The 57,671-nt window shown below is 46.8% G+C and carries 52 protein-coding genes and 2 tRNA genes (2 of these 54 running past the window's edge); 20 read left to right on the top strand and 34 right to left on the bottom strand.

The genetic code is table 11. The features are described 5' to 3' along the window. On the bottom strand, window positions 1–1,684 hold the start of the coding sequence (locus J3P40_RS09135; protein ID WP_256004833.1) for a 3-keto-alpha-glucoside-1,2-lyase-like domain-containing protein. The gene continues 1,745 nt to the left of window position 1, outside the view; 1,684 of the gene's 3,429 nt are visible here — the first part of the coding sequence; the start codon lies at window positions 1,682–1,684; its stop codon lies off the left edge, out of view. A 43-nt stretch (window positions 1,685–1,727) separates the two neighbouring features. After that, complete coding sequence (locus J3P40_RS09130; protein ID WP_256004832.1) at window positions 1,728–3,008, bottom strand: Gfo/Idh/MocA family oxidoreductase; 1,281 nt, start codon at window positions 3,006–3,008, stop codon at window positions 1,728–1,730. A 187-nt stretch (window positions 3,009–3,195) separates the two neighbouring features. Here J3P40_RS09130 and J3P40_RS09125 point away from each other — a divergent pair, with 187 nt between their 5' ends. Further along, window positions 3,196–4,461 (top strand): ROK family protein, encoded by a 1,266-nt coding sequence (locus J3P40_RS09125; RefSeq protein ID WP_256004831.1) that lies wholly within the window; start codon window positions 3,196–3,198, stop codon window positions 4,459–4,461. Here J3P40_RS09125 and J3P40_RS09120 read toward each other — a convergent pair. Then, window positions 4,351–4,689 (bottom strand): transposase, encoded by a 339-nt coding sequence (locus J3P40_RS09120; RefSeq protein WP_256004830.1) that lies wholly within the window; start codon window positions 4,687–4,689, stop codon window positions 4,351–4,353. The two genes, J3P40_RS09125 and J3P40_RS09120, sit on opposite strands and share 111 nt — an antisense overlap. Before the next feature lie 394 nt (window positions 4,690–5,083). Between J3P40_RS09120 and J3P40_RS09115 the strand changes: the two genes are divergently transcribed. Next, entirely contained in the window at window positions 5,084–6,076 is a 993-nt protein-coding gene (locus J3P40_RS09115) for a virulence RhuM family protein/type II toxin-antitoxin system death-on-curing family toxin (RefSeq protein WP_256004829.1), read from the top strand. Between the two features lie 58 nt (window positions 6,077–6,134). Then, window positions 6,135–6,389 carry a hypothetical protein gene (locus J3P40_RS09110; RefSeq protein WP_256004828.1) on the top strand — a complete coding sequence of 85 codons (255 nt, stop codon included), beginning with the start codon at window positions 6,135–6,137 and terminating at the stop codon, window positions 6,387–6,389. A 343-nt stretch (window positions 6,390–6,732) separates the two neighbouring features. Here the strand turns inward: J3P40_RS09110 and J3P40_RS09105 are convergent. The 7 genes from J3P40_RS09105 to pyrF all read right to left on the bottom strand — a co-directional run bounded on the left by J3P40_RS09105 (window position 6,733) and on the right by pyrF (window position 13,474). Continuing rightward, window positions 6,733–6,815: transfer RNA gene (locus J3P40_RS09105), tRNA-Leu, on the bottom strand. A 21-nt stretch (window positions 6,816–6,836) separates the two neighbouring features. After that, a complete protein-coding gene (locus J3P40_RS09100) occupies window positions 6,837–7,601 on the bottom strand; it encodes an MBL fold metallo-hydrolase (protein ID WP_256004827.1) in 765 nt (254 codons plus the stop codon). A gap of 51 nt (window positions 7,602–7,652) precedes the next feature. Next, window positions 7,653–8,309: an outer membrane lipoprotein periplasmic chaperone LolA1 gene (lolA1, locus tag J3P40_RS09095; protein ID WP_256004826.1), complete on the bottom strand. Its 657-nt coding sequence runs from the start codon at window positions 8,307–8,309 to the stop codon at window positions 7,653–7,655. Window positions 8,310–8,319: 10 nt separating this feature from the next. Beyond that, window positions 8,320–10,875 (bottom strand): FtsK/SpoIIIE family DNA translocase, encoded by a 2,556-nt coding sequence (locus tag J3P40_RS09090; RefSeq protein ID WP_256004825.1) that lies wholly within the window; start codon window positions 10,873–10,875, stop codon window positions 8,320–8,322. A 218-nt stretch (window positions 10,876–11,093) separates the two neighbouring features. Beyond that, entirely contained in the window at window positions 11,094–11,315 is a 222-nt protein-coding gene (locus J3P40_RS09085) for a PspC domain-containing protein (protein ID WP_256004824.1), read from the bottom strand. A 2-nt stretch (window positions 11,316–11,317) separates the two neighbouring features. After that, on the bottom strand, window positions 11,318–12,598 hold the full coding sequence (locus J3P40_RS09080; RefSeq protein ID WP_256004823.1) for a DUF2851 family protein: 1,281 nt from the start codon (window positions 12,596–12,598) through the stop codon (window positions 11,318–11,320). A gap of 45 nt (window positions 12,599–12,643) precedes the next feature. Next, entirely contained in the window at window positions 12,644–13,474 is an 831-nt protein-coding gene (pyrF, locus tag J3P40_RS09075) for an orotidine-5'-phosphate decarboxylase (protein ID WP_256004822.1), read from the bottom strand. Window positions 13,475–13,728: 254 nt separating this feature from the next. Here pyrF and rho point away from each other — a divergent pair, with 254 nt between their 5' ends. Together rho and pssA are read left to right on the top strand one after the other, a co-directional pair. After that, a complete protein-coding gene (rho, locus tag J3P40_RS09070; RefSeq protein ID WP_256004821.1) occupies window positions 13,729–15,399 on the top strand; it encodes a transcription termination factor Rho in 1,671 nt (556 codons plus the stop codon). Window positions 15,400–15,405: 6 nt separating this feature from the next. Next, entirely contained in the window at window positions 15,406–16,083 is a 678-nt protein-coding gene (pssA, locus tag J3P40_RS09065; protein WP_256004820.1) for a CDP-diacylglycerol--serine O-phosphatidyltransferase, read from the top strand. A gap of 2 nt (window positions 16,084–16,085) precedes the next feature. On the opposite strand, the gene J3P40_RS09060 is transcribed toward pssA, so the two are convergent. Both J3P40_RS09060 and folK read right to left on the bottom strand, forming a co-directional pair. Next, complete coding sequence (locus J3P40_RS09060) at window positions 16,086–16,463, bottom strand: Hpt domain-containing protein (protein ID WP_256004819.1); 378 nt, start codon at window positions 16,461–16,463, stop codon at window positions 16,086–16,088. An 8-nt stretch (window positions 16,464–16,471) separates the two neighbouring features. Beyond that, window positions 16,472–16,972: a 2-amino-4-hydroxy-6-hydroxymethyldihydropteridine diphosphokinase gene (folK, locus tag J3P40_RS09055; protein ID WP_256004818.1), complete on the bottom strand. Its 501-nt coding sequence runs from the start codon at window positions 16,970–16,972 to the stop codon at window positions 16,472–16,474. A 56-nt stretch (window positions 16,973–17,028) separates the two neighbouring features. Here folK and sppA point away from each other — a divergent pair, with 56 nt between their 5' ends. From sppA to J3P40_RS09030, 5 genes are read left to right on the top strand one after another with little or no spacing between them, the layout of a single operon-like run. Beyond that, the gene (gene sppA, locus J3P40_RS09050; RefSeq protein ID WP_256004817.1) at window positions 17,029–18,798 is read left to right on the top strand and encodes a signal peptide peptidase SppA; all 1,770 of its coding nucleotides are present in this window, start codon (window positions 17,029–17,031) and stop codon (window positions 18,796–18,798) included. Between the two features lie 15 nt (window positions 18,799–18,813). Further along, window positions 18,814–20,493, top strand: a complete 1,680-nt coding sequence (locus J3P40_RS09045; protein ID WP_256004816.1) for a DNA polymerase/3'-5' exonuclease PolX — start codon at window positions 18,814–18,816, stop codon at window positions 20,491–20,493. A gap of 16 nt (window positions 20,494–20,509) precedes the next feature. Further along, window positions 20,510–21,112, top strand: coding sequence for a DUF4254 domain-containing protein (locus tag J3P40_RS09040; protein ID WP_256004815.1), 603 nt, complete (start codon window positions 20,510–20,512; stop codon window positions 21,110–21,112). Between the two features lie 2 nt (window positions 21,113–21,114). After that, a complete protein-coding gene (locus tag J3P40_RS09035) occupies window positions 21,115–22,119 on the top strand; it encodes a glycosyltransferase family 9 protein (RefSeq protein WP_256004814.1) in 1,005 nt (334 codons plus the stop codon). Beyond that, window positions 22,112–22,612: a SixA phosphatase family protein gene (locus tag J3P40_RS09030; protein WP_256004813.1), complete on the top strand. Its 501-nt coding sequence runs from the start codon at window positions 22,112–22,114 to the stop codon at window positions 22,610–22,612. The genes J3P40_RS09035 and J3P40_RS09030 overlap by 8 nt, the downstream gene beginning before the upstream one ends. On the opposite strand, the gene J3P40_RS09025 is transcribed toward J3P40_RS09030, so the two are convergent. From J3P40_RS09025 to J3P40_RS08945, 17 genes are all read right to left on the bottom strand, one after another. Next, window positions 22,613–23,482 (bottom strand): AMP nucleosidase, encoded by an 870-nt coding sequence (locus tag J3P40_RS09025; protein ID WP_256004812.1) that lies wholly within the window; start codon window positions 23,480–23,482, stop codon window positions 22,613–22,615. Window positions 23,483–23,535: 53 nt separating this feature from the next. Next, the gene (gene clpX, locus J3P40_RS09020) at window positions 23,536–24,774 is read right to left on the bottom strand and encodes an ATP-dependent Clp protease ATP-binding subunit ClpX (RefSeq protein WP_256004811.1); all 1,239 of its coding nucleotides are present in this window, start codon (window positions 24,772–24,774) and stop codon (window positions 23,536–23,538) included. A 5-nt stretch (window positions 24,775–24,779) separates the two neighbouring features. Next, entirely contained in the window at window positions 24,780–25,472 is a 693-nt protein-coding gene (clpP, locus tag J3P40_RS09015; RefSeq protein WP_256004810.1) for an ATP-dependent Clp endopeptidase proteolytic subunit ClpP, read from the bottom strand. A 197-nt stretch (window positions 25,473–25,669) separates the two neighbouring features. Further along, entirely contained in the window at window positions 25,670–27,016 is a 1,347-nt protein-coding gene (gene tig / locus J3P40_RS09010) for a trigger factor (protein ID WP_256004809.1), read from the bottom strand. 91 nt (window positions 27,017–27,107) lie between these two features. After that, window positions 27,108–27,189: transfer RNA gene (locus J3P40_RS09005), tRNA-Leu, on the bottom strand. A gap of 163 nt (window positions 27,190–27,352) precedes the next feature. Beyond that, on the bottom strand, window positions 27,353–28,042 hold the full coding sequence (locus tag J3P40_RS09000; RefSeq protein WP_256004808.1) for a DUF4397 domain-containing protein: 690 nt from the start codon (window positions 28,040–28,042) through the stop codon (window positions 27,353–27,355). 202 nt (window positions 28,043–28,244) lie between these two features. After that, window positions 28,245–29,048, bottom strand: a complete 804-nt coding sequence (locus J3P40_RS08995; RefSeq protein WP_256004807.1) for an ABC transporter substrate-binding protein — start codon at window positions 29,046–29,048, stop codon at window positions 28,245–28,247. 12 nt (window positions 29,049–29,060) lie between these two features. Further along, window positions 29,061–30,335, bottom strand: a complete 1,275-nt coding sequence (locus J3P40_RS08990; protein WP_256004806.1) for a glucose-1-phosphate adenylyltransferase — start codon at window positions 30,333–30,335, stop codon at window positions 29,061–29,063. Between the two features lie 11 nt (window positions 30,336–30,346). Beyond that, entirely contained in the window at window positions 30,347–31,753 is a 1,407-nt protein-coding gene (locus J3P40_RS08985) for a glycogen synthase (RefSeq protein WP_256004805.1), read from the bottom strand. Between the two features lie 78 nt (window positions 31,754–31,831). Next, window positions 31,832–33,079, bottom strand: a complete 1,248-nt coding sequence (locus tag J3P40_RS08980) for a sulfate adenylyltransferase subunit 1 (protein WP_256004804.1) — start codon at window positions 33,077–33,079, stop codon at window positions 31,832–31,834. After that, window positions 33,079–33,984 carry a sulfate adenylyltransferase subunit CysD gene (gene cysD / locus J3P40_RS08975; RefSeq protein WP_256004803.1) on the bottom strand — a complete coding sequence of 302 codons (906 nt, stop codon included), beginning with the start codon at window positions 33,982–33,984 and terminating at the stop codon, window positions 33,079–33,081. The genes J3P40_RS08980 and cysD overlap by 1 nt, the downstream gene beginning before the upstream one ends. Window positions 33,985–33,997: 13 nt before the next feature. Beyond that, a complete protein-coding gene (locus tag J3P40_RS08970; RefSeq protein WP_256004802.1) occupies window positions 33,998–34,702 on the bottom strand; it encodes a phosphoadenylyl-sulfate reductase in 705 nt (234 codons plus the stop codon). After that, window positions 34,699–35,292, bottom strand: coding sequence for a precorrin-2 dehydrogenase/sirohydrochlorin ferrochelatase family protein (locus J3P40_RS08965; protein WP_256004801.1), 594 nt, complete (start codon window positions 35,290–35,292; stop codon window positions 34,699–34,701). The genes J3P40_RS08970 and J3P40_RS08965 overlap by 4 nt, the downstream gene beginning before the upstream one ends. A 48-nt stretch (window positions 35,293–35,340) precedes the next feature. Further along, on the bottom strand, window positions 35,341–36,132 hold the full coding sequence (cobA, locus tag J3P40_RS08960; RefSeq protein WP_256004800.1) for a uroporphyrinogen-III C-methyltransferase: 792 nt from the start codon (window positions 36,130–36,132) through the stop codon (window positions 35,341–35,343). Further along, entirely contained in the window at window positions 36,129–38,219 is a 2,091-nt protein-coding gene (locus J3P40_RS08955; protein ID WP_256004799.1) for a ferredoxin-like domain-containing protein, read from the bottom strand. Before J3P40_RS08955 ends, cobA begins: the two co-directional genes overlap by 4 nt. A 315-nt stretch (window positions 38,220–38,534) precedes the next feature. Next, window positions 38,535–39,905, bottom strand: coding sequence for a dipeptidase (locus J3P40_RS08950; protein ID WP_256004798.1), 1,371 nt, complete (start codon window positions 39,903–39,905; stop codon window positions 38,535–38,537). A 110-nt stretch (window positions 39,906–40,015) separates the two neighbouring features. Next, window positions 40,016–40,303 carry a SemiSWEET family sugar transporter gene (locus tag J3P40_RS08945; protein ID WP_256004797.1) on the bottom strand — a complete coding sequence of 96 codons (288 nt, stop codon included), beginning with the start codon at window positions 40,301–40,303 and terminating at the stop codon, window positions 40,016–40,018. Window positions 40,304–40,473: 170 nt separating this feature from the next. On the opposite strand from J3P40_RS08945, the gene J3P40_RS08940 reads away from it, so the two are divergent. The 3 genes from J3P40_RS08940 to murA are packed head-to-tail and all read left to right on the top strand — an operon-like array spanning window position 40,474 to window position 44,782. Continuing rightward, entirely contained in the window at window positions 40,474–42,777 is a 2,304-nt protein-coding gene (locus tag J3P40_RS08940; protein ID WP_256004796.1) for an ATP-dependent helicase, read from the top strand. A 23-nt stretch (window positions 42,778–42,800) separates the two neighbouring features. Next, window positions 42,801–43,457, top strand: a complete 657-nt coding sequence (locus J3P40_RS08935; protein WP_256004795.1) for a DUF4290 domain-containing protein — start codon at window positions 42,801–42,803, stop codon at window positions 43,455–43,457. After that, entirely contained in the window at window positions 43,457–44,782 is a 1,326-nt protein-coding gene (gene murA, locus J3P40_RS08930; protein WP_256004794.1) for a UDP-N-acetylglucosamine 1-carboxyvinyltransferase, read from the top strand. Before J3P40_RS08935 ends, murA begins: the two co-directional genes overlap by 1 nt. 65 nt (window positions 44,783–44,847) lie before the next feature. Here the strand turns inward: murA and J3P40_RS08925 are convergent, their stop codons facing one another. After that, window positions 44,848–46,209 carry a pyridoxal-phosphate dependent enzyme gene (locus J3P40_RS08925; protein WP_256004793.1) on the bottom strand — a complete coding sequence of 454 codons (1,362 nt, stop codon included), beginning with the start codon at window positions 46,207–46,209 and terminating at the stop codon, window positions 44,848–44,850. A 76-nt stretch (window positions 46,210–46,285) separates the two neighbouring features. Next, window positions 46,286–47,380 carry a DNA-processing protein DprA gene (gene dprA, locus J3P40_RS08920; protein WP_256004792.1) on the bottom strand — a complete coding sequence of 365 codons (1,095 nt, stop codon included), beginning with the start codon at window positions 47,378–47,380 and terminating at the stop codon, window positions 46,286–46,288. 142 nt (window positions 47,381–47,522) lie between these two features. Here dprA and J3P40_RS08915 point away from each other — a divergent pair, with 142 nt between their 5' ends. Together J3P40_RS08915 and J3P40_RS08910 are read left to right on the top strand one after the other, a co-directional pair. Then, window positions 47,523–47,897: a BlaI/MecI/CopY family transcriptional regulator gene (locus J3P40_RS08915; RefSeq protein WP_256004791.1), complete on the top strand. Its 375-nt coding sequence runs from the start codon at window positions 47,523–47,525 to the stop codon at window positions 47,895–47,897. Further along, window positions 47,894–49,123, top strand: a complete 1,230-nt coding sequence (locus J3P40_RS08910) for a M56 family metallopeptidase (RefSeq protein ID WP_256004790.1) — start codon at window positions 47,894–47,896, stop codon at window positions 49,121–49,123. Before J3P40_RS08915 ends, J3P40_RS08910 begins: the two co-directional genes overlap by 4 nt. Window positions 49,124–49,141: 18 nt before the next feature. Here J3P40_RS08910 and rsmG read toward each other — a convergent pair whose 3' ends face one another. Continuing rightward, on the bottom strand, window positions 49,142–49,768 hold the full coding sequence (rsmG, locus tag J3P40_RS08905; protein WP_370687725.1) for a 16S rRNA (guanine(527)-N(7))-methyltransferase RsmG: 627 nt from the start codon (window positions 49,766–49,768) through the stop codon (window positions 49,142–49,144). Continuing rightward, a complete protein-coding gene (locus J3P40_RS08900) occupies window positions 49,765–50,889 on the bottom strand; it encodes a glycosyltransferase (RefSeq protein WP_256004788.1) in 1,125 nt (374 codons plus the stop codon). The genes rsmG and J3P40_RS08900 overlap by 4 nt, the downstream gene beginning before the upstream one ends. A 90-nt stretch (window positions 50,890–50,979) precedes the next feature. Between J3P40_RS08900 and tgt the strand changes: the two genes are divergently transcribed. From tgt to J3P40_RS08875, 5 genes are all read left to right on the top strand, one after another. Beyond that, complete coding sequence (tgt, locus tag J3P40_RS08895) at window positions 50,980–52,110, top strand: tRNA guanosine(34) transglycosylase Tgt (protein ID WP_256004787.1); 1,131 nt, start codon at window positions 50,980–50,982, stop codon at window positions 52,108–52,110. A 14-nt stretch (window positions 52,111–52,124) separates the two neighbouring features. Then, window positions 52,125–53,228 (top strand): LptF/LptG family permease, encoded by a 1,104-nt coding sequence (locus J3P40_RS08890; protein WP_256004786.1) that lies wholly within the window; start codon window positions 52,125–52,127, stop codon window positions 53,226–53,228. Further along, window positions 53,228–54,118 (top strand): DMT family transporter, encoded by an 891-nt coding sequence (locus J3P40_RS08885; protein WP_256004785.1) that lies wholly within the window; start codon window positions 53,228–53,230, stop codon window positions 54,116–54,118. Before J3P40_RS08890 ends, J3P40_RS08885 begins: the two co-directional genes overlap by 1 nt. Window positions 54,119–54,384: 266 nt before the next feature. Then, window positions 54,385–57,210: a TolB-like translocation protein gene (locus J3P40_RS08880; protein ID WP_256004784.1), complete on the top strand. Its 2,826-nt coding sequence runs from the start codon at window positions 54,385–54,387 to the stop codon at window positions 57,208–57,210. Further along, window positions 57,207–57,482: a LapA family protein gene (locus tag J3P40_RS08875; RefSeq protein ID WP_256004783.1), complete on the top strand. Its 276-nt coding sequence runs from the start codon at window positions 57,207–57,209 to the stop codon at window positions 57,480–57,482. Before J3P40_RS08880 ends, J3P40_RS08875 begins: the two co-directional genes overlap by 4 nt. 3 nt (window positions 57,483–57,485) lie before the next feature. Here J3P40_RS08875 and J3P40_RS08870 read toward each other — a convergent pair whose 3' ends face one another. Then, a protein-coding gene (locus tag J3P40_RS08870; protein ID WP_256004782.1) for an O-succinylhomoserine sulfhydrylase crosses the window boundary here: on the bottom strand, window positions 57,486–57,671 show its 3' end. The gene runs 984 nt beyond the window's last position; only the last 186 of its 1,170 coding nucleotides appear in the window; the start codon falls outside the window, past its right edge; its stop codon occupies window positions 57,486–57,488.

Below are 57,671 nucleotides of genomic sequence, written 5' to 3'. Positions count from 1 at the left end.
AAACAGCACTCAGTGACTTCTTGCCACCAATGTTTCCCAACACCTTATAATACAGCAACTTCTTGTCCTCAGCAGATTTATCCATCTGCGCCATGATTTCTGCAGTCTGTGCATCAGCGTTGCTACCCTGCTTGTTTACAGCAATAATTGCCGCCTGTATATCGTTCAGTTCAGCCGGGTCGGTAGTTTTATCCATTAAAGCAAACAATTCCGCTTTACTTTCCGGCGTATAAACACTCTTTAAAGCTGCAAAAGCTGCTCTCCTTACTTCAGGTTTGTTGCTGGTCAGTGCAGCAGATATAACATTACGCTGGCCACTTGCAGCACGTGCCGCCAGGACATTGATCAAAGCCACCTGTACTTCTGGTTTTGCACCTGCAATGCTACTACTGATTGACGCAGTGACATCATTGCCCCTGATCCGTCGCAGGACTTCAGATACGGCAACCAAATTTGCCGTATCCTTGCCCATTACCTTTGCCATTGGCTCAATTGCTTTTTCTTGCCCCGTCCATGCAGCCGCAGAAAATGCGGCACTACGCACCTCTGCATCCTTATCCTTAAATAACTTCAGAAAAACCGCGTACGCAGATTTTGCGTGAGCCCTGCCCAGCATATCAATAATCAAAACCTTTGTAGGCGCGTCCGCCTTCCCGAGTCTCTTCACCCATTCCGCACTATTTGCATCAGTCAAACCAGCAGCCGCCAGTCTTACCGCCGCTGCGCGGAATTCAAACTGCTTATCATTCATAGCATCCAGCAAAGCCTGCTGACCAGTCTGCGTTTCCGCGATCAGTTTGAGTGCAGCAATGCGCTGATCAACCTGATCATCTCCGGTTGCTTTTTCCAGAATAGCCTTTGCGATCTTTTCCACACCGGCCTTGTCGCTGGCAACCCTGTTTTCCGCGTAAACCAGTAAAGAAGCCACCGCATTGGTCTTGTCATATTTATAACCAGCATCTTCTGCAGCCCTAATCAATACATCAGCAGAAGAGGCATCTGCAATATGCGCCAGCGCATGTAAAGCAGTTTTTGCCAGATCCTTATCAGAACCCGCAGCAAGCGGCCCTATTGCGTCAGCAGCGGCCTTAGAAGTGGTATGCCCCAAAGCTTCAACGACAGCACCCTTAGCCTTGCCGTTTGCCTTGCCTAATCCGGTTACCAATGCAGAAACCGCAGCAGGAGATCCAATCTTTGCCAATGCCCTTGACGCCTCATCAGCAAGCTGCTCATCAGTTATATAAGCCTCCAGACAAGGCACAGCAGCATCATTGCCAACCAGGTCAAACTGACTGATGATAAAAGCCTTGTTCTGCTTATCAGAAAGTTTCGCTAAGGCCTTACAGTATGCGCTAACCGCCATAGACCGCCAGGCCTGCTGTCCGGATTTGGTAGATGCAGCGGTAAAACCACCCACCGCATATTCAATTAATGAATTATTGCCCTTGCCCGGCGCAGTCAGCCCGCTGATCAGCGTCACATAACCGTTCTCACCAAGATCAGCAATCTCCTTCATGTTTCGGGCCAGCTGGGCAGCATCCCTGGCAGGCAACTGGGCCAGCAGGTCGGCTATTTTGGTCGTAACAGTTCGTTCATCTTTTTTGTCCTGGGCAAAAACCATATTGCCGGTCATACTGGTCAGCATAGCAACCGACAGCAGGACAAATAATAATTTCTTTATCATGATTATTAATCAAATTTTTTGTTTGAAACAGTTCTCCTGATGGTTAAATAGAAAAAGGCGCGCGCATTACCGGGTTGATGAGCCTGTTGGCCGCCTCATCATCCACAAACTCCTGCTTTACCGGATCAAACTTCAGCGACCGTCCGAGTCTCAAAGCAGCCAGGCCAATATTTACAATATTACAGGAACGGTGTCCGTTCTCCTCGTTCAAAGCAAACTTCTTCCTCGTCCTCACCGACTCTGAAAATTCCACGATTTCCGGATCAGGATCAGGGAACTGGGCCAGTTTGCGTTCCAGATCAGGAATATCGGACTTAAACCCAGGGTAGAGTTTACCCTTAGGGCCTTCAATATAAGGAACATTCGTATCCTTGCCCTCTCCATCCAGGATGATCTGGCAGCCATCCGCATAAGTATAAGTGATCCTGCGCCAGATGCCCACAGCATCCGTATGCTGTTGCGGAGCATCCACCTCAACAGAAACCGGGTTGGTATCATCTTTACCCAGGAAATACTGGATCGGGTCAATATAATGCTGCCCCATATCGCTCAGGCCACCACCATCATAATCCCAGTAACCTCTGAAAGTCTGGTGTACGCGGTGCGGATGGTATGGCTTATAAGGAGCAGGCCCTAACCATGAATTGTAGTCCAGTTCCGGCGGTACAGGCTGGGGCTCCAGATTGTCTTTACCCACCCAGTAAAACTTCCAGTCATAACCTGTATGCTTGCCCACGGTCACTTTTAGCGGCCAGCCCAGCATACCACTGTCAACCAGTTTCTTAATGGGTTTCACAGTCGTGCCCATACCATAAAATGTATCTTTAAACCTGAACCAGGTATTCAACCTGAACATGCGGCCGTGCTGCTTTACAGCTTCCACAACCCTTTTTCCTTCGCCTATCGTATGGGTCATTGGCTTTTCACACCAGATATCCTTACCCGCGTTGGCCGCATCAACAGCCATAATCCCATGCCAGTGCGGCGGAGTAGCAATATGTACAATATCCACTTCGGGCAACTGGATCAGCTCACGGTAATCACTAAAAGTCTTTACACCCTTGTCCAGCATGGACGCAGCCTGCTGCAGGTGGTTTTTGTCAACATCACAAATGGCCACCACCTGGGTGCCCTCATATCCAAAGTGGCCGCGGCCCATACCGCCTACCCCAATTACCGCTTTTGTCAGCTTATCGCTGGGTGCAAGAAAACCCTGTCCGCCGAGCACATAACGGGGAACAATAGTAAAAGCGGCCACACCGACCGCAGACTTCTTAATAAAATCTCTCCTGGTGTTTTTTTGTTGTGGTTCTTCCGGTTTCATATAAGTGGTTAAGTTTGGATTCTCCTTATCGCGCTTACAGCACAAAAAATCGAATACTTGTATGGTTAATATTAACGAGAAATTGTCGAAAAGTCAAAACATCATGTATTTATTTACGGAATAAAAATACTTCTATAAAATTTTAATATAAGTTGTCTATATTTAGCAAAATTGAAAGATTAAATAAATGAATCTTCATCTATTAAATAACATAACCAAACCGGTACGCGATAAACAGTCGCTGTACAAATTCCAGCTTGTCAAACACCTTTTCAACCTCGGGCCGTGCTCAGTTTCCACCCTGTGCCATACCATGAACATGAGCACCCCAAGCATTTTGAAGCTCATCAGCAACCTGACCGACGAAGACTGGATAGAAAAGAAAGGCTATGGGGTTTCGATGGGCGGCAGAAAACCCGATCTATATGGGCTAAAGGACAAAAAGATACTTATTATATGTATAGATATAGAACTGTTCCGTACAAAAATAGCCGTTATGGACAACAACTATAACTATGTAGCCGAACCCAAATCCATTACCCTGCCCATATCAAAAAGCAGCAGATCGGACTTCTTTAGTATTTTAACCACAAATGTCGAGGAAATACTCAAAGAACACCACATCAGCAACGATCAACTGATCGGCTGCAGCGTAGGCATGCCCGGCCTGGTAGATTCCGAAAAAGGACAAAGCTACAGCTACTTTTTAAGTGATGCAGAAAATACATCCCTTACAGCCGCATTTGAAAAAATGCTGCAGCTGCCCGTGGTCATACAGAACGATGTAAATGGATCATCAATGGCAGAATTCACACACGGAATGGCAAAAGGCAAACAAAACGCACTTATATTATTAATGGACTGGGGCGTCGGCCTGGGTATCATTATGGACGGGCAGCTGAGAAAAGGGGCCTGCGGCTTTTCCGGAGAACTCGGACATATCCCATTCGTCGAAAACGGTGCCCTTTGTTATTGCGGAAAGCACGGCTGCCTGGAAACTATCGCCTCCGGCAATGCCCTGTCAGAAATGGCCAAGGAAGGCATTTTATCAGGCAAAAACTCCATGCTCAATAAACTCAGTAAAGAAGAACTGCAAAGAATTGAACCTGCCGTGATCATCGAAGCAGCAAACAAAGGAGATCAGTACGCCATACAGCTGCTTTCCAACATAGGCACCCATATGGGCAAAGGAATTGCCGTGTTGATACAGCTGTTCAATCCGGAACTGATCATCCTTAGCGGAAAGATAGCTGAAGCCAAACAGTACATTACCCTGCCCATGCAGCAGGCCATCAATACTTACTGTATGACCCAGATCAGGGAGCGCACAGCAATCCTGTCTTCAGAACTCGGTGAAAATTCCCGGCTTTTGGGTTATGCTACGACAGGCATTGACCATTTCCTGGGTGCCTGTATCCAAAAAGCAGGAAAGCACAAGATGCCGCTGCGCTGAGGAAGCGGCATCTTTAGTCTTTGGCTTTTCCATAGGAGCTGAAGTTACGGCTCCTTTCTCTAATTTTTTCTTGTACCCAATAATCCAGTTGGTCAGGATATAGGTATTTACCAGACCGTACTTTTTAGCTACTTCTTCTTTTGAATAGTTCTGGTAAACCACCAGCTCTATGAGCTTTTCCTTAAGTTCTTCAGCATAATCAAATATTGCAATTGCTTCTTCTTTCATTGACAGTGAATGGTTAATCCAAAAACTGTAAAGCTATAGGCGGATAAGACCTTTCTAAAAACGATCAATCTCCTTGCGTACCCGGAAGCAGGAGTACTTTGAACATTTAAAACGCTTCTGCATGATTCTAGATCCAATTATTCAAGACTTGAAAGGCAAAGGTTTTATATAAGTTGTGAGTATGGAATTTATAAATTAGTTTTTGCGCACCCGTATATCCCATAATATAGAACTAGAAAATTTGCGCATTGGTAAGCAAATACTTTTGAAAAACAATAATCGGCCTTTTGCTTTCAGCAATCAATGATTTCTAAACACGCGTGATCCAATATTGGATAAGATGATTACCTATTTTTCATAATTTATACATACGTTAGCACTAAATCTATTGGAGATGGCTAAGGATCAAATTATTATTTATCAGATAGAGAACGGCAAAACCGCTATTGATGTAAAGATTGAGAATGACACTGTATGGCTAACTTTAAATCAGATTTCAGATCTATTTTACAAAAACAAATCAACGATTTCCAGGCATCTAAATAACATATACAAGGAAGAAGAATTGAAGCAAGAAGCAACTGTTGCAAAAAAAGCAACAGTTCAAAAAGAGGGAAATAGAATAGTAGAAAGAACAATTGAATATTATAATCTCGATGTTATAATCTCGATAGGTTATAGGGTAAATTCAAAGCAAGGCACTCAATTTCGAATTTGGGCGAGTAACGTTTTGAAGGAGTATCTCTTAAAAGGTTATGCTATCGACCAGAAACGGCTCAAAGAACAGCAAAAACATCTGAACGAACTTAAAAGTACGGTCAACTTATTAAGCAGTGTTTTAGCAAATAAGGAGCTGAATTCTGATGAAGCGACAGGCTTGCTAAGAGTAGTGACTGATTACGCTTATGCATTGGATATCTTGGATAAGTATGATCATCAACAGTTGAAAATTGAGGGGACAACCGCAATTGACTTATTTATAATAGACTACATAGAAGCAAAGCAAGCTATAACAGACCTAAAAGAAAAATTCGGAGGAAGTTCTCTATTTGGAAATGAAAAAGATCAATCCTTCAAAGGTTCTATCGCTGCCATATATCAAACATTTGGCGGTATAGATTTATATCCAAGCGTAGAAGAAAAGGCTGCAAACTTGCTGTACTTTGTAGTTAAAAACCATTCTTTCTCGGATGGTAATAAACGGATTGCCGCTTACCTTTTTGTTTGGTTTCTTGATAAAAATGACATCCTATATAAATCGGATGGTTCTAAACGCATTGCAGATAATGCACTGGTTGCACTGACCCTAATGATTGCTGAAAGCAAATCTGAAGAAAAAGAAATGATGGTAAAGGTGATTGTCAACTTGATTAACGTTAACAATTAGCAAAAAAACCTAAATTGCAGCAACCAAATATGCTACTACCATTCATTAAACCAAATCTATGCTTTTGAAAAATCCTACTACCGCTACCTCAATAAGCGATTCTGAATTACCCTATTTTATTAAACTTAAACTAGACACATCTTTAATAACAGAGGATTGGATTGCAAATAATGTTCCCTTTGAAGGTTTAGAGCAAATAGTTATTTTACACCTCAATGAAAACGAAAAAAATCAAAGAATATTCAAAAATCCAAAACACAAAAAAAAAATTAACAAAATACTTAGTAAGGGAATGTTACATTATGGAATCTGACATAACAGAAACCTACAAAACAAACGATGGTAGCATAGTCCTGAAAATGTCTTGTAAAAACATAATTAGAGTTGTCCGAAAAACTAAAAATAAAAAAATAGGAATGAAGGACCTATATACAACATTAAACTTCCAATTAGTTATAGATCCTTGCAAAGTACTACGCTCATTGACAGAAATCTCCATAAGCTTTAATCCATGTTAGCCTAGAATAATATATTATATCATCGTAAGAAAATTGAGATGACAATATAAAAATGCCTTCAGATATATCTGAAGGCATTTTTATAATTCCGATACAACTATTTTCGGAGAACCTATCCAATATTGGATAAGTTGGATGTACCCGGAAGCAGATTCGAACTGCCACGCCCGTAAGGCGCCACCCCCTCAAGATGGTGCGTCTACCAATTTCGCCACCCGGGTATATTTCCTGCAAATATATACTTATTCACAAGATAATGTCAAGCCATCATAAGCTAATTTCATATTTTCTGGCAATTCCTGCTCTACCTGGGCATGAAGACCCATATTGTGGCTGATATGCGTAAAATAGGTGGTCTCGGCCCCTACTTTCTTAGCAAAAGCAATGGCTTCTTCTAAAGTAAAGTGTGAGATATGATCTTCCTTTTGCAAGGCATTCAAAACCAATACATTGCAGCCCCGGATCTTTTCCAGAGTTGCATCGGATATCGTCTTTGCATCGGTGATATAGACGAAGTCTTTGATCTTGAAGCCCAGAATGGGAAGCTTGTAATGCATAATTTCAAGCGGCGTGATTTCGGTTTGCCCGATATGGAACGGCGCTGCGTCTATGGTATGCAGGGTTAACTGAGGCAGTCCGGGATATCGTATTTCTGAGAATATGTAGGAGAACTCCCGTTTCAGATTGTCCTGAACCTGTGTTGTTGCATAGATATCAATATCCTTCTTCAACAGATAGTTGAACGGCCTGATATCGTCGAGTCCGGCTACATGGTCGCGATGCTCATGGGTGTAAATGATCGCGTCAAGATCTTTTACATTTGCCCGCAGCATCTGGTATCTGAAATCGGGGCCGCTATCTATCACTATGGTCTTATCGCCGGTTTCTATAAGCACCGAAACACGTAGGCGTTTATCCCGGGCGTCGTCCGACTGGCATACGGCGCAGTTGCAGGTGATAACGGGAATGCCTTGGGAAGTTCCGGATCCTAGAATAGTGATTTTCAAAACAAATGATCTGCTTAGCGCTCAAACATAGAAAAAATTGCCGAAATATATTTATCTCAGATCAACAACTTCCACGCCCGGATATTTCTTGGCGTCGAAAGTGAATGTACTTTCGGGCACTTTAACATTGGGGACAAATGTTTTGATGTTATAATTATACTTGTTGCCGTTCTTATCGAAGATCAGGACGTTAGCAATACGTTTTGCGACTTTATCTATACTGAGCCGGATCTTGAAGTAAGCTTTTTTTGTGTCTATTGGCGCCAGATCTATCGTTTGATATACTTTGCCGGCCGACTTGCTTTCGCCGGTGTAAGTGTATTTAAAACCGCGCTCATAAATGGTAAACATCTTTGCCGGGTTTAAGGCGTCTGCACTTTGGTCGGCCTCCACAATCTGTACCTCTTTATCATCCTTCAAATAGGTCCACTGACTTTTACCATCACTGATCAGGTGCTGACTGGTCATTTCGATGCGGTATTTATTGGTTTTGGCGCGCACATAGAGTGTGCCTTGCTGTGATTCCCTGGTTTTAGACTGGGGATTATCCATGGTGAATGTGAAATCACTTTTCACCACATCGTACGAGCGGTATTTTTTGCTTACCTGGTCTAGTATAGCCTTTGCTTTAGCATCATTTTGGCCGTAGACAGCCACGGAGGCCATCATCGCAACTGCGGTCGACATCAATAATAAGGTCCTTCTCATCTTTTCTCCTTTATTTATTATTATCCAGGTCATTCAAGAACTGTTCCAAAGCGTATTCGTCAGGAATCAGTACTTCGCGCGCCTTACTTCCCTCAAACGGGCCAACGATGCCTGCCGCTTCAAGCTGATCGATGATACGACCTGCCCGGTTATAGCCGAGTTTAAGCTTGCGCTGTATGAGGGAGGTAGAGCCCTGCTGATGCATCACGATCAGTCTTGCTGCATCTTCAAACATCCCATCCCGGTCATTGGGATCAAAATCGAGTTTGGCGGATTCTGCCGCTTCGTCTATGTACTCCGGCAATTGATATGCTTCAGGATAGCCACGCTGTACGCCGATAAAATCTGAAATACGATCTACCTCAGGGGTGTCCACGAACGCACACTGTAAGCGGATCAGATCGTTGCCCGTAGAAAGCAGCATATCTCCCCGTCCGATAAGCTGGTCGGCCCCCCCGCTATCTAATATCGTCCTGGAATCTATTTTTGACAACACCCTAAAGGCAAGCCTCGCCGGGAAATTGGCTTTAATCGTTCCTGTAATAATGTTTACCGAAGGTCTTTGCGTAGCCAGAACAAGGTGTATACCTACCGCCCTGGCAAGCTGCGCAAGCCTGGCGATCGGGGTCTCAACCTCTTTTCCTGCGGTCATCATCAGATCGGCAAATTCGTCGACGATAAGCACAATATATGGCAGGAAGCGGTGCGAATTGTTCGGGTTCAGCTTACGCTTGATAAATTTATCATTGTATTCTTTCAGGTTCCTTACCTGTGCATCTTTAAGAAGATCGTAACGCTGATCCATTTCAATGCATAGAGAGTTCAGCGTGTTGATCACCTTCTTGGTATCGGTAATAATGGCATCAGCTTCGCCCGGAAGTTTGGCCAGGAAGTGCCGCTCGATCTTGTTGAACAAGGTAAGTTCCACTTTTTTCGGGTCGACCAGCACCAGCTTAAGCTGCGATGGATGTTTTTTGTAAAGCAGGGATACCAAAATAGAGTTGATACCAACGGATTTACCCTGACCTGTGGCTCCGGCGACAAGCAGGTGAGGCATCTTAGACAGGTCGGCAATGTAGACCTCGTTTGATATCGTTTTACCCAAGGCAATAGGCAGGTCCATAGCGGTCTGCTGGAATTTCTCCGTGGCCAGTATGCTGCGCATCGAAACCATCTCCGGATGAAGGTTGGGCACTTCGATACCTATGGTGCCCTTTCCGGGCATTGGCGCAATGATACGGATACCAAGGGCGGCCAGACTTAGTGCAATATCGTCTTCCAGGTTCTTGATCTTTGAAATTCTGACACCTGGTGCAGGGATAATCTCATACAGCGTAACGGTAGGCCCTATCGTTGCCTTGATTTTATCGATCTCAATATTATAATGATTGAGTGTTTCTACGATCTTGTTTTTATTGGCTTCAAGCTCGTCTGCGTTTACAGAGATTTTGTTGGAGCCGTAGTTTTCCAGGAGATCCAGATGGGGATACCTGTAGCTGGCCAGGTCTAAGGTCGGATCGTAGTGTCCGAACTGTTCGATAAGTTCCTCAGATTTCTTCTCCTCCTCGGTTTTTTCTACCGTGAGTTCCGGCTCTGCTTTAACCAGGGTTTCGGCAACAGGCAGGTTAACTTCAACTGGTAAAGGCACTGCAGGCGCCACTGCTGCCGGTAGCACTGCATCAGGCTCAAGTTCCGGTTCCCGTTCCGGCTCAAACCTTGAGGGAGCGATCACGACGTTCTGTTCCTTTTTACGCTGACTGCCCAGGCGGTCGTTCAGTGTAAATTCTACAGGCTCCGATCTGATTTCGTTTTCCAACTCAACGTGTTCGGGAACGTCAGGGACCATCTCATCCGCTTTGGGCTCCAATTTCCGCTCCGGCAATTTAAAATCGATGTTATAAGCGATAATCAAAACTGTGAGTGCCAGAAAGATGATCAGTCCGCCCACGCCCGCTGTGCCAATCTGCGCAACAAGCAGCTTGTTGGCCCAGTAACCAAACTCCCCTTCCACAAAATGTGGCGTATTGCTCATGAAAGCGTGCAAAAAACCGAGGGTCAGTGAAATGAAAATCAAAAAGAAAAGGCTGTAGGCGAGCATCTTTTCGATGGCAAAGATCTTTACCTTAAACAAAAGGCGGTATCCGATCACAAAGAAAATCATGATGAACAGGAACGAAGCCAGGCCAAACCATTCATAAATGAACTGATGGGCCAGCAGGGCACCAAGTTTGCCCAGCCAGTTTTGCACATCCGGATTGATATTTACGTTCTGCAGTTCTTCATAGGTTTTGAAAAGGTTGCCCCAGCCGCCGTTTGCATCAATCACATAACTATGATCGTCTTGCCAGGTAAACAGGTAGGAAGTAAATGCGATGAGAAAGTAAAGGGAAAATATAATAAATACCAGCCCGATTATTTTTACCAGCCTTCCGTCCTGGAGGTCGAGCGTAGGCAAAATATCCCTTTTTTCCGTTGTCCTTCGGGTGCCGCCCGACCGCACGCTTTGCTTGTCAACAGCCTCATTTTTAAATGAATTAGACTTAAACTGGTTTCCTCTTACCGCCATTTTTGGACTGAAAATAAATAATCAACAAACTTAGATAAACTGTTCAAGCCAAGCAACTTTATAAAAATAAATTAAAAACCTGAATAAGTCCTTTAAACCTTAGCATACGATGCCAGTCATATAAACAAAACACACAAAGTTTTTGAATTTTAGATATAGTTTTGTTTTAGGTAAAAAGCCCGCTTAATGGATGTTAAGCGGGCTTTTATTTACAGGTGTTAAATATCCCATACCTTTAGCCTGATCCTTTTCACATATCTTCTAACATCAAGTACGATAGCGGCCATGATATAAAAAATAATGGGAAAGCCCACGGCAAGGAAAGAGGAGTAGATAAAAAACAGCCTGATCTTACTTATAGACATACCTAAATAACCGGCAAGCTTTGTGCAAACGCCGAAACTTTGCTTTTCGAAAAACGTAAGGATTCTCTGGAACATGCCTATTGCTTTAATATCTTTATTCCAATACCACAATTTAAACATTTCTTTTGTTTGCAGTAGTATTTATTTAATTGTAATAACGCCTGAGATTCAAATGCATTGTTTGGCGTCAGACCGGCATCGGCATATTTTTTCAGGATGGCATTGCTTTCGGGCTGAATAGCGTCGAGAAAGTGTAGTGCACGGTCTATGTATTTAGGCTGACCAGTATGTTTGCCAAAAGCAAACAGCACATAGCAGCAGGTGTTGATCGCAATGTTCTCAACAGAGCCTATGCCCGGCTGAAGGCTTCTCTCGGCCGCAGGTTTCCCGAAATGGCAGTGCGTACGCCAGTATGGGTAGACGGGCAGATCGCTGAACAACTTATATAAGGTCTTTAAGTCGCGGCAGGCAGTAACCTTTGAAAATATACCGGCTGATTTCCGGATGCAGGCTGAGAATTGTGCAAGACGTATGGTGGGAAAACTATGGGGACGCATCCTCAAAAATTTCCATAAGGACTTGTCGATACTGCAGAGCTGATACTTGGTCTTCAAGAAGCCATACATGCTCCTTAGCCGGGCCGGATAATCCTCGGAAAAGGATTGATCAAGAAAACCGGCCTGACCAAATATCAATGCTTCAATCTCGAGGGGCCGGTGGGCATGCCTGGCCAGAATGTGGCTGGGCAAACTGCAGGCCAATAGCTCAAATGGTGCCGCATTTACATTAAATCCGAAGTTTCTGGCAAGGGTAATATAAAAGGTCTCACTCCAATCACCCTTTGTACGCTTTAAGGTATTCAGAATTTCGGCCGACTTTTCCTGGAGGCGGGTGACCATCATTCTGGATAATGTACTTTCGATAGCGATCCGGGGAACCTGACCGATCAGCGCCTCGCATGGAAATTTACTTGCCGCACCGATCAGCTGTTTGTATTTATAGCCAAGAGCTTCGTCGAACAAACCCCTGAGGCATAAAACGGGAATCTCAGTTCCGTCCTGACGGGAGATATTCATATCGTGATCATAGACGACATGAAGGATGACCGGATCGTATGCTGCATTTAGATGGTGACGATGCAAAAGCCAGTCGGACGATCGGGTATGAACTTCTACGTCACCCACCCACAGTGTATTGGAAATAACGATGCGGGCATGGTTAAAGTCGGGCCCAGCGTGCTGGTTGAGCATGCCTGGCTTCTGGATCTCAATCTGCCGGCCGTCGACGCAGAAAAGTTGCCCGGGTCTGATCAATCTGTGCTGCCATATAAACTGCAGCAGCCCTTCCGAGATATACATGCAGCGAACTTAATCGAATTGCATGTTTCGGAACAACCCGCCTGCCTACTTTATTTGAGCGGCCTCCAGGATTTGCTGCATTTCCTGCTGAAGTTTTAACGCCTCTTCACGGGCTTTCTCAGCGAAATCTTCCCCTTTGCCGGCATAGATGATGGAACGGGCAGCGTTTACGAGCAAACCACAGTCGGGCGTAAGGCCATACTTGCACACCTCGCTGAGGCTTCCGCCTTGTGCACCCACGCCAGGTACGAGTAAAAAGTGATCGGGAGCCAGTTTACGAACCGCAGCAAATTCTGCTCCCCGGGTAGCTCCTACCACGTACATCATCTGCTCACTCCCGCCCCAACTGGCCGAAGTGCGGATCACTTCTTCATAAAATTTACCATTTTGCGATTCAAGCAACTGAAAATCGCTGTGCCCTGCATTGGAAGTTAGGGCCAGCAGGATGACCCATTTGTCTTTATAGTTGAGGAATGGCCCTACAGAATCATGTCCCATATATGGGGCTACCGTAACGGCATCAAAGCTCATTCCCGATTTATCCTGATTGAAAAATGCTTCGGCATACATCGAAGAGGTGTTCCCGATGTCGCCCCGCTTGGCGTCTGCAATGGTTAATACATCTTTTGGAATGTATTCCCAGGTCTGCATAAGCGTCTGCCAACCCACTAAGCCCATACATTCGTAAAAAGCTGTATTGGGCTTATAGGCAACGCAAAGGTCTTTCGTAGCGTCGATGATTTGCTTGTTAAACTCCAGAACAGGGTTGTCGTATTTCAGCAAATGCGGCGGCAGGTTTTCCTTAACCGGATCCAAACCTATGCATAAGAATGACTTTTTGATTTTAATTTGTTCAATGAGTTGCTGCTTGTTCATCACTTGCTTATTTTGCGCAAAGATGTCGATTTTAGAAATTATTTCGGGAGTTTACCGGAACTTTACACCGAATTTATTTTCAGTTTTTCTTGGAGTTTCGGCGACAAATACATACAATTGCACCATAATTCTCTAAAAGTTTATCTGGGCATTCAGAAAATCTCATTAAAATCTTGTTATCAAAAATTTTTAATAACTGCATTTTCTGCCTTGTTCGCTGGTAAACCCTGAAAAAAATTCTCGACAACTACATAATGTTTAACAAAACGGAATTAAACGAAAAACTCACGGCTGAATTGCGTGAGATTGCAAAATCAAAAGGTATTCTTAACGCTGAGGAGCTTCGAAAAGCGGAGCTGGTTGAAATCATTGCCCAGATATCTGAACAGGAATCTGGAAGCGACAAACAGGAAAGGGTTCCTGCAAGCAAACCTGTAAAAGCTGCGGCATCTGGCGAGGCTTTGGCGGAGAAGCCTGCCCGGAAGAGAATCCGCATAAACAAGGATGAGGACGGTCCGAAAACCAGGCCTTTCAACAACGCATCTTTATTTGAAGAACAGAAAGCACCTGTTGCGGCCGAACGTGTTGCAGAACCTGCTGCTGCAATGGATGGATCTGCAGCCGGTGACGCACTTGAAATGCCGAGAGCGGAAGTCGCAGTTGACAAGACTGCTGAACCTGCAACTGAAGTAAACCGCGCGGCAGCACCTGAAAAAAAGCCAAACCCGAATAAAGACGGCAACAAACCTAAAGGTCAGCCAGGAAACAATACCTCCAAACAGATCGAGAACAGCTACTCGAACCTGGATTTTGATAATACCATTACCAATGAGGGCGTATTGGAAATTATGCCTGATGGCTATGGCTTCCTGAGATCTGCCGATTATAACTATCTGTCGTCTCCTGATGATATATATGTATCTCAATCGCAGATAAAGCTATTCGGCTTAAAAACCGGTGATACTGTAAAAGGCAGCATCCGTCCGCCAAAAGAGGGTGAGAAGTATTTTCCTCTCGTCCGGGTTGAGACCATCAACGGACGCCTTCCTGCTGATGTGAGGGATCGTGTACCTTTTGACTATCTGACGCCTTTGTTCCCAACTGAGCGACTGAACCTGTTTACCGAGACCAACAACTATTCTACCCGGATTATAGACCTCTTTACACCAATAGGTAAAGGGCAGCGCGGACTTATCGTGGCGCAGCCAAAAACGGGTAAGACCAATTTGCTTAAAGAGGTTGCCAACGCCATTGCGAAGAACCACCCAGAGGTGTATCTTATCATCTTATTGATAGATGAGCGTCCGGAAGAGGTTACCGACATGGCGCGCAGTGTACGTGCGGAGGTGATTGCGTCAACTTTTGATGAACCGGCCGACAGGCACGTTAAGATTGCGAACATTGTTCTGGAGAAAGCTAAGCGTCTGGTTGAATGCGGTCATGATGTGGTCATTCTGCTCGACTCGATCACCAGGCTGGCGCGTGCTTACAATACCACCGCTCCTGCTTCGGGTAAGATTTTGTCTGGTGGTGTAGACGCGAACGCTTTGCATAAGCCTAAGCGCTTCTTTGGTGCAGCAAGAAATATCGAAAAAGGCGGATCGCTAACCATACTGGCTACTGCGCTTACCGATACCGGTTCCAAAATGGATGAGGTTATCTTTGAGGAATTCAAAGGTACCGGTAACATGGAACTTCAACTGGATCGTAAATTATCGAACAAGCGTATTTTCCCTGCTGTGGATATTACCGCATCGAGCACAAGACGCGACGACCTGCTGCATGACAGAGATACATTACAACGAGTTTGGATTTTGCGTAACCACCTGGCCGACATGAATTCACAGGAAGCTATGGAGTTTGTGCAGCAGCAGATTCGCGGTACAAAGAGCAACGAGGAGTTCCTTATTTCCATGAATAGCTAAGGCTGAATGATAAAAAAATACATCCCGAATGCAATTACCTGTGCAAATCTTTTCTCAGGCTGCATCGGGATTATTTATGCCTTTAACGGCGCGCTGGAAACAGCCGCATATTTCGTGCTGCTGTCAGGCCTGTTCGATTTCTTCGACGGGATGGCGGCACGATTGCTCCATGTGAAGTCGGCCATCGGGAAAGAACTGGATTCTCTGGCCGACATGGTAAGCTTCGGCTTTCTCCCCGGTGTTGTCATGTACATGTTGCTTAAGGAGAGTGACTTTACGAGTGCGTATGTGCCCTACCTGGGTTTTATGATCACGATATTTTCTGCCTTGAGGCTGGCTAAGTTCAATATAGATACCAGGCAGACGGAAGATTTTATAGGCCTGAATACGCCTATGAACACTTTATTTGTGGTCTCCCTGCCTTTTATCGGGCGGGACTACCCGGAGGTCACCGGCTCAACGCTACTGCTTCTGGGCCTTACTGCTGTGCTAAGCTGGCTGTTGGTTAGCGAAATCAGGATCTTTTCCCTGAAATTCAGTTCCACGCAATGGGAGGCAAATAAGATAAAGTATATATTCCTGCTGGTGTCTGCTATCCTGATTGTGGCTTTACAATTTGTGGCGGTTCCTTTTATACTGCTGCTCTACATTGCTTCGTCGATACTGCACTTCAGAAAGGCCTGATCCTACAACTGACGCTGCATCTCGCTTCTTGCCTGGTCAAGCTGCACGTATAAGATTTCTGTGAACGCGGAGATTTCCTGTATAGCGGCAGGAAGGCGGTCAAGATCTGAGCCTTCTTTTGCGCTGGTCTCAATCCACTGCATATATGTTTTGGCGTCGGCCCGTCCTACATAGGTAAAGGTAGGTTTAATTTTATGTGCACTAGCCGCTACCCTCGACCAGTCTTTAGCGGCCACAGCGCTCTGCAATTCTTCGATGTAAGCGGGCGTCTGCTGCTTAAAGAGATCGATCATTTCTATAATGAATTCAGGGCTGTCGCCCGCCATTTCCCGTAAATAGGAAAGATCAAGGGGTTCGTTATTCTTTTGCGCATCAATCATATACAAAACTATGAATTAATCCGGGACACAGACAAATTATCTCCCAGGCCCTGTAATAATTCTGCGACAGACTTATTCAGCACCGGGTGCATGCGTTGCGGGGCAATTTCAGACAAGGGCTCGAGTACAAATCTCCGCCTTTGCATTTCCGGATGCGGGATTTGCAAGCGACCGGGCAGATCAACAACCTCATTATCATACAAAATGATATCGATATCGATCAGCCTCGCTCCCCATTTCTCCTTCCTCACCCTTCCCAGCTCTTCTTCAATGAGAAGCGCAGCTTCTAATACAGCCAGCGGCGCAAGTGTGGTCTTCACCGCTACGGCTATATTCAGAAACGACTCCTGATCTTCCTTGCCCCAGGCGGCAGTATGATATACAGCAGAACGCGATACCACCCGACCGATAGTTTCTTCTACCTTTTTCAGCGCATTTTCGATTAGCTTTTCCCTATCTCCCATGTTACTGCCAAGTAACAAAAAGACATTTCCTGACTCCAATTTCATACAAGCCCTTGAGGGCGATTTTACTTATATTTACAAATTAAACATATAACCAGTAGATGAGAGAATTTTTTAAGTACGTTTTTGCAACCATCGTTGGCGTGGCCATTTCAGGCGCAATACTATTTGCCATTGCTTTGGGTCTTTTTATCGGTCTGGTATCTACGCTGGACGATGAGAGTGTATCGGTGGTCGACAACAATACAGTTTTGTATTTAAACCTCGATCAACAGATTCTGGAGCGTACGCCGAGTGATGCTTTTGCCAATCTCCCGATTATTGGTACCGACGGCGAAAAACGCATAGGTTTCTACGATATTATTAAGGCCTTAAAAAAGGCGAAGGATGATGACCGGATTGAATGTGTTTACGTTAGCGCAAGTATGCCCCAGGCGGGGTTTGCGACGCTTAAGGAGATTCGCGATGCGCTGGCTGACTTTAGGAAGAGCGGTAAAAAAGTAATTGCTTACAGCGAAGTTTACACCCAAAATGCCTTTTACGTAGCCTCGGTGGCCGATAAAGTATACCTTAATCCGCAAGGTGCACTGGAGCTGAAGGGGTTTAGCAGTAAGATCATGTTTTTTAAAGGTGCACTGGATAAGCTTGGTATCGAGGCGCAGATTGTTCGTGTGGGCAGCTATAAAAGCGCTGTAGAGCCCTTCATGGCCGAAGGCATGAGCGACAAAAACCGCGAACAGGTATCCGCTTATCTTAATGGCCTTTATAATACCTTCCTCCAGGGGATCGGGTCTGCAAGAAAAATAGCAGTAGCCGATCTGCATGATATGGCCGACAACTATAAGATTCAGCAGCCTTCCGATGCGCTGAGCGCTAAACTGGTAGACGGGCTGAAATATAAGGACGAAGTGCTTGATGAATTAAGAACGCTTAGCGGTAAAGAAAAAGACAAGGATTTAAACACCATTACCATAAATGAGTATGCCAAAAACGCGAAAGCGGAGACTGGGGCTGGTAAAAAACGGGTAGCAGTAATTTACGCAAACGGAGATATCATGGGCGGCGAGGGGTCTAATGAAGAGATCGGATCTGAGCGGCTTTCCAGGGCAATCAGAAAAGCACGAACGGATTCTATGGTTCATGCCATCGTTTTGAGGGTTAATTCCCCCGGTGGAAGTGCCCTGGCATCCGACGTGATCTGGCGCGAAGTCCTGCTTGCCAGGAAAGTGAAGCCTGTGATCGCTTCTTTTGGTGACGTTGCAGCTTCGGGCGGATACTATATTGCCTGTGCTGCAGATTCTATTTTTGTGCAGCCGAACACCATAACAGGTTCCATCGGCGTCTTCGGCGTTATCCCTAACCTTCAAAATCTGCTTAACAACAAGCTGGGCATTACTTTCGACGGGGTTAAAACCGGTAAATATGCAGATATTATGAGCATGGAAAGGCCGATGACATCGGGTGAGCGTCTTATTGTGCAAAACGACGTGAACCGGGTATACGACAGTTTCCTGAGCAGGGTTGCAGAGGGACGTAAAAAGAGCAAATCTTATGTAGACAGCATTGCCGGCGGACGCGTTTGGGTGGGTACCGACGCCGTAAAGATTGGTCTGGCCGACCGCACAGGAAGTTTTAACGAGGCCATTGCTGCAGCTGCTAAGAAGGCAAACCTCAAGGAATACCGGGTTGTGGAATATCCTGAAATGCTTAGTCCGATCAAATCATTGATGGATGGCGGCACAGATAAAGTTAAGGCCTATTTTGCGGAACGCGAACTGGGCGAGCACTACACTGTTTATCAAAAGCTTAAATCAGCATTATCAAAAACCGGCGTCCAAACGCGCTTACCATTCCATATATTTATTCAATAATTTTTTGTTTCCTATATGGAGAATAAGGCCATTTCGCGGACACTCAAATTGCTTGCACAGCTGATGGAGCTGCACGGCGAGAACTCTTTTAAGGTTAAGACTGTGGCAAATGCCGCGTTTAAGGTTGATAAGCTTCCTTATGTGCTTAAGGATAAAAGCCTGGATGAAATGGCCCGGATAGACGGACTCGGCAAAAGCACATCAGGTAAAATCTGGGAGCTTCTGCAAAGCGGAAAAATCAACGATCTGGAGCAACTGCTCAGGGATACACCGGAGGGTGTGGTGGAAATGCTGTCGGTAAAAGGGATCGGACCTAAAAAGGTTCTCATCATTTGGAAGACCCTGGGCATCGAAAATATCGGAGAACTGTACTATGCCTGCAACGAAAACCGGCTGATAGAAGCTAAAGGTTTCGGATTAAAGACGCAGGAAGAAATTAAAAAGGTTCTTGAGTTCCAAATGGCTTCGCATGGAAAGTTCCTTTATGCTCAGGCCGAGCCGCTTGCCGCCAAGCTTTATGAAGACCTCGCGGTATGGCTTAACGGCATCAGTGGCGAACCCCTGTTGGGTATAGCAAGTGCTTTCAGGCGCTGTGTGGAGGTTGTTGAGGAGCTCGAACTGGTTGTCGGTGTAAACCACCCGGCCGAACTGATAGCCAGGATAGCTGAATTCGAACCGCTGGTCTTGCAGGTTCAACCCGAGGGGACAATCAGTGGTACGAGCCCTTTCGGACTTAATATTATCCTTCATGTTGTTCCGCGCGACGAATTCTATCTGGAATGGTTCAGGCATACAGGAAGTACTGCACATACCGATGAGATTCTGGCCCTGGCCGGTTCCGGGCCCTTTGATAGTGAAGAAGCGATCTACCGGACTGCGGGGTTGGCTTTTATTGAACCGGAGCTCCGTGAGGGATTAGGCGAAACTGATCTGGCCAGATCGGGCAATATGCCGGAACTGATCATGCTGTCTGATCTAAAAGGATGCCTGCACAACCACTCTACCTGGAGCGACGGTGTAAATACGCTTGAGGAGATGGCGCTGTACTGCCGTGATCATTTGCAACTGGAATATTTCGGCATCTGCGATCATTCTAAGTCGGCCGTATACGCTAATGGACTTAATGAACTGCGTATTGAGGCGCAGCATAGGGAAATTGATTCCCTGAATGCACAGCTGGCGCCATTCCGGATATTTAAAGGCATCGAAAGTGACATTTTGTACGACGGTTCGCTCGACTATGCTGAAGAGATCCTTAAGCGGTTCGACTTCGTAGTGGCCTCTGTGCACAGTAACCTGCGCATGGATAGCGATAAAGCCACCGCGCGTTTGGTGAAAGCAGTTGAAAACCCGTACACGACGATACTGGGGCATCCTACGGGGCGACTGCTCCTTAGCCGGAAGGGTTATGATATTGACTATCGTAAGGTGATCGACGCCTGTGCGGCTAATGGCGTTGCCATAGAGGTTAATTCCAATCCGCTGCGCCTGGACCTGGACTGGAGGTGGCACCGCTATGCTCTGGAAAAAGGGGTCATGCTTTCCATTAATCCTGATGCCCACCGTGCCGAAAAGCTAAACGATATGCGCTATGGTGTACTTGTTGCCCGCAAAGGCGGTCTGCATGCCAGCGCTTGTCTCAACGCTTTATCGCGCGAGGAAATATCTCAATACTTCAGTAATAAAAATTCCTAATGCTTACCTTTACCGGATGATTAGTGAGCTTTGCAATAGAATCTTCCAGGAGGTGATCGATGAGTATCACGTGTACGACCATATCGATAAGCCGATTGAAAATCCTTATCGGGTGGGTACATTGGAGCACTTGTTGTATCTGAAGTGCTGGATAGACACCGCGCAGTGGCATATGGAAGATGTAGTGCGCAACCCGGAAATTGATCCTGTAGAGGGGCTGCAGTGGAAACGCCGGATCGATGCCTCTAATCAGCAGCGGACGGATGTGGTTGAGTATATCGACAGCTATTTTCTGGAGGAATATAAAACCGTGGTACCAAAGCCAGACGCGAAGATCAACTCTGAGAGCCCCGCCTGGGTGGTAGACCGCCTCTCTATTCTGGCGCTGAAAGTCTATCACATGGAGGAGGAAACTCTTCGGACTGGTGTATCTGATGAACATATCGCAAGTTGCAAAGAGAAACTTGACATATTGCTGCTGCAGCGTGCCGACTTGTCGCTTAGTCTGGATGAGCTTCTTAGCGACATCGCTAACGGTGATAAGTACATGAAGGTGTACCGGCAGATGAAAATGTATAACGACCCTAACTTAAATCCGGTGCTGTATAAAGCCAGGTAAGCATGGCCCGGAATCCAAAAATACTGGTTATCAGGCTATCTGCGATGGGTGATGCTGCGATGGTAGCACCGGTGCTCCAAGACTTTAAGGATAACTACCCTGGGGCTGAACTGGTCATGCTAAGCCGCTCTCTGCACAAGCCATTTTTCAGTTCAATTGAGGGGCTTACGTTTCACGACTTCCATGCCAAGGACCGGCACAAAGGGCTGTTGGGCATTTTCAGGCTATTTCTCGAATTAAGGATGTACCGGGTGACTGCTGTGGCCGACCTGCATCAGAACATTAGAAGTACCTTACTAAGGATTTTATTTGCGCTCACGGGTGTAAAAGTCGCCGTGGTCGACAAAGGAAGAGCGGAAAAGAAACGTCTGACCAGAAAACGTCATAAAATACTGCTACCCTTAAAACCTACCGTAAACAGATACGCTGAGGTATTTGCGAAGCTGGGCTTCGCCTTTCAATTAAAGAACATACCAGCGCCTCGCAAGCGGGCTGCAGCGGTAGCCAAACGCATCGGCATTAGCCCCTTTGCTCAGCATCTTCAGAAAATTTATCCCCTGGATAAAATGTATCATGTCGTTTGCGCGCTTGCAGACATGGGTCATGAAATCTTCGTTTTCGGGGGCACGCCGGAGGAAGCGGAAATCGCCGGCGACTGGTCAGGCCAGCACCCGAACATCTCTTCAATGGTGAGAAAGATAACGCTGGAAGAAGAATTGGAATTCATGAAGACCCTTGATCTTATGGTCAGCATGGACTCTTCCGGGATGCACCTGGCTTCGCTGGCGGGTGTTCCGGTGGTGTCTGTATGGGGCGCTACACATCCTTACGCGGGCTTTTTGGGCTACGGACAATCCATGGATGATGCCGTGCAGCTAGATCTGTACTGCCGCCCCTGCTCGGTCTATGGAAACAAGCCATGCTATCGCGGAGATTTGGCCTGCATGAACAATCTTCCTGAAAATGTTGTTATTGATAAAATTGTCAATAAATTGAAGCATGTCTAAAAACCTGTTATTAGTCAGGCACGGGAAGTCTGACTGGGGAAATGAATTTCTTTCGGACTTCGACCGGCCGTTAAACCCGCGTGGCCACGATAACGCGCCCATGATGGCAAGGCGTTTATTATCCAAGGGCTATATCCCGGACCTGATCGTAAGCAGTCCGGCGCTGAGAGCACTAAGTACAGCTAAGCATTTTGCACAGGTTTGGGAGATTCCATTCAGCAGCATTTTATTGAAGGAGGATATCTATGAAGCCAGCGTCCCGGCGCTCCTCAACGTCGTAAACGAGTTGGGAGAAGATTTCAGCAAGGTAGCGCTGTTCGGTCATAACCCCGGGCTCACCGATTTCGTGAACTACCTGACGGATGCAAACCTTTACAGCCTGCCTACCTGTGGCGTTGCGCAGATCAGCTTCCCGGCCGAGCAATGGGCGGAGATCAGCCGAAATAGCGGAAGCCTGGTGTTCGCAGATTATCCGAAGAATGAACTTGCCTAGCTAAAACTGTAAATGCTTAACGGTTAATCCGTTGTTAATTAGTTGCTTTATCGAATCTATCCCGATCTTCAAATGTGTCTCCACATACTTAGTCGTGATAGTGCTGTCGCTCTCAGTGGTTTTAACACCCTCCGGTATCATGGGCTGATCGGAAACCAGCAACAGCGCCCCGGTGGGTATCTTGTTGGCAAATCCAGCGGTGAAGATTGTGGCTGTTTCCATATCCACAGCCATGGCCCGAAGCGTTTTCAGATATTTTTTAAACGCTTTATCATGCTCCCATACACGTCGGTTGGTGGTATAACAGGTTCCGGTCCAGTAATCTCTTGAGTGTTCACGGATGGTCGTCGATATCGCTTTCTGCAAAGCAAACGCAGGCAGTGCCGGTACCTCGGCAGGCAAATAATCATTGGATGTTCCCTCACCCCTTATTGCCGCGATCGGCAAGATCAGGTCGCCAAGCTGATTCTTCTTCTTCAACCCACCGCACTTACCTAAAAATAATACCGCTTTCGGCGCTATTGCACTGAGCAAATCCATCATGGTAGCCGCAAGCGGGCTTCCCATCCCGAAGTTTATAATCGTAATACCGTTGGCGGTGACGCTTTGCATCGGTTTATCCAGTCCCATAATAGGAGCATTGTCGTGCCACTCGGAAAATAGCTGCACGTACCGACTGAAGTTTGTAAGCAATATATAATTGCCAAACTGATCCAGCGGTCTTCCGGTGTATCTCGGAAGCCAGTTCTTCACAATATCTTCCTTGGTCTTCAGTCCTTTCCTAACGGGAGATTCTACCTCGCGGACTTTCTTTACCTTCTTCTCTTTCTCGCCCTCACCCTCTTTCTTGATATCCAGTTCTTCATTCATAGCTGTTCAATTCATAGCGTAAAAAAAATCCCCGGTGTTTCCGGGGATTGTCATCAGGCAGCCTTCAATTTTTTGAAGTCAGCCTTCTCAAATTTTTCTACGGCGTAGTCCAGCGTAACAACCAGCTCGCTGACATGCTTTTCTGATGGAATTTCAAACATAGCGTCGAGCATGATGGCCTCGCATATCGACCTTAGCCCCCTGGCGCCGAGCTTATATTCCATCGCCTTATCCACAATGAAATCCAGAACCTCGTCCTCAAAAATCAGTTTCACGTTTTCAATGGCAAACAACTTTTCGTATTGCTTCACCAGTGAATTTTTAGGCTCTGTTAAGATGTTTCTCAGTGCCGCTTTATCCAAAGGATTCAAGTGAGTAAGCACAGGGATACGGCCAATAAGCTCCGGGATCAGTCCGAACGACTTCAGGTCTTGGGGCGTGATATACTTATACAAGTTCTTCAAATCCAGTTCCTCTTCATCGCGGCGTACCTTATACCCTACGGCCTGTGTACGCAAACGGTTAGCTATCTTACGCTCAATGCCGTCAAACGCCCCCCCACATATAAAAAGAATATTGTTGGTATTCACCGGGATCATCTTTTGGTCGGGATGCTTACGCCCGCCCTGCGGCGGCACATTAACAATTGTACCTTCAAGTATTTTAAGCAGGGCCTGCTGAACACCCTCACCAGATACATCCCTGGTAATTGAAGGATTATCGCTTTTACGGGCCACCTTATCTACCTCATCAATATACACAATACCGCGCTCCGCAGAAGTCACATCATAATCAGCCGCCTGCAACAGCCTCGTCAGAATGCTCTCAACATCCTCGCCAACATATCCGGCCTCGGTAAGTACCGTTGCATCACAGATACAGAACGGAACATGCAGTATTTTAGCAATCGTTTTGGCCAAAAGCGTCTTACCGGTACCTGTTTCGCCAACCAGCATGATGTTCGACTTCTCAATTTCTACTTCATCTCCCTCATCTTTCTGGCTCAGTCGTTTATAGTGATTATACACCGCGACAGCCAATACCTTCTTCGCGTCGCTCTGACCAATAACATACTGATCCATATGCTCCTTGATTTCCTGCGGTTTCAGCAGCGTAATCGAAGAATCAAGCGGTTTGTTCTTCTTGCTTCCCATCTCCTGAACCAGAAGTTGGTTTGCCTGGGTTACACACTTGTCGCATATAAACGCATCGAGGCCTTCAATAAGCATTAAAGTATCTTGCTTACCTGATCCGCAAAACGAGCAACGGGATTCTTTGTTTTGTCTAGCCATTCTAATTAATCTTTCTTCGTACCGCCAAGCACTTCATCAATCATTCCAAAATCTTTCGCCTCTTCTGCTTTCATCCAGTAGTCGCGGTCCGATGCTTTCTCCACCCATTCATAAGTCTGACCTGAGTGCTTTGATATAATATCATACAATTCCTTTTTCAGTTTCAGCATTTCTCTCAGGTTGATCTCCATATCTGAAGCAACACCCTGCGCGCCACCGGAAGGCTGGTGGATCATTACCCTGGAATGCTGGAGTGCTGCACGCTTGCCCGCTGCTCCGGCAACAAGCAGAACGGCGCCCATAGAGGCTGCCATACCGGTACAAATCGTAGCCACATCAGGTGTAATGTACTGCATGGTATCGTATATACCCAAACCTGCATAAACAGATCCACCTGGAGAATTGATGTAGATTTGAATATCGCGGTTGTTGTCTACCGACTGAAGAAATAGCAACTGCGCCTGGATAATATTAGCATTCTGATCGTAAATGGCATCTCCAAGGAATATAATGCGATCCATCATCAAACGTGAAAACACGTCCATCTGAGCCACATTAAGCTGACGCTCCTCAATAATATAAGGCGTCATACTCTTTGGGTTATTATTTGTAGCCCCGATAAAGCGGTCCACGTTCAACCCGTTTATGCGATGATGTTTAACTGCGTATTTTCTGAATTCGTCTTTATCAATTTTCATAATTAACTATTTTATCAATTTTTAACCCCTGTTACTATAAGATTGTTTGCCCTATGCACCACCAAAGTAATCAAAACTAAATTGGTAATTTATTGTGGTATTGTAAAATTTAACTGATCCAACACAAACAAAGGCGGCCTGTTAAGCCGCCTTCTCCTGTTATTATTTTATATCACCTGCTTGCACAGGGACAAATGCTACTTTAACTCGGTGAACTTATTGTAAGTGATTTCTTCCTCATTAAGGGTAGCTACCGATTTGATGTATTCAAACACCTTGAGTGCTTTCACTTCATCGAAAATACGGTTTGCATTGTCTTTTTCTTTCAGGAAGTTGGCGGTGTACTGAGCCAATTGGTCTTCCGGCAATGGTGAAGGACTGTACATTCTGAACTGTGCATCAAGACGCTGTTTTGCGAGTGCAAATACGTCTTCATATTTAATCTCGATTTCGTTGTCCTTAATGATCTTGTTCTCGATCAGCGTCCACTTCAGGTTTTTAGCAAAGTCGTTATAACCTTCTTCCAGCTCCTCGTCGGTCAGCTTCTCATTCGTTGCCTTAAGCCATTTCCTTAAAAATGCATCAGGAAGTTCGATATTCAGGCTCTCCATCAACTGGTTGTACATATCGTTCTGCAGCTTCCGGTCGGCATCCTGAGCAAACATGCTTTCAATCTCTTCAGTGATCTTAGCTGTAAATCCGGCCTCGTCGGTCACTGTACCTTCACCAAACAATTTATCAAAGAACTCCTGGTTCAGATCAGCTTCTTCAAGACGGTTCACATTTTTAACCGTCACGCGGAAATTAGACTTCACCTCTTTCGCATCTTCTTCCGAAATGTTCAGAAGCTTAGCAATGATAACCTCATCATTATTAAAAGCCTTTTGAACATCCAGCTCAACAACATCATCCTTTTTAAGACCTACAAGTGACTTCAGGATTTTCTTGTCAGTCACCTGGTCCAAACGGATAGAACCTGTATGGTTAATTCCACCTTCAAAAACTGAACCATCGGGAGAAAGCTGCGTTAGCTCCGAATAAAGCACGTCACCCTCTGCCGAAATTTCCGGATTTGTCATTTTGCCATAGCTTCTGCGGATATTCTTGATCCTGGCATCCAGCGTTTCCTGATCGGCCTTAACGTTATACTTTTTAAACTGATTTTTGGAACTAACAGAGATATCTATCGAGGGAGCAAGGCCAAGCTCGTAATCAAACTCAAATTCATCCGTATAATCCCACTTAAACTCGCGCTCGTCATCCATTTTAGGAAGCGGCTGGCCCAAAATCTCTACTTTATTATCTGTCAGGTGTTTATTGATGGTATCGCTTAACAGGGTATTGATCTCTTCTACAAGAATGCTCTTGCCGTACATCCTTTTAATATGCGAAGCAGGAACCATTCCCTTACGAAAACCTGGAAGGTTTGCCTTTTTAGCCTGCTCTTTGATCGCTTTGTCAACCTTCTCTGTGTAATCCTCAGGCGCAATCTTTATTTTAACAACTGCGTTCAGATCATCAATTTTTTCCTGTGTAATATTCATTTTGAATCAATATTTGTTTTGTCAAACTTAGCTCCGTACTCATCCTGCATCTAAACCAAAAGCAGCCCAAACGAGCTGCTTTTGATCAATGTGCGGAAGAAGGGACTCGAACCCCCACGCCGTGAAGCGCCAGATCCTAAGTCTGGTGCGGCTACCAATTACGCCACTTCCGCAGTTAGGATTATTTCGGACTGCAAAGATAGGTATTGGATTGAATTATCAAAACAGTTTTTCATTTATTTAGCGAATAAATTCACCCTTAAAAGAAGTCCCGGACCGTATATGCTACGAACCGGGACTTTAAATGCCTGAGTGGCAAAAAATTACCTCATCAACTTAGTTATGGGATATCTGTCTGACCGAAATGCTGCTTTCTGTAGACCCGGTCACATAAATTGTATAAATCCTGTTCTCTGCCAGGGCAGTGATGTCAAATGTGGTTCCAACACTCGCATCCTGGCCTGCTCCAAACACCTGCAACGACATCACGCCAGGGTTTACTTCAATGTAATTGCTTGCATTGTCGCGGTTAAGCCCGGCAATTAATGTAGTACCTGCACTTGTTCTGATGTCGATTGTGGAAGGCGCGGCGTCACTTAAATGCGCAAAGCGGACTTTCACTTTTCCGCTTGTTGGGGCCGACCTGTCGTCTTTGTACACTTTAACCCTTGCAGCCTGACCATCGCCTGCCAGGAATACGGTGTAGTAAGCACCATTATCAAGATCCATCTGTGCACTGGCGTAATTAGAAGAAGATCCTTCATTTCTGAACTGCAACTGCAGATTGTTGCCTGAGTTCACCGAAATATAATCAGAAGCATTTCCGAAGGTCAATCCGCCCTGCACTACTGTTCTGCCGGCCAGGTAAAAGCCCTGTGCTGTAGACGCCGTAGAGGCATTCACGACCTTCACATTCGCTGATCCGGATTCGTCTATGTCGTCTTTCTTACAAGATGACACCGTTGTTGCTAGCGCCAGTACTATGGCACCCATAAACATTCCTTTTGATAAAAATTTGTTTTTCATTGTCTTAAAGTTTATTGATCATTTAACCCTCAACCAGGTAGATGGTTGCACTCAAGAACTCACAAAAAACACACCTTTTTTAACAATTTCTTAAACTTCGCTTACAATTAACATCAAACAATTATTTGGTTTTCAGATATATACGAGATAATATCCGCCAACAAGCGTGAGGACGAAAAGAAAAGCAAAAATGTACTTAAAACTATACAGAAGCTAATTCCTGCTGTAAATGAAAAAGATATTCCACCGCCTTAACCAGCCGGCTACCATACCAGGAAAACATCTCTCCGTCCACAAGCATTACTTTGGCATCAGGCAATGCGCGGCCTATCTCAAGCACATGTTTCTCCTTAAAGGGATATGGCTCCGAAGATAAAAACACCAGATCAGGCTGCAAATCAGATAACTTTTCCAGCGTCACTTCCGGGTAACGCAGGTCCCTGAAGACGTTAGCGAAACCGTTCAATCCAAGCAAATGGTCGATAAACGTATCCCTGGCAGCGGCCATATATGGATCCTTCCAGATCAGATAGGCCACACGTTTAGTCGGTCCCCTCTGCTCCGCAAGTCTTTGCAGATCGTCAAATCCGGCACGTATAAGATGCGTCAGATAACTGGCTTCGGGACTGCGGTTTACCATCGCGCCAATATCACGGATCATAGAAATTGCATCGCCGAGGGTATAAATATCACTCATCCATACCGGAAACTCCCGCTCCAGGAGTTCAATCTGATCTTGCTGGTTCTCCTCCTTGTTTCCAATGATCAGGTCTGGCTTCAGATCCCTGATCCGGTCTATATGAAGTGTTTTGGTACCCCCCACCTTTGTACGTGCGGCAAACTTATCGATTGGGTGGATACAAAATTTAGTCAGCCCAACCACCTCCTCGTTCAAACCCAGATCGAACAGCAGTTCAGTCTGCGACGGTACAAGCGAAACAATACGACGGGGCGGGAAGTTAACAGAAACCTCCCGCCCCATCTGATCCGTAAATAGCTGATGCATTACGTATTCGCCTTACTCGATCGTTGTTCCGCTCGGAACAACAGCACCTTTTTTCACCACAACAATACCATCTTTAATGGTATAAAGTTCAAAGTCCCCATCCTTCAGATGATCACCACCAACAATCCTTACATCATCACCGATGCGGCTGTTTTTATCTATGATGGCATTCTTTATGAAACACCTGTCGCCAATACCGATCATCGGGATTCCGTTGGCCTTATCATCAGCAATCTCTTCCAGCGTCTGATATTTGTCGTTACCCATCACATAACAGCTTTCAATCTGCGTTTCCACCCCTATTCTCGCCCTGATGCCGATCACCGCATGCTTAATGCTCTCAGCCTGCAGAATACATCCTTCTGCAATGACCGTTTTATCGAGTGTTGTTCCCAGAAGTTTTGACGGTGGCAGCATACGCGCCCGCGTAAAGATGCTATGGTTATGATCGAACAGGTTAAACTTCGGGATATCGTCGGTCAGGCCCAGGTTAGCTTCAAAGAAAGAAGATATATTACCTATGTCGGTCCAGTACCCTTCATACTGGAAGCTGAGCACATCGTACTCGTTCAGCAGGCGCGGAATGATCTCCTTCCCAAAATCCTTTTCCTCTTCATTTTCAGAGAAGATCCTGATCAGCAAATCCCTGTTAAAGATGTAAATTCCCATCGAAGCCAGGTAGTCCCTGCCCTCCGCCTGCATTTCCGGACCAGTGTCGGAGGACCAGTCGACCAGCAGCTCGGTTTTAGGTTTCTCTATGAAAGATGTAATGATGTTTTGTTCGTTTGCCTTTAATATACCGAAACTCGGGGCATCCTTAGCGTTTACCGGTATGGTCGCCAGCGTCATCTCTACCCCGCTTTCAATGTGCGCGTCTACCATCTCATTGAAATCCATCTGGTAGAGCTGGTCGCCCGAAAGGATCAACACATATTCAAACTCGTGGTTCAGCAGGTGATGCATGGTTTGGCGCACGGCGTCCGCTGTTCCCTGAAACCAGGTGGGATTATCCGGCGTCTGCTCTGCCGCAAGTATGTCTACAAAGGCCGTACTGAAATGACTGAAATGATAGGTATTCTTGATATGCTTATTGAGCGACGCAGAGTTGAACTGCGTGAGTACAAACATACGGTGTATGCCCGAGTTTAAGCAATTAGAGATCGGAATATCAACCAATCTGTATTTGCCTGCAATCGGCACTGCAGGCTTAGAGCGAGTTTGTGTAAGAGGAGCTAACCTTGAGCCCTGGCCCCCGCCAAGAATTACACCTAGAACTTTTTCAGTCATTAAATTTCCTATTAAATATGGTACAGATTAATATATTCCTGCGCAGCCTTGTCCCACGAGTGGTCCAGCTGCATCATAAACTTACGAATTTCCTTCATCTTCTTTTTATCACGATACAGATCCATCGCCCTTCCCATCGCATGGTTCACGTCCCACACACTGGTCTGATCGTGGCATATGCCAAAACCTTCGTCGCCTATGTCTATAATCGTGTCTTGCAAACCGCCAATTCTTCTCACAATAGGCACAGTACCGTAACGGAGCGCATACATCTGGTTCAGCCCGCAAGGCTCAACCCTGCTCGGCATCAGCAGGAAATCTGCTCCTGCATACATCTGATGCGATAACTGCTCATTGTAACCTATAAAAACGTTATAATGTCCCGGAAACACGCCCTTGAGTTCATTGAGCCTTCCTTCCACAGCCGGCTCTCCCGAGCCCAGCACCAATATATTCATTTCCGCACCATGCTCACGCAGCGCGTTGTAGAAAATATCAGGTAAAAGATCAGCTCCTTTCTCACCCACCAGTCGACCAATAAAGGTAAACAGCGGCTTGTCCGGATCCAGGCTAAAAACATCGCATAAGGCCGCTTTGTTTGCTATTTTTCCACTTTCAATGGTGCGTAAATTATATTTTTTGGGGAGCATTGCATCCGTAGCAGGATTCCATACATCGGTATCAATTCCGTTGAGTATTCCGGCCGACTTCCCGCGTTCTCTGGCAAGTAGGCTGTCCAGTCCGTTGGCCTGGTAACTGATCTCGTCCAGGTAGCTCGGCGACACCGTAGTAACCTTCCAGGCGCACTTGATTGCCGCAGCAAGCGGATTAATCGCCCCGTTCCAGTCGAGCATGCCCGACTTCCATAAATCAAATGCAGGAATATAACCTAAACGGTCCCAGCCAAACTGCCCCTGATACTGCGCGTTATGTATGGTTAGAATAGTAGGAATATGACTCAGACTGGCAAACTGCCGGCAGTAAGCCGTCATGAAAGGAATAAGACCGGTATGGTGATCGTGACAATGGATCACATCAGGTCTGTGCTTCCACTGCGCAATCCAGTCGAGCGCCGCTATCTGAAAAGCCAGGAACCGCTCCGTATCGTCACCATACCCATAAACCCGGTCGCGGTTCATCAGTCCGTCTACCTGCACCAGGAACAGATCGAAGCCAAGCTTATTACTAACCTCCCGGAGTACCCTGGCCTGAAAATTACCAATGCCCACACGCACCCAGCCATTGTACACCACTTCAAATTCATTGTTGTGTAGAAAGCTGTTTTCATAGGCCGGCATCACCACCTTTGCGATATGCCCGAGTTTATTCTGGTATTTCGGCAGCGCCCCCACCACATCACCCAAACCACCAACTTTAGCTACCGGGTAGCACTCCGCACTGAAGTGTATTATCTCCATAATCTGAGGTTTTAAAAATCACCTCAAATTAGGGATAAGAATACACAAAGCAAATAAATAATGGATGAATAATCGCGCTTAGTCGGCCGCCCGCCTAAACATCAGAGCTGCAACGGTTAAGTTCGTCCTGCTGTCTATCAAAATGGCTGCTCCATTGGCCTTATTCTCATGATAAAGATCAAAAGGAAGGGCATCGGCCGTCTTAATAAGCACCCGACCGATGTCATTCAGCTTAAATTCGTAGGCCTGCTGCTTGTCGAGCGTATTAATATCCACCCGGTAAACGATCTCTTTGATCTTGCATTTGGTGATCTTGCTGTTGTGCTGAAGCAGGTAAGTGATGCTATCATCGAGCGGTCGCGTATCCATCCAGCAGATGTCGGCCTCAATCTCCTGCGTATGCTGAGGCAATTGTGCCGCGTTGACCAGTACATCGCCCCTGCTGATGTCGATATCGTCCTGAAGATGCAGCGTTACCGATTGCCCCGCATGTGCGGTTTCGGGCGCCTGATCAAAGATCTCGATACGCTCTATCACTGAACTGTAGCCTGAAGGAAGTACCGTCACCCGATCGTTCACATGAAAAGCCCCGCTCAGTATCCGGCCTGCATAGCCTCTGTAGTCGTGCAGTTCTTCTGTCTGCGGACGAACAACCCATTGCACGGGCATCCTCGCCAAATCATTGTCGTCGGCCGATACATCCACGCTTTCCAGGAAATGAAGCAGGCTTCGTCCGTCGTACCAGGGCATATTCTCCGACTCATGAACAATATTATCGCCCTTCAGTGCGCTCACCGGAATAAAGTTCACATCCTTTAGTTTCAGTTCAGCGGCTAGCGACTGGTACTTTTCCCGGATTGCATTAAACACCGTTTCGCTGTAGCCCACCATGTCCATCTTATTTAAACATACCACCACATGCTCAATGCCCAGCAGCGACACCAGATAAGAGTGCCTGATGGTTTGCTCAACCACCCCATTCCGCGCGTCTATTAATATAATAGCCAGTTTGGCCGTAGAAGCACCGGTAACCATATTGCGCGTATACTGAATATGTCCGGGTGTATCCGCTATAATAAACTTCCTTTTGTCTGTCTGAAAGTACTTATAGGCTACGTCAATGGTAATTCCCTGTTCACGCTCAGCGCGCAGGCCATCGGTCAGTATCGCCAGATCAATCGAGCCGTCATCATTCTTGCGGTTGCTCGCCTGCAGCGCCTCCAGCTGGTCGGCCAAAATAGAGCCAGTATCGTATAATAACCTGCCGATGAGCGTACTCTTTCCGTCGTCGACACTCCCTGCAGTAAAAAACTTCAATATATTCATTAGAAATACCCTCCTTTCTTACGGTCTTCCATGGCCGCCTCCGATACCTTATCGTCCATACGGGCGCCGCGTTCACTTATTTTAGATGCGCTGATCTCAGCAATAATATCGTCCAGCTGGTCGGCCTCCGACTCTACCGCAGCCGTGCAACTCATGTCGCCCACCGTTCTGAACCTGACTGTCTTACGCTCCACCACATCTTCATGGTCCATATTTAAAAAAGGTGATGCGGCCATCAGCTGACCATTGCGGGTAATCACCTCACGCTCATGCGCAAAATAGATCGAAGGCAGCTCAATGCCCTCGCGTTTTATGTAGTTCCAAACATCAAGTTCCGTCCAGTTGCTGATCGGGAATACGCGCACATTCTCGCCCTTGTGGATTTTTCCGTTATAGATGTTCCACAGCTCCGGGCGCTGGCGCTTAGGGTCCCACTGACCAAACTCGTCGCGCACCGAAAAAATGCGTTCTTTCGCCCTGGCCTTTTCCTCGTCGCGGCGTGCACCGCCAATACAGGCATCAAAACCATGCAGCGCAATCGTATCCAGCAAAGTAACCGTTTGCAGGGCATTGCGACTGGCATTCTTGCCGGTCTGCTCCACCACCTTACCCTGATCTATAGACTCCTGCACATAGCCCACAATCAGTCGCTCACCAATACGCTCAATCATCTTGTCGCGATAAGCAATCGTTTCCTCAAAATTATGCCCGGTATCTATATGCACCAGGGGAAATGGGAATCTTCCCGGCCTGAAAGCCTTCTCGGCCAGTCTCACCAGGGTGATAGAATCCTTACCGCCCGAAAAAAGCAGGGCAGGTTTCTCGAACTGGCCTGCCACCTCCCGGAGGATATGAATCGCCTCGGCCTCAAGCTCATCCAAATAATCTAAATTATATTTACTCATAAGTGTTCTGCAATTATGTTGTGGCATGTAAGCCGCATTCCTTTTTCGACTGATCTTCCCACCACCAGCGGCCCGCCCTGAAATCTTCACCCTCAAGCACCGCGCGTGTACACGGCGCACATCCTATACTCGGAAAGCCCCTGTCGTGAAGGGTATTATATACAATATTGTGCTTCTTTATAAAGTCTTTTACCTCGTCGAGCGACCACTCGAAAAGTGGGTGATACTTAATCATCTGATTGCCTTCATCCCATTCCAGGTTACGCATGTCGTGGCGGTTGGGCGATTGTTCCGCACGTATTCCTGTTACCCATATCTTATGACCGCTCAGCGCGCGTTTCAGAGGTTCTATTTTCCTGATGTAACAGCATTCCTTTCTGTTCTCCACCGAGGTGTAGAAACTGCTAGGCCCTTTGGCGTCTACCATACGCTGTAAAGCTTCGGCCTCCGGAAAATAGGCTTTGATAGGTTTGTTGTAGATTTCCAGTGTCCGGTTCCATACATAATAGGTCTCCGGAAACAGTCGACCTGTCTCGAGCGTGAATACCTCGATCGGCAGATCGTTTGAAAAAATAAGATGTGTAATCACCTGATCTTCCCAACCAAAGCTTGTCGAGAAAACAACACGGCCCGGATACTGCTCCGTTAGGCGCCTTAACGCCGCCACCGGATCCATACCTGCAATCTGCCCTGATATCAGTTCCAACTGTTCATTCATTTCCCTTCCCCCTTATTATGCGCCAAGACAGCAGTTATTTCGTTCAGCTGCCTAACCTTTTCATTAAAATCGCCTTTAAGCGTTTCTCTCAATGCACTCATTTGCTGAAGCGTGGTATCCAGTTCTGCCGGAATGCCTTCGTTCAGTACCTCTTTAAGTCTTTTTGCGATGGTGGGCGATTTCCCGTTGGTGGAAATGGCCACCTTAAGATCACCCTTGCGCACCACCGAACCCAGATAGAAATCGCACAGATCAGGCTTATCCGCTACATTGATCAGCAAACGCCGTGCTTTTGCAGAGGCTCTGATCAATACATTAAGCTCCGGATTGTTCGTTGCAGCCACTACCAGATCCGCCTCATCCAGGTCGGCCTGCTCAAAACTTTTACATACCAGCTTCACCTTCGGATATTGCTCCGCCAATTCATATACCGCGTCAATAATCTCACGTGCTACCACCGTAACCCTTGCTTCAGCGCTGTTTTGCAAAATTGCGTTCAGCTTTTCCAGACCTACCGGTCCGCCGCCGATCAGCACCGTATGAAGCTCATTTAACTTAAGAAATACCGGGAATAACTGATTACCTTCCATCTTCGTTCATTTACATGCAAAATATCGATATATTTTGTCTTGCGGCAGTTAAATCTCCTCTTTTAAAGCCTCAAAGAAATCCCGTATGGGCTGAAAGGAAGGATGCAATGATACCACCTCACCAAAAACCAGCAAGGCCGGGGCCTCGATCTGCTTCTCTTCTACCACCTCCACAATCGTATCTACGATGCCTACGGCAAGCTTTTCGTTTTCTGTGGAACCGCTTTGAATAGCCGCTACCGGAAGTTTGCCTTTGCCCTCATGCTGATATAGCTTTACGATTTCCTTCAGCTTACCCAAACCCATCAGCACCACTACCGTGGCCTTAGAGCGTGCCGCCTCGTACAGGTCGTTCGACAACTTGCCAGAGGCCGTAGTACCTGTAACCACCCAGAAACTCTCGGCTATACCGCGATGCGTTACCGGGATCTGCTGCAATCCCGGAACCGAGATAGAACTCGACAAACCAGGAATAACCGATGCCGGAATACTATAATCGGCCGCATAGTCCAGTTCTTCGTAGCCCCGGCCAAACACAAAAGGATCACCGCCTTTTAAGCGAACCACATGTCCGTAATTCAGTGCGTAGTCGACCATCAGTTTATTGATCGCCTCCTGCCCGAACGAATGCTCGCCCGATCTTTTACCTACATATACTTTAATAGCCCCAGGCTTTGCGTAATCGAGCAAAACCTCGTTTACCAAAGCATCGTACAGGATCACGTCGGCCGATTTCAATGCATTCACCGCTTTAAGCGTGATCAGTTCCGGATCGCCGGGACCGGCACCAACCAGCGTAATACGCGGCTCTTTTATATTTGTTTCTTTTACTACGCTCATACCAGTTGCCCTCCACGTTTTGCTTTAACTCCCTGCAGGAACTCTTCCACTGAAGCCAGATAGGCCGTGGCAAATTCCTGAGAAGGTTCGTTCTTATTGATTTGCAGCACCAAGTCGTTAAACGAACCCGCCAAAGGAATTTCTCCAGTCTGCACATAATGATTATCAAATTCCCTGATCACACCGATCTGGGTACTGCTGTTTACCCCCTTATCCAGAAGCAAGGCTTTCGCCGCACTTACATACACCGCATACGTATGGTATATTGCATCAGCCCATGCACCCGCATCATAAGACGCCCGTGCCCAGCCAAGCTTTTCTTCCGACTCAAGCAGCAGGGTAGCCACCAGGTCTATCACCACACCGGCACATTCGCCCACGCCTATAGCAGTCTCAAACGTTTCTTCATGGCCCCAGTCTACATACTCCTCATCCACCAGGTTGGTCAGATCAGCCAGCGGCTTCAGCAACTGGTAAAAGTGGTCCTTCGTTTTGCGGTCGTAATACTGATGGAAGCTTTCCCCCTCACCCGAGTTTGCCGCGAAGTCATTCAGGATCATCCGCAGCACACCGGTAGCACGCTTAGATGGCGCTTTAATTACCCGTTCCGCTACACGGCCTTCGCCATTGCCGATAGTTCCGCCGCCAAGCATCACCTGTACTGCAGGAACCACCTTGCCATTCGCCTTCAGAGAACTCCCGTGGAAGCCAATATGCGCCAGACCGTGTTGTCCGCAGGAATTCATACACCCGCTTATTTTAATTTTCAGATCCTTATCATACACCAGTTCCGGATACTCTTCATAGATCACCTCCTCGAGGGCTACCGACAAAGACATACTGTTGGATATCCCGAGGTTACAGGTGTCGGTGCCCGGACAGGTGGTTACATCGGCTACACTATCGAAGCCCGGCCGGGCCATACCCAAGGCAGACAATTCCTGATACAATGCAGGCAGCGCCCCTTCCGGCACAAACTTCAGCAGCAAGCCCTGGTTTTGCGTAATGCGCAGCTCGTCGGCCACAAATGACCTTACCGCCGATACAAACGCCCTGGCCAGATCTGTTTTAATATCGCCTTTAGCCACTTTGATGTAGACACCGAAGTACCCGTCCTGCTTTTGTGCAACAACGTTGGTTGCCCGCCAGTGCTTGTATTCAACCGTCTCAACCACCTCCAATTGCGGATAATCCTGCAATTGCGGCGGCTCTGGTTGCAACACCTTGTTGCGGTCGACCACAAACGACTTTACCTTGTTCGCGGTACGCTCTTCTTCAACCAGGCGAAGCACCTCTTCCAAACCCAGCTTCTGCACCAGGTATTTCAGTCGAGCCTTATTCCTGTTGTTGCGCTCACCGTAGCGGTCGAACACCCGCAGCAGCGCTTCCGCATAAGGAACGATCTGATCTTCGGGCAAAAAGTCGTGCACGATGCTCGCCAGGAAGGGCTGCGCACCCAAACCTCCGCCCAGCATGACCTTAAAGCCACGTTCGCCCTCCGCATTGATCTTAGGTATAAAGCCCAGATCGTGTATATAACTAAAAGCGGTATCGCGGTCATCAGACGAAAACGAAAACTTGATCTTCCGCCCCATCTCCTGACAAATCGGATTACGCAGGAAATAAGCAAAGAACGCATGTGCATAAGGCGATACATCGAAAGGCTCATTCGGGTTAATGCCCGCATCAGGCGACGAAGTCACGTTCCTGACCGTATTGCCGCAGGCCTCACGCAGGGTAATGTCATCTTTCTCCAGTTCCTGCCACAGTTGCGGCGTACGATCCAGGCTTACATAATGAATCTGAATATCCTGACGCGTGGTTAAATGCAGGTTGCCGCTTCCATATTCGTCGGCCACATCGGCTATACGCAAAAGCTGCTTAAAAGTAACCTTCCCGAAAGGAAGCTTAATCCGCACCATCTGCACACCCGGCTGACGCTGTCCGTACACGCCCCTGGCCAAACGCAGGCTTCTGAATTTTTCCTCATGGATGGTACCCTCCCGAAAAGCCCTGATCTTTTTTTCAAGATCAATAATATCTTTTTCGACGACCGGATTTTCCAGTTCTGTCCTAAAACTTTGCATTGCTAAACTCTTTTAATTTGGTGCCATTGCCGAAGCAACAACAGCAAATATATAAAGTATAGGGATTTAGTAGTATATTTAGTTTGTTATATATATGTAATATATTGTAAATTAGCATGTTAATTTCTTATCAAGAATTGATCTATCTCAAGGATCAGCACGAGGCCAAGTTGGGAATTTGCGGCCACCAAGAAGCTAGTGAGTCCGCCATGAGTCCGCCATGAGTCCGCGGTGAGTCCGCCTTTTCCCTGAAAAAAGGCGGACTCATGACGGTAGCACTGTGCATTCATGCCGAACCTGGTATATACGATGTGGCTACTTGCTTAGTTCAGCAAAGTACTTATGAAACAGCGGAAGGGTTTCAATCCCTTTGTAGTAATTATATACGTCGTATTTTTCGTTTGGCGAGTGAAGCGCGTCGCTGTCGAGACCAAAACCGAACAGCACAGACTTAATACCCAATGCGCTTTCAAACAAGGCCACGATGGGAATGCTCCCTCCACCCCTTGTTGGAATCGGCGCTTTACCAAATGAATCTACAATAGCCTTTTCAGCTGCGCGGTAGGCCACGCTGTCGGTCGGCGTAACCACCGGCTCACCTCCATGGTGCGCTGTGACCTTCACCTTTACATAATCAGGCGCGATGCTTTCGAAATGCTTCGCAAAGATCTCCGAGATTTCTTCGGAACTCTGGTTAGGTACCAGGCGCATGGAGATTTTAGCGTTTGCTTTAGAAGGAAGCACCGTTTTTGCGCCCTCGCCGATATATCCGCTCCAGATCCCGTTTACTTCCAGTGTAGGCCGGGTGCCGGTCCGCTCCAGGGTAGAATACCCTTTTTCGCCCCACTCAGCGTTGATATCAAGATCTTTTTTATACTCTTCCAGATCAAATGGCGCGGCATTTAAGGCCTTCTTTTCTTCTTCTGTCAGGTCGACCACCTTATCGTAGAACGCTGGTATAGTGATATGGTTGTTTTCGTCGTGCAGCGAAGAGATCATTTTGCAAAGGATGGTGGCTGGATTGGCTACAGCGCCACCGTAAACCCCCGAGTGCAGATCGCGGTTAGGCCCGGTTACCTCAACCTCCATATAGGCGAGTCCGCGCAGGCCCGTTTCAATGGATGGATTTTCCATACTGATCATGGAAGTATCTGAGATCAGCACTACATCAGCTTTAAGCCGTTCTTTATTGTCGTTAACAAAAATGCCAAGGTTGGCCGATCCAACTTCCTCTTCGCCTTCGATCATAAACTTCACGTTGCAGGCCAGGGTGTTGGTCTGCATCATCAGTTCAAACGCTTTTACGTGCATATAAAACTGTCCTTTATCATCACAGGCGCCGCGGGCGTAGATCTTGCCATCGCGCAGTGTAGGCTCAAAAGGAGGTGTCTTCCAAAGTTCCAGCGGATCTGGCGGCTGTACGTCGTAATGCCCGTAGACCAGCACCGTAGGCAGACTTGGGTCAATGATTTTCTCTCCGTAAACGATGGGATAACCGGCGGTGGGACAAACCTCTACCTGGTCGGCTCCGGCTTCACGAAGTTTGGCAGCCACGTATTCTGCCGTTTTCAGCACATCGTCTTTATACTTTGGGTCGGCACTTACCGATGGAAAACGAAGCAACTCAAACAATTCGTCGAGAAAGCGCTGTTTGTTTTCCGCTACATATTTTTTAATCTCTTGCATAATAATAAGTTATCTAGTTAGAAACAAGGATGTAATCCGCGGCTAAACTAGAAAAATTTCATTAGTTGCCGGTAGCGCGAACGTATATTTTTCAATTCCCAGACTTAAGCTCAAGCCTGTTCCTTATTGTTGCGGTACTTGAACTTGAGAATCAGCATAGCGATGTTTAGTGCGAGCGATAAAAAGTTGGTTGAGATGATGGGTATGTCGGACTTATCGAAACCGTAGTAGATCCAGAGGCTGTTTCCGGTCATCATGACAATAAACATAAACACGGCCACATCGTTAGCCTGCTTGGTTTTAAAGGTTTTGATAAGTTGAGGCAATATTGATGAAGAGGTACATATCCCCGCTACCAGCCCAAGTATCTGAATAAAATCCATATATCTTTTTCTCATACTACATACAAGGGGAAGAATAGTTTATCAAAAAAGACTTATTCCGGCAGGGGAAACTACCTGTTTAATTCTGCCTCCTCTCCTTTTGAAACAAGCCTTAAAACATGTAACTTTGCAAGCCCCCGTAGAAAATACCGGGCAAAATCGCATATTAAACAGCAGAACGTATTTTGGATTATTTAGCAGGCTTAAACCCCCAACAGCGCGCCGCAGTAGAGAATACCGAAGGGCCGTCGATGATCGTGGCTGGTGCCGGATCGGGTAAAACCCGGGTGATTACCTATCGGGTAGCTCACTTGATACAGAAGGGCGTCGATCCTTTCAATATTCTTGTGCTTACTTTTACGAATAAAGCGGCCAAGGAAATGCGCGAGCGTATCATGAAGGTGGTGGGCAATGAAGCTAAAAACATCTGGATGGGCACTTTCCACTCTGTATTCGCAAAGATTTTGCGGGTAGAGGCTGAGAAGATCGGCTATCCTTCCAATTTTACAATTTATGACACGGACGACAGCAAGAGCCTGATCCGTTCCATTTTGAGGGAGATGCAGCTTGACGATAAGCTGTACAATGCCAATTTTGTGTACAACAGGATTTCTTCTGCAAAGAACAATTTGATTTCGTATACAGAATACCTCGAAAACCCTGAAATACAGGCAGAGGACGTGAGCAATAAACGGCCGCTGCTGGGTGTGATTTACGAGACTTACACAAAGCGCTGCTTTAAAGCCGGGGCAATGGACTTTGACGATCTCTTGTTTAAAACCAATGTGCTGCTTAAAACGCATCCGGACGTATTAAATAAATACCAGCATAAATTCCGCTACCTGATGGTCGATGAGTATCAGGATACCAACTTTTCGCAGTACACGATTGTGAAAAAGCTGGCGGCGGTTTACCAGAACATCTGTGTGGTGGGCGATGATGCGCAAAGTATCTATGCCTTTCGGGGTGCCAACATCCAGAACATCCTCAATTTTGAGCGGGATTATCCTGAGCTTCAGGTGTACAAACTGGAACAGAATTACCGGTCGACACAGAACATCGTTGAAGTGGCAAATAGCATCATTGCCAACAACAAGAACCAACTGGAAAAGAACGTGTTTTCGGAGAATGAGGCGGGCGACCGGATTAAGGTGCAGCGTGCTTTTACCGATAACGAGGAAGGAAAGCTGGTGGCCGAAGCCATTGTACAGGAGCGTTCGTTGAAGGGTTACAACTACCAGGACTTTGCTATCCTGTACCGTACCAACGCACAATCGAGGGCGATGGAAGAAGCTTTGCGTAAGCTGAACGTGCCTTACAAGATCTATGGCGGCTTGTCGTTTTATCAGCGTAAGGAGATTAAGGACCTGATCGCTTATTTCAGGCTAACCTTTAATCCGGCCGATGAGGAGGCGATAAAGCGTGTGATCAATTATCCGAGGCGGGGTTTGGGTGATACCACGGTAGAGAAAATCATTGTTGCGGCAGACAAGTACAACATCACGATGTGGCAGGTCATCTGCAACCCGCAGGCTTATATAGAAGGACGTATTGCAAGTCAGCTGAATGATTTTGCGATGCTGATCCAGAGCTTTGCGGCCGAATCCAAGAAACTGGATGCTTATGAGACTGCACTTTATATTGCGCAGCATTCGGGTATGCTGAAAGAACTGCATACGGACGACAGCATTGAGGGCCGCGCACGTTATGAAAACATCCAGGAATTGCTGAATGGTGTGAAGGAATTTGCGGAGCGCGAAGACATTGAAGACCGCAGCCTGGCCGTGTTTATGCAGGATATCGCGCTGCTTACGAACGACGACCGTGAAAACGACAAGGAAAAGGATACAGTGTCGATGATGACGATACACTCAGCCAAAGGTCTGGAGTTTAAAAATGTATTCGTGGTTGGCCTCGAGGAGAATCTTTTCCCTTCGCAAATGAGTTTGAATTCGCGGAGCGATCTGGAAGAGGAGCGGCGACTGTTTTATGTGGCCATTACCCGTGCGGAGAAAAAACTTACGCTGACTTACGCTACATCGAGGTATCGTTGGGGCACGCTAACCAGTTGCGAACCAAGCCGGTTCATCAACGAGATTAGCCCGAGGTACCTCGAAATTGAGGTCGTCAAACCTTCGAAAAGTGTACTGGGTACCGATAGCTTTGACTCGGAGCGTAAGAGCTGGAGCCAGCAGCGGGATTCATTTTCGAAGCCTAAACCGGCAGCTTCGGCTGGGACGGCAGGCGCTGCACCGAGACCTAAGACAACGAGTTTGCTTCCTAAAGCGCATGTTCCCACGCCGGGCTTTGCACCGGATGCGGCGGGCGACTTCCAGAACGGCATGGATGTTGAACATGAGAAGTTTGGTTTTGGAAAAATTGTGAGTTTGGAGGGCAGTTTGCCCGATGTAAAGGCTACGGTATTTTTCCAGGGACTGGGCAACAAACAGCTATTGTTAAAATTTGCTAAATTGCGAATTGTTAAATAACATCTATCAGAGATAAAGACTACATGAATTTCGATTATAATACTACTAGAAACGAGCTCATTCTGGCCGAATACGGCCGGAACGTGCAAAATATGGTCAAGTACATCATTGAGCTTGAGGACCGTGAGGAGCGGAACAGATATGCTCAGGCGGTGATTGACCTGATGGGCTTCCTGAATCCGCATCTTCGTGATGTGGCCGACTTCAAGCATAAATTATGGGATCACCTGCACATTATATCAGGCTATAAAATTGATGTGGACAGTCCCTACCCAAAGCCTACGCCTGAAGCTGCGCTGGTTAAACCAAAACATATCGGCTATCCGCAAAAAAGGATCCGTTATAAGCACTACGGCAAAACCGTGGAAGTGCTGATCGAAAAAGCACAAGCAATTGAAGATGAAGAGGCTAAAGCAGCAATGGTGCATAATATTGCCAACTTCATGAAGATGTCGTACGTGACCTGGAACAAAGACACGGTGGCCGATGAAACGATCCTTAAGAACCTGAATGAATTGTCGGAAGGCCAGCTGAAGCTTGCCGACAACATTAACCTTGCCAAAGTGGAAGTTAAGCCGGTACAGGCACGTCCGCAAAACAACAGCAAGCAGGGCAAAAACAAGAACAAGCAGAACAACAACAATAACAAGAAGCACAATAACGGTAAGCAAAGACACTAATGAACGCATTTGAAATTATCGGCGGAAAGAAGCTGAAGGGCGAAATCCATCCTCAGGGTGCTAAAAACGAGGCGCTTCAGATCATTGCAGCCGTTTTGCTGACCGATCAGAAGGTTACCATAAGCAATATCCCCGACATTAAGGACGTAAACAAGCTGATTGAACTGCTTGGCGACCTGGGTGTACTGGTAGAACGCTTATCAAAAGATACTTACACGTTTGAAGCTAAAGACATCAATCTGGACTATTTCCTGTCTGACTCCTTCAAAGCGAAAGGCGGCGGCTTAAGAGGTTCAATCATGATTGTGGGCCCGCTTCTGGGGCGCTTTGGCAAGGCCGCCATTCCGAAGCCGGGGGGCGACAAGATCGGACGGCGAAGACTGGACACGCACTTCCTGGGCTTTGAAAAACTTGGGGCCAAGTTTGTGTACGATACCAAGAAAGAGTTCTTTAATGTGGATGCGACGAACCTGAAGGGGGCGTATATCCTTCTGGATGAGGCATCTGTGACTGGTACAGCCAACATTGTGATGGCCGCTGTACTGGCCAAGGGAACAACGACCATTTATAATGCGGCCTGCGAACCTTACCTGCAGCAGCTATGTAAGATGCTGAACCGTATGGGCGCTAAAATTAGTGGCGTGGGCTCTAACCTCCTCACCATTGAAGGCGTTGAGAAACTGGGCGGCACCGAGCATCGCATGCTTCCTGATATGATTGAGATAGGTTCATTCATTGGTCTGGCGGCTATGACAGAATCTGAGATCACGATCAAGAATGTCTGCTATCAGGAGCTTGGTGTTATACCGGATGTATTTAAAAAGCTGGGAATCAAGTTTGAACTGCGTGGCGACGACATCTATATCCCTTCTCAGAAAAACTACGTCATTGAGTCATTCATCGATGGTTCTATGCTGACCATTGCTGATGCGCCATGGCCGGGTTTTACACCAGACTTGCTAAGCATTGTATTGGTAGTGGCTACCCAGGCACGCGGAAACGTGCTGATCCACCAGAAAATGTTTGAGAGCCGTTTGTTCTTTGTGGATAAGCTGATAGATATGGGTGCACAGATCATTCTCTGCGACCCGCACCGCGCTACGGTAAATGGAATTGATAAGAAATACCAACTAAGGGGCATTAGCATGACCTCTCCCGACATTCGGGCGGGTGTTTCATTGCTCATCGCCGCATTATCGGCCGAAGGCAAATCGACCATCTTTAATATAGAACAGATTGAAAGGGGTTATCAGGATATTGACATCCGTTTGCGGGCACTCGGTGCGCAGATAAAACGGGTAGAAGCCAACGCACCCGGACACTAAACAAAAAGCCCCTTACGGGGCTTTTCTGGTTTTAGTTATTAGGTGTTTTTGTCTCGGTTCTAAGATTATCCCGATATCGCATTGATGATATCGTATTGTGTAATGATTTCGATCCTGCCCTGCTCATCTTCTACCAGCACAGCACTGTTGTCTTTATTGATAAGACCGGAAATACGATCTATTGAGGTATTGAGATCTACAAAGGGGAAACCAGCGGTCATGATTTCAGCTACTTTGGCCGATTTAAGCGAGGGGTTCTCCATGAGCACCCGCAATATATCACGCTCTTCTAGCTTACCTACCACCATGTCTTTTTGCGTGACCGGGATCTGCGAGATATTGAGCGTATGCATGGTATTGATTGCCTCCTGCACGGTCTGTTCACAGTCGACCATAACCAGCTCAGGGTTAGTCTTTTTATGGAGAATAGAACGGGCGGTAAGCTTCTCATCTTTTAGAAAGCCCCGCTCACGCAGCCAGTCCTCGTTATACATTTTACCCATATACCGGCTACCATGATCATGGAAGATAATGACGACCACATCTTCCGGCTTTAGCTTGTCTTTAAGCTGCAGCAAACCAGCCAGCGCGGCGCCTGCCGAGTTACCTACAAAAATGCCCTCCTTGCGTGCAATTTCACGGGTCATAAGCGCTGCGTCCTTATCCGTTACCTTCTCAAACAGATCTATAACATCAAAATCCACATTCTTAGGCAGGAAGTCCTCCCCTATACCTTCTGTGATATACGGATAGATCTCGTTTTTATCCATAATACCGGTCTCCTTGTATTTTTTGAATACGGAGCCGTAGGTATCGATACCCCAAACGCGAATGTTAGGATTTTGTTCCTTAAGGTATTTGCCTGCTCCAGATATGGTCCCTCCTGTACCCACGCCAACCACCAGATGAGTGATCTTACCTTCAGTCTGCGCCCATATTTCAGGACCAGTCTGCTCGTAGTGCGCCTGCGAATTCGCAAGATTGTCGTATTGGTTTGGCTTCCAGGAGTTCGGGACTTCACGCTCGAGCCGCGAGGATACAGAGTAATAGGACCGCGGATCTTCGGGTTCAACATTGGTGGGGCAAACAATAACCTCCGCACCAAAAGCCCGAAGTGCATCAACCTTTTCCTTCGATTGTTTATCTGTTGTGGTAAAAATACACTTATACCCTTTGATAATAGCAGCCATGGCCAGGCCCATACCGGTATTTCCCGATGTACCTTCAATGATGGTACCGCCGGGTTTAAGCTTGCCGCTCTTCTCGGCCTCCTCAATCATCTTGACCGCCATTCTGTCCTTGATTGAGTTACCGGGGTTGGTGGTCTCAATCTTAGCAAGGATGGTGCCTGGTACACCTTTAGTAATAGAATTGAGCTTCACAAGTGGCGTATTGCCGATCGTCTCCAATATATTATTGTACCACATGGCACAAAAGTACAAATATTATTTTATACTACTTATTCTCTAGATTTAAACAATCAATAATTTTATCCACATGCGGTCAACCCGCGAGTTGATACAAGCTGCCGGGCAAAGCGATTAGCACGCCCTGAATCTCGAGGTTGAGCAAATGCATAGCGAGCTGACTTTGCTGGATACCGGTACGTAAGGCAAGCTCATCGACCCGCGCCGGCCCGGCCCGAAGCACGTCTACCACCCGCTGCTCTTCATCAGAAAGTCCGACAGGCAACTGTATTTGTAGCGCAGCTGCGTGTACCTGCTCCTTCTCCCAGCCCATGTAATATGGAATGTCTTGCGCATGTGTGATCAGTCCCGCCCGGTTCGTTTTGATCAGGAAATTGCATCCCTCAGAACTTTTATCGCCCGTACGCCCTGGAAAAGCGAACACATCCCTGCTGTAAGAGCTTGCAATATCTGCGGTGATCAGCGCGCCGCCTTTCGCAATGGCTTCTACAACGATGGTAGCATCGGCAAGTCCGGCAATAATCCGGTTGCGTTTAGGGAAGTTCTCCTTGTCGGGCGCAGTATTTAACGGAAACTCTGTAAGCAGGCCACCTTCAGAAACCATTTGCCGAGCAACAGGAAGGTGCGCAGGCGGATAAATACGGTCGAGCCCATGCGCCAGCACCCCTACGGTGGGAATATTGAAGTTCAGACTCTCTTTATGTGCGGCGATATCGATGCCGTATGCCATCCCGCTAACAATAGTGACCCCATAAGGTTGAAGCGTTTCGGCAAGGTGTCGACAAAGCTGCCGGCCGTATTCAGTGGCACGGCGGGTACCGACCACACTGATGATCCGCTGGCGGTTCAGATCGGCACCGCCCTTATAATAGAGTACCATTGGTGCGTCGTAACAATGCCTTAGCCGATGAGGATAGTCGTCGTCGGTATAAAAAAGCACCTTCACCTGATGCTTTTCAATAAAATGTAATTGCTCCTCCGCACGCCTCAGTGCATCGGTTTTTATTATGTTACCCGCCGTTACCTTGCCTATCCCGGGGATTTCCATTAATGCACCGAAAGAGGCGCTAAATACGGCTTCCGCAGAGCCAAAATGTTCAACAAGCTGCTTTGCATGGACATGCCCTACCGAGTCGATCAAGGTAAGCGCAATTTTATGGATTAAACTCATAGGCTAAGTTATTCAAAACGTCAGGTTGCAAACAACTCCCCTGTTCTACATCATTAAAAACCAGCAAAATAAAATAAACTATAAAAATAGTTTGCAAACTATTTTTATAGTTGTAACTTAGGAAAACAAAAAGGATATTTAGATGCTAAGAGAATTAACAAAAGCAGAAGAACAGGTGATGCTTATCCTATGGGAGATCGGGGAAGGTCTAGTAAAAGACGTGATAGATCGTATGCCATCGCCCAAGCCTGCTTACAATACGGTGTCGACCGTAGTACGGGTGCTGGAAGGCAAGGGCTTCCTGGACCATAAGGCAGTTGGCAATACCCATATCTATTTCCCGGTGGTGTCTGAAGACCAGTACAAGCATTTCGCGTTGGACAAAGTAATGAACAATTACTTTGAGAACTCTTATCAGAGCCTGGTCTCCTTTCTAGTGAACGAGAAGAAAATGGACATTGATGAGCTTGACGAACTCATTAAGCTTGCAGATAAACTTAAAAACGAGAGGTCATGAACTGGATCTATTATTTATTGGAGGCGAACGTCTATCTGGCTATATTTTATGGGTTCTACAGGTTGATACTGGCTCGGGAGACTTTCTACACCTTAAGCCGCTTCTTTCTTCTCGCCAGTGTAGCAGCGGCTTTTATACTGCCTCTCTTGAAGGTCAGTTACCTGCGCACCCTGTGGGAGCCTGTGGAACAACAAGCATTTGTTCTGCAAACCCCGGAATTGGTAAATGTCGCGGTGCAAAACCAGGAGGGGTTTGACTGGAGCCTGGTGTTGCTTGTTGCTTATAGCCTGGTCAGCATATTCTTTCTGTCGCGACTGGCCCGTTCTGTTTTTCAAGTTATGAGTATATACAGACGCGCTCGCTGGCATGACCATAACGGTGTTCGTTACCTCGGCTCACCGCAATCCGGCCTGACCTTTTCCTTCTTCAGCCTGCTTTTCATGGATCCAAATACTGATCAGAAGGATGTGATCGTGGGTCATGAGCTCACTCATATTAAACACGGACACAGTGTGGATGTTATCCTGCTTGAGCTGGTTCATGCATTAAACTGGTTTAATCCGGTGACGTGGGCGATGAGGCGCGATATAAAACTCATCCACGAATACATAGCAGACGAAGCGACGATTGGTAAAAGCATAACCAAGCATGACTATGCAATGTTCTTAATCCATAATTCGATGCAATCGGGTGTCGGACAACTCGCCAACCAGGTATTCAATCAATCTATACTAAAACCAAGAATCATGATGTTAAACAAGAAAAAGTCGGCAGGACGGATCAGATTCCGCCTCCTGTTTCTTCTCCCGCTTACGGGAGGAATGGTCTGTGCCTCTACACTAATGGCTAACAAAACGTATGCGTTCATAGATCTGTATGAGCAAGCCCGGGAATCAGCAATAATGCCAGGCCCATCGGTCGTAGTGGAAAATCAGCAGCAAGAGCCTAAATATTTCGTTATAGAAAGCCGCCATGACCCTAGGACCGGCAAGACCGAGTCACTCGAAAAACGTTTGATCTTAATTAATGGTAAAAAGCTGAAACTCGGGAAAATTATCATTGTCAGGGGCTACACAAGCATGACTGAACTAACACCGCAGGCGGCAGTCCGCAAGTATGGCAAGGAAGCAATAAACGGCGCCCTTGAATTTACCGGGAACGATATCGAAACACTGGAAAAATTTCCACCGCCAATCGTGGTAAAAGATAAGCCTGAATCAGAATAACGTCCCGCTTAAACCTGGTTACTGCGGAACATAAACCACATACTTCGTTTCGAAAAATTCTTCTTCGAAATAGTCAGAAAGCGGATACAATTCCGCTTTCAGGCGTGATTCAGCAATCTCTTCCGTAAGATCACCCCCTTTAAGATACAGTATCCCGTTCGGGATAGCATGGGTTGATGCTTTCTTGAATTTTCCTTTCACCCATGGATAGAAATCGATAAGCCGGGTAACTGCACGGGACACAACAAAGTCGAACTGACCTTCTACCTGCTCGGCCCGCAGGTGACTGGCCTGAACGTTTTTAAGGCCTAGGGCCTCGGCGACTTCTTTAACGACCTTGATCTTCTTGCCTATGGAATCGACGAGATGAAACTGCGTTTCAGGAAATAATATGGCAAGGGGGATGCCAGGAAAACCGCCACCCGTGCCAACGTCGAGAACATTCGCCCCGGCATTAAAACTGCAAAATTTGGCGATACCCAATGAATGAAGCACATGCCGCGTGTATAACTCATCAATGTCCTTTCTGGAAATTACGTTGATCTGGGCATTCCAATGGTTGTACAGTTCAAATAACTGACCAAACTGATCAATCTGTACCGTACTGAGGTCTTTGAAATACTTTTGTATGATAGCTGCGCTTATTTCCACTGTACTTTTTTCACAAATATAGACACTATGGCATTAAAGACGAGAAAAATGAAGAGCAGGAGATCCAAGAGCGGAAACCACCAGCGCAGGCCGGCGTAATTCAGCTTACGAAGCAATCGCGGATACACCAGGCAGCGGATGATAATGCTCAGCGCCAATACGCCCAGAGCTATGTAGACTGCCAGGGGCTGAAAGAATAGTGCTGCGATAAGGGTTACGTAAAACATAAACTGGAAAAAGATCTGAGCAGAAAGGATAAACTTATGCTTGCCTTTGTAAAATTTACCGGCCCCCAGGTGCCGTTTCTTTTGCCGCAGATAGGCAATAAAGCCCGTCTTGGGCTCCGACCATACGTGTGCATCGGGCTGAATAGCTATCCGTGTGTTTCTCCGGTGCGCATTGGCGTTGACAAACAGATCATCATCCCCTGATGGGATGTGCATATGTGCCGCAAAGCCTTTGCTTTTGAAAAAGAGCGATTTTTTATAGGCCATGTTTCGGCCAACACCCATGTATGGCATGCCTTTCAGCGCAAAGGACAGGTAGTTGACGGCCGTAAAAAACGTCTCAAAACGAATCAGGGCATTAAGCAATCCTCTTTTACGGATATAAGGCGAATAGCCCAGCACAATCTCGGTAGCCTCATCTGCCGGCTGCTGCATACCCAGTAACCAGTTTTCCGTAGCAGGCATACAATCTGCGTCTGTAAATACCAGCCACTCGTGTTTAGCGGCCTTGATGCCCATGGTGACGGCAAACTTCTTTCCAGCAAGGAACTTCTGACCGTCGTTAACGTTGACGACCTTGAGATGGGGATAGCGTACAGAAAGATCTTTCAGAATGTCTTCTGTAGCGTCCCATGAACGGTCGTTTACTACGATCACCTCGTAATCGGGATATTTCTGCTCCAGCACAAGCGGAAGGTATTCCTGTAGATTGGCGGCCTCGTTCCTTGCACATATGATCACGCTGATCGGCCTAAGTCCTTCAGGAATAATAGGTTCTATTTTGTAAAGGGCAAGTTTTAGATGCACGCCGAGCGTGAACCAGAGCTGTATAATGAAGCAAAAGGCTAAACCGCCCAACAGGCAGCTTTCCACTAAGGTTAATTCCACGATGTATTGGTTGTAAGGCGGCAAATCTCTCAATTTTCTCCGGCTTTTTTGCTACTTTTGGGCAGATTTTTAGCGGGCACACATTAATACATGAAATTTAGTTTACAGGCAAAAGACCCTCTCTCCAAAGCGAGGGCAGGAACAGTAACAACCGCACACGGCGAGATACAGACACCTATTTTCATGCCCGTGGGGACAGCAGGTACGGTTAAGGCAGTGCATCAGCGTGAACTGAAAGACGATATAAAAGCCCAGATCATCCTGGGAAACACCTATCATTTGTATCTACGTCCGGGACTCGACGTGCTGGAGGGTGCTGGCGGCCTTCATAAATTTATTGGCTGGGACCGGCCGATTCTGACCGATAGTGGGGGCTACCAGGTTTACTCCCTGAGCAAGGTCCGAAAGATCAGGGAAGAAGGCGTTACGTTCAACTCACACATAGATGGCTCAAAACATTTGTTTACGCCCGAATATGCGATGGACATCCAGCGCAGCATCGGTGCCGATATCATCATGGCTTTTGATGAATGCACGCCTTACCCGTGCGACTATAAATATGCTGCTTCATCTATAGAAATGACGCATCGCTGGCTTAAACGCTGCTGCGAGCGGGTTGACACTACCGAACCTAAGTATGGTTTTGAGCAGACGCTGTTTCCGATTGTACAGGGATCCGTGTATAAAGACCTGAGGGTTAAATCGGCTGAGTTTATTGCCTCAATGAATCGTGAAGGCAATGCCATCGGCGGTCTTTCCGTTGGCGAGCCTGCGGAAGAGATGTATGGCATGACCGAAGTGGTTTGCGATATACTTCCGGCCGATAAACCGCGTTATCTGATGGGTGTAGGGACACCTGTCAATATTCTGGAGAACATTGCCCTCGGGGTAGACATGTTTGACTGTGTAATGCCGACCCGGAATGCCCGGAACGGGATGCTGTTTACGCGAAACGGGATCATCAACATCGGCAACAAAAAATGGGCGAACGATTATTCTCCTATCGATGCAGACAGTGATCTTGAAGCCGACAGGGTGTACTCCAAAGCTTATTTAAGACACCTGATGCACTCTAAAGAGATCCTTGGTGCACAGATTGCTACGCTGCATAACCTCCACTTTTACTTGTGGCTGGTTCAGGAGGCACGGGCGAAGATCATCAGCGGTGAATTTTATGACTGGAAGAACAAAATGGTGAGTATATTAGGCAACAAATTGTAGGACGATAACGGGTAATGAACTTTTTCAGGAGCAGAGTAAAAATCATCGACTGGTATATCATCAGTAAGTATCTGGGTACATTCCTGTATACGCTCACTTTGTTCGTGGTCATCATTATCATCTTCGACCTTTCCGAAAAACTGGACGACTTCCTAAGCGCCAAACTTACTTTCTGGCAGGTCATATCACTTTACTATGCGGGGTCTATCCCCTTTTATGTAAACATGTTATCCCCGCTGATCAACTTCATTGCCGTGATCTTTTTTACGGCAAAGATGGCCGACCAAACGGAGATCGTACCTATATTGAGCGGTGGGGTAAGTTTCAATCGCTTTCTGCGCCCATACTTTATTTCCGCCTTTGTGATTTTTGCGGCCAACCTGGCCTCCAACCTCTATATCCTGCCCTACACCAATCGCTTAAAAAATAGTTTTGAGAACACTTATGTGAAGAAAAACAGTCCCTCAAGCAAGATGAACATACACATGAAGCTCGACAAGAACAGCTACATCTTTATGGACAATTTTGACAACAGGACCAAGGTAGGCTACAAGTTCTCGCTGGATAACTTCAAGGGAGATGTGCTTACTAAAAAACTTGTGGCAGACGAGATTAAGTGGGATTCGGTAAAGCGTCACTGGAAGCTGACCAACTATTCCGTACGTTATATAGACAGCCTGAAAGAGACTTTTGTGGAAGGCAGAGGCTTAACTAAAGACACCGTACTGGATATGCGGCCCGACGACTTTTCGGCCTACGACAACATCTTTGAAAACCTGAGCAACAAGGAGCTTGCTGAGAAGATCCGTAAGGAAAAGATCAGGGGCACAGGTGTATGGAACGACCTGCTGTTTGAACAGTACAAACGATATCTGCACCCTTTGTCGGCTTTTGTGCTTACGCTGATCGGCGTGGCGCTTTCTTCAAGAAAGGTGCGTGGAGGTGTAGGTTTACCGCTTGGAATAGGAATCTTATTGAGCTTTGCCTATATCGTCTTCAATCAGTTCGCCAAAATGTTCTCCATAAAGGGAGGGATGCCGCCGTTGTTTGCTGTACTTGCACCCACATTGATATTCGGCGTCCTGGGCTATTACCTGCTCAGGAAAGCTCCTAAATAATGAAAAACAACCCGACCTCCGTTACCAGAAACCTGGTTATCCTCCACCTTACGGTATTTGTTTGGGGATTCACCGGTATCCTCGGCGCGTTGATTTCTGTAGACGCTATTCAGTTAGTTTGGTACCGGGTTCTGATTGCCAGCATTACTCTCCTTGGCTACTTCATATTATCGAAAACGAACCTCAAAGTTACTGGCAGCGAATTCATAAAATTCGTCGCCACGGGAGGGGTGGTTGCCATCCACTGGGTGCTTTTCTTCTACGCCATCAAGGCATCAACCGTCTCGGTAGCACTCGTTTGTTTGTCCTCATTTACCCTGTTCACAGCCCTACTCGAACCCCTCGTAAAACGTCAGCGCATACTGCTTCCTGACGTGATCGTCGGCCTCATTATTATTCTCGGAATTTACCTTATCTTTAAGTTTGAATCTCAGTATACGGAAGGCATCATATTCGGTCTTTTGTCGGCTTTTGGCTCCAGTCTTTTCGCTACGATCAACTCCACTTTGGTTCAAAAAAGCGACTACCGGATTATCGGATTTTACGAAATCGCCGGTGCGTTTTTTTGGATAACCTTATACCGAATGGCCGATCAAAGCTTGTGGTCAGAACACTTTGATCTTTCGGTTTCCGACTGGACGAACCTGCTGTTGCTGGGCACCATTTGTACCGCACTTGCCTATGTTGCCGGGGTGGCCGTGATGCGTAGTTTGTCGGCCTTTCGGGTGGCGCTGGTCACCAATCTCGAACCTGTTTATGGCATCCTGTTAGCCTTCATTTTCTTTGGTTCCAAAGAGGCTATGTCGACCGGTTTTTACGCTGGAAGCATCCTCATTTTAGGCGCAGTTTTCTTGTATCCGATCTACAAAAAGCGTAGGGGTCTACAGTAAAATCCTTCCTTTTTATTTGTTTATTTTCTGGCTAATTAGTGTATATTACAATCGCAATAAGGATATGGTTAGCGGATTATATAAAAGGCCGAAAAAGGTGCTTTTTAGGTTTCAAAAAGCAAAATAAACGACAATATTTACAGACATATATAAACGTATTACAACACTAGATATCAGCATATTAAATATAGGAACGTAAATTAATTAAGAACCTTAAAATTGAAAATGAAAGCTGTAAAAACTAATATTTTTAGCATTAATATTAAATGAACCAATATAAAGCACATATTATTCTAATTTTCAATGCCATATGCGTTATTATTTTAATAATCACATCACAATCGGCTTGCGGACAGATTTTTAGTGAAGAACAGAACCCCCTTAGTGTAAAATGGCGACAGATTCAGTCGCCCGGGTTCCGCATCATCTATCCCGACGAACTCGAACACGAGGCACAGCGAATGGCCAATACCATGTCGCATATTTACCCCTATGTAGGAAGCAGTCTGAGCCGGCATAAAACCAGCATTCCGGTGGTACTGCAAAACCGCGGGGTAACAGCAAATGGCTTCGTCCAGCTAGCTCCAAAAAAGTCAGAATTCTACACCACCCCACCCCAGCAATTCGACAGTCAGGACTGGCTTAACAACCTTGCGGTGCATGAGCTCCGGCACGTAGCGCAGTTCGACAAACTGACCGGCGGAAAGGCGTCGCCATTTCCGGAGGAAATTTACTTTGCCTGGTTTGGCGCAAGCATTCCGCTGTGGTTTTTTGAAGGCGATGCAGTGAGCATTGAAACGGCGCTTACCCGGGCTGGTCGCGGTAAAATTCCGTCTTGGATTATGCCTTACCGTGCGGCACTTCTGGAGGGAAAAAGACTGTCGTACAGCAAGGCTTATTTCGGGTCAGACAAAGACCTCACCCCGGGGTATTATCAGCTCGGTTATTTGTTGTCATCACACATCCGGTCGAAGCATGGCGGCGGGGTGTCCGACAGTATCCTGACCGACATTCGCAAACGGCCGCTTCGCCCCTACCCTTTTTCAGGAAGTCTTAAAAAATATACCGGCATGGGTACACGCCACTGGTACCTGCAAACGCAATCGGACTTGCAGGGTTCCTGGTCGGATCAGAACAACAGGACGGAATCAAAAAACTATGAAATATTGAACCAGCCTGCGAGTTTCGCGACCAACTACTTCATGCCTGTGAGGCTGGCAGACCAGCGTATTCTTGCTTTAAAGCAAAGTAAGGCTCAGGCCTCCCATTTCGTTGTGATTGATTCAGCCAGACGTGAAAACAAACTGCTGGGTATTGGTCCACAGGAACAGCCCTGGTTCAGTTACGCCAACGGACTGGTGGTGTGGGACGAAATCCGGGAGGATCCCAGATTTAAGCAGCGTAGCTACAGCGTCATCTGCAGCTATAACATGAATTCGGGCATACGGAGAACGCTGACCCGAAGAAGCAGATTATTCTCGCCCTCGCTCTCTGCAGATGCCAGCAGGATCGTAGCGGTGCAGATCGACTTGTCGAACAAATGCAATCTGGTAGAACTGGATGCCTCTACTGGAAAAATACTGAACACTATTTCTAATCCTGACAACCACATCCTGCAAACGCCTGCGTACGACCATGACGACAGCAGCATCGCGGTCGTACGGGTTAGTGAAGCCGGCAAGCAACTGGCCATTACGGATGGCGAGGGAAATATGCGTGTGTTGATCGACAGCAGTCGACAGCAGATCAATCGTCCGGTCTTTATAGGCAATGGAATCGCTTTTAACGCCCACTACAACGGAATCGACAACATTTACTATATCGACACCACCAGCAAAAAGATAAGCGCTCTGAGCGCCTCTAAATACGGCGCGTTCAACATCTCACTCCAGTATGAAAACTCCGATGCTCCAAAAATACTTTTCAATGATTTTGGAGCCACCGGTTATCACGTTGCGGAAACCAGGTTGACTCACCTGAACACAGGTAAGAATAACTTTGTCAGTTTTGGTGCAGCGGCGAAAGCGCAGGAAGGAAATGTCGACGTGTTTAGCAATATACCCGACAGCAGCTATCAATCGACACGCTATCACAGCCACAGTCTGCATAACCTCTTTAAATTCCACAGCCTGTCGCCGGTTATTGAAAATGAGTACCAGGGCGGATTACAGCTCAAGTCGAACAACCTGCTCAACACGCTGGATGTGTTTGCCGGAGCAGATTATCACCGCGACCTCAAGCGCTTTGCTTACTATACCGGTTTCAGTTTTAAAAGCCTCTACCCCATCCTGCGTGCAACTTACCGCAACCGGCCAAGGCGGACATTTTACAATACAAGAAACGGCATGCAACAGGGCGACTGGCGCGAGAACCACATGCAGTTACAGGCATCTGTTCCACTCAGCATTAATGCCATGAACCACAATTATAGTTTTTCTTTCAATACTTCCACAAGCTATACACAACGCTACATAGGAGAAAACATGCCTGCTAATTACATCCGGACATTGCGCTTTCCGTTGGAGTATAACCTGAGTTTTACGCACAGCACCAGGACAGCGCCGCGTGACATTGCACCGGCCTGGGCACAAATCTTGCGCGTCACATATGCACATCAGCCTTTAGACGATAATCTCGCGGGGCGCATCTTTGCCGCAGAGGGATTCCTGTACTTCCCGGGGATTGCGCGTAATCATTCTTTTCTGGCCAATTTTAATTACCAGACCGCCACCGGCATACGCAGGTACGAAACGCAGATCAACACGGTATTCGGATACAATAACATCAATGCAAGAAGTCCGCTCAACAACACTTTGCTATTCAACTACCGTTTCCCTTTTGCATTCCCCGATGCGGAGATTGGACCGCTGGCCTATGTGCGCAACCTGCGGGCGGGAATTTTCTGTCACTACGAAAACATTGGAACAGAAACCTCCCTTGCTGAACCTAAGACCTACGGCTTCGAGTTGCGCAGTCATATGCATCTGCTGCGCTACCAGCCTCTTGTCGATGTTGGCGCAAGATTTGTGTTTGTCAATAAACTTTACGATCAAAAGCCTATCTTAGAATTCACCTTATCCTACAGTCTATGAGCAGCAAAACGATTTTTATCATTGCCTTCACAGCCGTGATCACCGTATTCCTAACCATCAACACCGACGCCGTACGGTTCAATTTCATCTTTACAGAAGCAGATGTATCCAAACTGCTGGTTATAGGCGTATGTACCTTTGTCGGGTTTATTTTGGGATACTGGGCGGGCCGACCAAGAACTACGGTCAGTTCGTACGATGACCGCATTGATCCCGATCAGCCGGAAACTGATAAAAGGTTGTCCGACGAAGACCGGGATTATATCAACTAGCGCTTACTGACCTAAAGCCTGAGCGATATCTCTCAGGATATCGTCTATGTGTTCCAGTCCGATCGACAAGCGGATGGTGCCTTGCTCAATGCCCACCTGTAAGCGTTCCTCTTCGGTAAGTTTGGAATGCGTACTTGTTGCCGGATGGGTGGCAATAGAACGTGTGTCGCCCAGATTAGCAGAAATAGA

It is taken from the genome of Pedobacter deserti, from assembly GCF_024436415.1.
GTDB lineage: Bacteria > Bacteroidota > Bacteroidia > Sphingobacteriales > Sphingobacteriaceae > Pedobacter > Pedobacter faecalis.
This window is presented reverse-complemented; position numbering and strand designations above follow the sequence as displayed.

What these genes read in the sequence shown, in the direction of transcription:
- clpX (WP_256004811.1), bottom strand. Translation starts at nt 24,774, where the DNA reads ATGGCTAGACAAAACAAAGAATCCCGTTGCTCGTTTTGCGGATCAGGT.
- J3P40_RS09125 (WP_256004831.1), top strand. Translation starts at nt 3,196, where the DNA reads ATGAATCTTCATCTATTAAATAACATAACCAAACCGGTACGCGATAAA.
- J3P40_RS09090 (WP_256004825.1), bottom strand. Translation starts at nt 10,875, where the DNA reads ATGGCGGTAAGAGGAAACCAGTTTAAGTCTAATTCATTTAAAAATGAG.
- J3P40_RS08985 (WP_256004805.1), bottom strand. Translation starts at nt 31,753, where the DNA reads ATGGAGATAATACACTTCAGTGCGGAGTGCTACCCGGTAGCTAAAGTT.
- J3P40_RS09130 (WP_256004832.1), bottom strand. Translation starts at nt 3,008, where the DNA reads ATGAAACCGGAAGAACCACAACAAAAAAACACCAGGAGAGATTTTATT.
- J3P40_RS09000 (WP_256004808.1), bottom strand. Translation starts at nt 28,042, where the DNA reads ATGAAAAACAAATTTTTATCAAAAGGAATGTTTATGGGTGCCATAGTA.
- J3P40_RS09060 (WP_256004819.1), bottom strand. Translation starts at nt 16,463, where the DNA reads ATGATTGATGCGCAAAAGAATAACGAACCCCTTGATCTTTCCTATTTA.
- pyrF (WP_256004822.1), bottom strand. Translation starts at nt 13,474, where the DNA reads ATGAACAAGCAGCAACTCATTGAACAAATTAAAATCAAAAAGTCATTC.
- J3P40_RS08945 (WP_256004797.1), bottom strand. Translation starts at nt 40,303, where the DNA reads ATGAGAAAAAGATATATGGATTTTATTCAGATACTTGGGCTGGTAGCG.
- cysD (WP_256004803.1), bottom strand. Translation starts at nt 33,984, where the DNA reads ATGAGTAAATATAATTTAGATTATTTGGATGAGCTTGAGGCCGAGGCG.
- clpP (WP_256004810.1), bottom strand. Translation starts at nt 25,472, where the DNA reads ATGAAAATTGATAAAGACGAATTCAGAAAATACGCAGTTAAACATCAT.
- tgt (WP_256004787.1), top strand. Translation starts at nt 50,980, where the DNA reads ATGAAATTTAGTTTACAGGCAAAAGACCCTCTCTCCAAAGCGAGGGCA.
- J3P40_RS08875 (WP_256004783.1), top strand. Translation starts at nt 57,207, where the DNA reads ATGAGCAGCAAAACGATTTTTATCATTGCCTTCACAGCCGTGATCACC.
- folK (WP_256004818.1), bottom strand. Translation starts at nt 16,972, where the DNA reads ATGAAATTGGAGTCAGGAAATGTCTTTTTGTTACTTGGCAGTAACATG.
- J3P40_RS08955 (WP_256004799.1), bottom strand. Translation starts at nt 38,219, where the DNA reads ATGCAAAGTTTTAGGACAGAACTGGAAAATCCGGTCGTCGAAAAAGAT.
- J3P40_RS08980 (WP_256004804.1), bottom strand. Translation starts at nt 33,079, where the DNA reads ATGAATATATTGAAGTTTTTTACTGCAGGGAGTGTCGACGACGGAAAG.
- J3P40_RS08935 (WP_256004795.1), top strand. Translation starts at nt 42,801, where the DNA reads ATGAATTTCGATTATAATACTACTAGAAACGAGCTCATTCTGGCCGAA.
- J3P40_RS08910 (WP_256004790.1), top strand. Translation starts at nt 47,894, where the DNA reads ATGAACTGGATCTATTATTTATTGGAGGCGAACGTCTATCTGGCTATA.
- J3P40_RS09035 (WP_256004814.1), top strand. Translation starts at nt 21,115, where the DNA reads ATGGCCCGGAATCCAAAAATACTGGTTATCAGGCTATCTGCGATGGGT.
- sppA (WP_256004817.1), top strand. Translation starts at nt 17,029, where the DNA reads ATGAGAGAATTTTTTAAGTACGTTTTTGCAACCATCGTTGGCGTGGCC.
- J3P40_RS09110 (WP_256004828.1), top strand. Translation starts at nt 6,135, where the DNA reads ATGCTTTTGAAAAATCCTACTACCGCTACCTCAATAAGCGATTCTGAA.
- J3P40_RS08925 (WP_256004793.1), bottom strand. Translation starts at nt 46,209, where the DNA reads ATGTGGTACAATAATATATTGGAGACGATCGGCAATACGCCACTTGTG.
- J3P40_RS08880 (WP_256004784.1), top strand. Translation starts at nt 54,385, where the DNA reads ATGAACCAATATAAAGCACATATTATTCTAATTTTCAATGCCATATGC.
- dprA (WP_256004792.1), bottom strand. Translation starts at nt 47,380, where the DNA reads ATGAGTTTAATCCATAAAATTGCGCTTACCTTGATCGACTCGGTAGGG.
- J3P40_RS09115 (WP_256004829.1), top strand. Translation starts at nt 5,084, where the DNA reads ATGGCTAAGGATCAAATTATTATTTATCAGATAGAGAACGGCAAAACC.
- J3P40_RS08950 (WP_256004798.1), bottom strand. Translation starts at nt 39,905, where the DNA reads ATGCAAGAGATTAAAAAATATGTAGCGGAAAACAAACAGCGCTTTCTC.
- J3P40_RS09080 (WP_256004823.1), bottom strand. Translation starts at nt 12,598, where the DNA reads ATGTATATCTCGGAAGGGCTGCTGCAGTTTATATGGCAGCACAGATTG.
- lolA1 (WP_256004826.1), bottom strand. Translation starts at nt 8,309, where the DNA reads ATGAGAAGGACCTTATTATTGATGTCGACCGCAGTTGCGATGATGGCC.
- tig (WP_256004809.1), bottom strand. Translation starts at nt 27,016, where the DNA reads ATGAATATTACACAGGAAAAAATTGATGATCTGAACGCAGTTGTTAAA.
- J3P40_RS08965 (WP_256004801.1), bottom strand. Translation starts at nt 35,292, where the DNA reads ATGGAAGGTAATCAGTTATTCCCGGTATTTCTTAAGTTAAATGAGCTT.
- J3P40_RS09085 (WP_256004824.1), bottom strand. Translation starts at nt 11,315, where the DNA reads ATGTTCCAGAGAATCCTTACGTTTTTCGAAAAGCAAAGTTTCGGCGTT.
- rho (WP_256004821.1), top strand. Translation starts at nt 13,729, where the DNA reads ATGTTTAACAAAACGGAATTAAACGAAAAACTCACGGCTGAATTGCGT.
- J3P40_RS08990 (WP_256004806.1), bottom strand. Translation starts at nt 30,335, where the DNA reads ATGACTGAAAAAGTTCTAGGTGTAATTCTTGGCGGGGGCCAGGGCTCA.
- J3P40_RS09040 (WP_256004815.1), top strand. Translation starts at nt 20,510, where the DNA reads ATGATTAGTGAGCTTTGCAATAGAATCTTCCAGGAGGTGATCGATGAG.
- J3P40_RS09120 (WP_256004830.1), bottom strand. Translation starts at nt 4,689, where the DNA reads ATGAAAGAAGAAGCAATTGCAATATTTGATTATGCTGAAGAACTTAAG.
- J3P40_RS09045 (WP_256004816.1), top strand. Translation starts at nt 18,814, where the DNA reads ATGGAGAATAAGGCCATTTCGCGGACACTCAAATTGCTTGCACAGCTG.
- J3P40_RS08915 (WP_256004791.1), top strand. Translation starts at nt 47,523, where the DNA reads ATGCTAAGAGAATTAACAAAAGCAGAAGAACAGGTGATGCTTATCCTA.
- J3P40_RS08995 (WP_256004807.1), bottom strand. Translation starts at nt 29,048, where the DNA reads ATGCATCAGCTATTTACGGATCAGATGGGGCGGGAGGTTTCTGTTAAC.
- murA (WP_256004794.1), top strand. Translation starts at nt 43,457, where the DNA reads ATGAACGCATTTGAAATTATCGGCGGAAAGAAGCTGAAGGGCGAAATC.
- pssA (WP_256004820.1), top strand. Translation starts at nt 15,406, where the DNA reads ATGATAAAAAAATACATCCCGAATGCAATTACCTGTGCAAATCTTTTC.
- J3P40_RS09030 (WP_256004813.1), top strand. Translation starts at nt 22,112, where the DNA reads ATGTCTAAAAACCTGTTATTAGTCAGGCACGGGAAGTCTGACTGGGGA.
- J3P40_RS08890 (WP_256004786.1), top strand. Translation starts at nt 52,125, where the DNA reads ATGAACTTTTTCAGGAGCAGAGTAAAAATCATCGACTGGTATATCATC.
- J3P40_RS09025 (WP_256004812.1), bottom strand. Translation starts at nt 23,482, where the DNA reads ATGAATGAAGAACTGGATATCAAGAAAGAGGGTGAGGGCGAGAAAGAG.
- J3P40_RS08970 (WP_256004802.1), bottom strand. Translation starts at nt 34,702, where the DNA reads ATGAATGAACAGTTGGAACTGATATCAGGGCAGATTGCAGGTATGGAT.
- cobA (WP_256004800.1), bottom strand. Translation starts at nt 36,132, where the DNA reads ATGAGCGTAGTAAAAGAAACAAATATAAAAGAGCCGCGTATTACGCTG.
- J3P40_RS08885 (WP_256004785.1), top strand. Translation starts at nt 53,228, where the DNA reads ATGAAAAACAACCCGACCTCCGTTACCAGAAACCTGGTTATCCTCCAC.